The sequence below is a fragment of the Actinocorallia longicatena genome (assembly GCF_039534125.1).
Lineage (GTDB): Bacteria > Actinomycetota > Actinomycetes > Streptosporangiales > Streptosporangiaceae > Actinocorallia > Actinocorallia longicatena.
Genome location: NZ_BAAAUV010000005.1, coordinates 453184 through 508552 on the forward strand (window position 1 = coordinate 453184; position 55369 = coordinate 508552).

The 55369-nt window shown below is 71.6% G+C and carries 54 protein-coding genes (3 of these 54 only partly in view); 27 read left to right on the forward strand and 27 right to left on the reverse strand.

Annotated features, from left to right (window positions below; genetic code table 11):
• Positions 1-6, forward strand: the 3' portion of a protein-coding gene (locus ABD785_RS12950) for an ROK family transcriptional regulator (RefSeq protein WP_344826793.1). 1137 nt of this gene lie to the left of the window's left edge; the window shows 6 of its 1143 coding nt (coding positions 1138-1143); its start codon lies beyond the left edge, outside the window; it ends in the stop codon at positions 4-6.
• Here ABD785_RS12950 and ABD785_RS12955 read toward each other — a convergent pair.
• The 4 genes from ABD785_RS12955 to ABD785_RS12970 form a co-directional block, all read right to left on the reverse strand.
• Positions 1-1213: the 5' portion of a VCBS repeat-containing protein gene (locus ABD785_RS12955; RefSeq protein WP_344826798.1), read on the reverse strand. Its footprint begins 26 nt before the window's first position; 1213 of the gene's 1239 nt are visible here — the first part of the coding sequence; it begins with the start codon at positions 1211-1213; its stop codon lies beyond the left edge, outside the window. The two genes, ABD785_RS12950 and ABD785_RS12955, sit on opposite strands and share 32 nt — an antisense overlap.
• Before the next feature lie 87 nt (positions 1214-1300).
• Positions 1301-2623: an ABC transporter substrate-binding protein gene (locus ABD785_RS12960; RefSeq protein WP_344826802.1), complete on the reverse strand. Its 1323-nt coding sequence runs from the start codon at positions 2621-2623 to the stop codon at positions 1301-1303.
• 8 nt (positions 2624-2631) lie between these two features.
• Positions 2632-3507: a carbohydrate ABC transporter permease gene (locus ABD785_RS12965; RefSeq protein ID WP_344826805.1), complete on the reverse strand. Its 876-nt coding sequence runs from the start codon at positions 3505-3507 to the stop codon at positions 2632-2634.
• The gene (locus ABD785_RS12970) at positions 3504-4424 is read right to left on the reverse strand and encodes a carbohydrate ABC transporter permease (RefSeq protein WP_344826808.1); all 921 of its coding nucleotides are present in this window, start codon (positions 4422-4424) and stop codon (positions 3504-3506) included. Before ABD785_RS12970 ends, ABD785_RS12965 begins: the two co-directional genes overlap by 4 nt.
• A gap of 121 nt (positions 4425-4545) precedes the next feature.
• Here ABD785_RS12970 and ABD785_RS12975 point away from each other — a divergent pair, with 121 nt between their 5' ends.
• Positions 4546-5463, forward strand: a complete 918-nt coding sequence (locus ABD785_RS12975) for a carbohydrate kinase family protein (protein WP_344826814.1) — start codon at positions 4546-4548, stop codon at positions 5461-5463.
• On the forward strand, positions 5460-6749 hold the full coding sequence (melA, locus tag ABD785_RS12980) for an alpha-glucosidase/alpha-galactosidase (protein ID WP_344826817.1): 1290 nt from the start codon (positions 5460-5462) through the stop codon (positions 6747-6749). The genes ABD785_RS12975 and melA overlap by 4 nt, the downstream gene beginning before the upstream one ends.
• Here the strand turns inward: melA and ABD785_RS12985 are convergent, their stop codons facing one another.
• Positions 6750-7529: a DeoR/GlpR family DNA-binding transcription regulator gene (locus ABD785_RS12985; RefSeq protein WP_344826821.1), complete on the reverse strand. Its 780-nt coding sequence runs from the start codon at positions 7527-7529 to the stop codon at positions 6750-6752.
• A gap of 8 nt (positions 7530-7537) precedes the next feature.
• Complete coding sequence (locus ABD785_RS12990) at positions 7538-8845, reverse strand: family 4 glycosyl hydrolase (protein WP_344826825.1); 1308 nt, start codon at positions 8843-8845, stop codon at positions 7538-7540.
• Between the two features lie 150 nt (positions 8846-8995).
• Here ABD785_RS12990 and ABD785_RS12995 point away from each other — a divergent pair, with 150 nt between their 5' ends.
• From ABD785_RS12995 to ABD785_RS13005, 3 genes are read left to right on the forward strand one after another with little or no spacing between them, the layout of a single operon-like run.
• The gene (locus tag ABD785_RS12995; RefSeq protein WP_344826828.1) at positions 8996-10513 is read left to right on the forward strand and encodes a long-chain-fatty-acid--CoA ligase; all 1518 of its coding nucleotides are present in this window, start codon (positions 8996-8998) and stop codon (positions 10511-10513) included.
• A 49-nt stretch (positions 10514-10562) separates the two neighbouring features.
• Positions 10563-11651, forward strand: coding sequence for an NAD(P)-dependent alcohol dehydrogenase (locus tag ABD785_RS13000; protein ID WP_344826831.1), 1089 nt, complete (start codon positions 10563-10565; stop codon positions 11649-11651).
• Positions 11652-11672: 21 nt separating this feature from the next.
• Positions 11673-12701 (forward strand): DUF2293 domain-containing protein, encoded by a 1029-nt coding sequence (locus ABD785_RS13005; protein ID WP_344826835.1) that lies wholly within the window; start codon positions 11673-11675, stop codon positions 12699-12701.
• Here ABD785_RS13005 and ABD785_RS13010 read toward each other — a convergent pair.
• Together ABD785_RS13010 and ABD785_RS13015 are read right to left on the reverse strand one after the other, a co-directional pair.
• Complete coding sequence (locus ABD785_RS13010; RefSeq protein ID WP_344826839.1) at positions 12694-13050, reverse strand: effector-associated constant component EACC1; 357 nt, start codon at positions 13048-13050, stop codon at positions 12694-12696. The genes ABD785_RS13005 and ABD785_RS13010 overlap by 8 nt on opposite strands.
• Before the next feature lie 115 nt (positions 13051-13165).
• Positions 13166-14194, reverse strand: a complete 1029-nt coding sequence (locus ABD785_RS13015; protein ID WP_344826843.1) for an AI-2E family transporter — start codon at positions 14192-14194, stop codon at positions 13166-13168.
• 84 nt (positions 14195-14278) lie between these two features.
• On the opposite strand from ABD785_RS13015, the gene ABD785_RS13020 reads away from it, so the two are divergent.
• Entirely contained in the window at positions 14279-14791 is a 513-nt protein-coding gene (locus ABD785_RS13020; RefSeq protein WP_344826847.1) for a gluconokinase, read from the forward strand.
• Here the strand turns inward: ABD785_RS13020 and ABD785_RS13025 are convergent.
• Together ABD785_RS13025 and ABD785_RS13030 are read right to left on the reverse strand one after the other, a co-directional pair.
• A complete protein-coding gene (locus ABD785_RS13025; RefSeq protein WP_425547764.1) occupies positions 14782-15105 on the reverse strand; it encodes a helix-turn-helix domain-containing protein in 324 nt (107 codons plus the stop codon). The genes ABD785_RS13020 and ABD785_RS13025 overlap by 10 nt on opposite strands.
• Positions 15106-15168: 63 nt before the next feature.
• A complete protein-coding gene (locus ABD785_RS13030; protein ID WP_344826853.1) occupies positions 15169-16149 on the reverse strand; it encodes an MDR family NADP-dependent oxidoreductase in 981 nt (326 codons plus the stop codon).
• A 174-nt stretch (positions 16150-16323) separates the two neighbouring features.
• Between ABD785_RS13030 and ABD785_RS13035 the strand changes: the two genes are divergently transcribed.
• Positions 16324-17673, forward strand: coding sequence for a GntP family permease (locus tag ABD785_RS13035; protein ID WP_344826858.1), 1350 nt, complete (start codon positions 16324-16326; stop codon positions 17671-17673).
• Between the two features lie 16 nt (positions 17674-17689).
• Here ABD785_RS13035 and ABD785_RS13040 read toward each other — a convergent pair whose 3' ends face one another.
• Together ABD785_RS13040 and ABD785_RS13045 are read right to left on the reverse strand one after the other, a co-directional pair.
• Positions 17690-19165, reverse strand: a complete 1476-nt coding sequence (locus ABD785_RS13040) for a cellulase family glycosylhydrolase (protein ID WP_344826862.1) — start codon at positions 19163-19165, stop codon at positions 17690-17692.
• A gap of 144 nt (positions 19166-19309) precedes the next feature.
• Complete coding sequence (locus tag ABD785_RS13045) at positions 19310-19747, reverse strand: Lrp/AsnC family transcriptional regulator (protein ID WP_344826867.1); 438 nt, start codon at positions 19745-19747, stop codon at positions 19310-19312.
• Positions 19748-19859: 112 nt separating this feature from the next.
• Here ABD785_RS13045 and ABD785_RS13050 point away from each other — a divergent pair, with 112 nt between their 5' ends.
• Both ABD785_RS13050 and kynU read left to right on the forward strand, forming a co-directional pair.
• Positions 19860-20528 carry a tryptophan 2,3-dioxygenase gene (locus ABD785_RS13050; RefSeq protein ID WP_344826870.1) on the forward strand — a complete coding sequence of 223 codons (669 nt, stop codon included), beginning with the start codon at positions 19860-19862 and terminating at the stop codon, positions 20526-20528.
• Entirely contained in the window at positions 20525-21727 is a 1203-nt protein-coding gene (gene kynU, locus ABD785_RS13055) for a kynureninase (RefSeq protein ID WP_344826874.1), read from the forward strand. Before ABD785_RS13050 ends, kynU begins: the two co-directional genes overlap by 4 nt.
• A 15-nt stretch (positions 21728-21742) precedes the next feature.
• On the opposite strand, the gene ABD785_RS13060 is transcribed toward kynU, so the two are convergent.
• From ABD785_RS13060 to ABD785_RS13100, 9 genes are all read right to left on the reverse strand, one after another.
• Positions 21743-23911, reverse strand: a complete 2169-nt coding sequence (locus ABD785_RS13060; RefSeq protein ID WP_344826879.1) for an MMPL family transporter — start codon at positions 23909-23911, stop codon at positions 21743-21745.
• Positions 23912-24014: 103 nt separating this feature from the next.
• Positions 24015-24689: a response regulator transcription factor gene (locus ABD785_RS13065; RefSeq protein ID WP_344826882.1), complete on the reverse strand. Its 675-nt coding sequence runs from the start codon at positions 24687-24689 to the stop codon at positions 24015-24017.
• Positions 24686-25873 carry a sensor histidine kinase gene (locus tag ABD785_RS13070; RefSeq protein ID WP_344826885.1) on the reverse strand — a complete coding sequence of 396 codons (1188 nt, stop codon included), beginning with the start codon at positions 25871-25873 and terminating at the stop codon, positions 24686-24688. The genes ABD785_RS13065 and ABD785_RS13070 overlap by 4 nt, the downstream gene beginning before the upstream one ends.
• 91 nt (positions 25874-25964) lie before the next feature.
• On the reverse strand, positions 25965-26411 hold the full coding sequence (locus ABD785_RS13075; RefSeq protein ID WP_344826889.1) for a nuclear transport factor 2 family protein: 447 nt from the start codon (positions 26409-26411) through the stop codon (positions 25965-25967).
• A gap of 29 nt (positions 26412-26440) precedes the next feature.
• Entirely contained in the window at positions 26441-27316 is an 876-nt protein-coding gene (locus ABD785_RS13080; protein WP_344826893.1) for a TIGR03619 family F420-dependent LLM class oxidoreductase, read from the reverse strand.
• A 30-nt stretch (positions 27317-27346) separates the two neighbouring features.
• Entirely contained in the window at positions 27347-27916 is a 570-nt protein-coding gene (locus tag ABD785_RS13085; protein ID WP_344826896.1) for a DUF305 domain-containing protein, read from the reverse strand.
• 2 nt (positions 27917-27918) lie between these two features.
• Complete coding sequence (locus ABD785_RS13090) at positions 27919-28773, reverse strand: lytic polysaccharide monooxygenase auxiliary activity family 9 protein (protein WP_344826900.1); 855 nt, start codon at positions 28771-28773, stop codon at positions 27919-27921.
• Positions 28774-29299: 526 nt separating this feature from the next.
• Positions 29300-30031 (reverse strand): DUF7873 family protein, encoded by a 732-nt coding sequence (locus tag ABD785_RS13095; protein ID WP_344826903.1) that lies wholly within the window; start codon positions 30029-30031, stop codon positions 29300-29302.
• A gap of 86 nt (positions 30032-30117) precedes the next feature.
• On the reverse strand, positions 30118-30822 hold the full coding sequence (locus ABD785_RS13100; protein ID WP_344826907.1) for a GntR family transcriptional regulator: 705 nt from the start codon (positions 30820-30822) through the stop codon (positions 30118-30120).
• Between the two features lie 112 nt (positions 30823-30934).
• Between ABD785_RS13100 and ABD785_RS13105 the strand changes: the two genes are divergently transcribed.
• The 8 genes from ABD785_RS13105 to ABD785_RS13140 all read left to right on the forward strand — a co-directional run bounded on the left by ABD785_RS13105 (position 30935) and on the right by ABD785_RS13140 (position 39432).
• Positions 30935-32521 carry an ABC transporter ATP-binding protein gene (locus tag ABD785_RS13105; protein WP_344826911.1) on the forward strand — a complete coding sequence of 529 codons (1587 nt, stop codon included), beginning with the start codon at positions 30935-30937 and terminating at the stop codon, positions 32519-32521.
• A complete protein-coding gene (locus tag ABD785_RS13110) occupies positions 32518-33576 on the forward strand; it encodes an ABC transporter permease (protein ID WP_344826914.1) in 1059 nt (352 codons plus the stop codon). Before ABD785_RS13105 ends, ABD785_RS13110 begins: the two co-directional genes overlap by 4 nt.
• Entirely contained in the window at positions 33573-34493 is a 921-nt protein-coding gene (locus tag ABD785_RS13115) for an ABC transporter permease (protein ID WP_344826919.1), read from the forward strand. The genes ABD785_RS13110 and ABD785_RS13115 overlap by 4 nt, the downstream gene beginning before the upstream one ends.
• The gene (locus tag ABD785_RS13120; protein WP_344826922.1) at positions 34493-35464 is read left to right on the forward strand and encodes an ornithine cyclodeaminase family protein; all 972 of its coding nucleotides are present in this window, start codon (positions 34493-34495) and stop codon (positions 35462-35464) included. Before ABD785_RS13115 ends, ABD785_RS13120 begins: the two co-directional genes overlap by 1 nt.
• A complete protein-coding gene (locus ABD785_RS13125; RefSeq protein WP_344826926.1) occupies positions 35464-36639 on the forward strand; it encodes an amidohydrolase in 1176 nt (391 codons plus the stop codon). Before ABD785_RS13120 ends, ABD785_RS13125 begins: the two co-directional genes overlap by 1 nt.
• Positions 36640-36698: 59 nt before the next feature.
• On the forward strand, positions 36699-37685 hold the full coding sequence (locus ABD785_RS13130) for a BMP family protein (protein WP_344826928.1): 987 nt from the start codon (positions 36699-36701) through the stop codon (positions 37683-37685).
• Between the two features lie 104 nt (positions 37686-37789).
• The gene (locus ABD785_RS13135; protein WP_344826932.1) at positions 37790-38863 is read left to right on the forward strand and encodes an LLM class flavin-dependent oxidoreductase; all 1074 of its coding nucleotides are present in this window, start codon (positions 37790-37792) and stop codon (positions 38861-38863) included.
• Positions 38860-39432 carry a CE1759 family FMN reductase gene (locus ABD785_RS13140; RefSeq protein ID WP_344826935.1) on the forward strand — a complete coding sequence of 191 codons (573 nt, stop codon included), beginning with the start codon at positions 38860-38862 and terminating at the stop codon, positions 39430-39432. The genes ABD785_RS13135 and ABD785_RS13140 overlap by 4 nt, the downstream gene beginning before the upstream one ends.
• Here the strand turns inward: ABD785_RS13140 and ABD785_RS13145 are convergent.
• Complete coding sequence (locus ABD785_RS13145) at positions 39429-40529, reverse strand: glycerophosphodiester phosphodiesterase (RefSeq protein ID WP_344826938.1); 1101 nt, start codon at positions 40527-40529, stop codon at positions 39429-39431. The two genes, ABD785_RS13140 and ABD785_RS13145, sit on opposite strands and share 4 nt — an antisense overlap.
• A 109-nt stretch (positions 40530-40638) precedes the next feature.
• Here ABD785_RS13145 and ABD785_RS13150 point away from each other — a divergent pair, with 109 nt between their 5' ends.
• On the forward strand, positions 40639-41148 hold the full coding sequence (locus ABD785_RS13150) for a MarR family winged helix-turn-helix transcriptional regulator (protein ID WP_344826941.1): 510 nt from the start codon (positions 40639-40641) through the stop codon (positions 41146-41148).
• Here the strand turns inward: ABD785_RS13150 and ggt are convergent.
• Complete coding sequence (gene ggt / locus ABD785_RS13155) at positions 41138-42889, reverse strand: gamma-glutamyltransferase (protein WP_344826944.1); 1752 nt, start codon at positions 42887-42889, stop codon at positions 41138-41140. The two genes, ABD785_RS13150 and ggt, sit on opposite strands and share 11 nt — an antisense overlap.
• Before the next feature lie 58 nt (positions 42890-42947).
• On the opposite strand from ggt, the gene ypfJ reads away from it, so the two are divergent.
• On the forward strand, positions 42948-43811 hold the full coding sequence (gene ypfJ / locus ABD785_RS13160) for a KPN_02809 family neutral zinc metallopeptidase (RefSeq protein WP_344826947.1): 864 nt from the start codon (positions 42948-42950) through the stop codon (positions 43809-43811).
• Here the strand turns inward: ypfJ and ABD785_RS13165 are convergent.
• Positions 43808-45667: an acyl-CoA dehydrogenase family protein gene (locus ABD785_RS13165; RefSeq protein WP_344826950.1), complete on the reverse strand. Its 1860-nt coding sequence runs from the start codon at positions 45665-45667 to the stop codon at positions 43808-43810. The two genes, ypfJ and ABD785_RS13165, sit on opposite strands and share 4 nt — an antisense overlap.
• A 154-nt stretch (positions 45668-45821) precedes the next feature.
• On the opposite strand from ABD785_RS13165, the gene ABD785_RS13170 reads away from it, so the two are divergent.
• A complete protein-coding gene (locus ABD785_RS13170) occupies positions 45822-46817 on the forward strand; it encodes a cyclic nucleotide-binding domain-containing protein (protein ID WP_344826954.1) in 996 nt (331 codons plus the stop codon).
• Here ABD785_RS13170 and ABD785_RS13175 read toward each other — a convergent pair.
• Positions 46792-47505, reverse strand: a complete 714-nt coding sequence (locus tag ABD785_RS13175; RefSeq protein WP_344826957.1) for a Clp protease N-terminal domain-containing protein — start codon at positions 47503-47505, stop codon at positions 46792-46794. The genes ABD785_RS13170 and ABD785_RS13175 overlap by 26 nt on opposite strands.
• A gap of 185 nt (positions 47506-47690) precedes the next feature.
• Between ABD785_RS13175 and ABD785_RS13180 the strand changes: the two genes are divergently transcribed.
• The 3 genes from ABD785_RS13180 to ABD785_RS13190 all read left to right on the forward strand — a co-directional run bounded on the left by ABD785_RS13180 (position 47691) and on the right by ABD785_RS13190 (position 50521).
• On the forward strand, positions 47691-49061 hold the full coding sequence (locus ABD785_RS13180) for a T3SS effector HopA1 family protein (RefSeq protein WP_344826961.1): 1371 nt from the start codon (positions 47691-47693) through the stop codon (positions 49059-49061).
• Positions 49062-49146: 85 nt separating this feature from the next.
• On the forward strand, positions 49147-49956 hold the full coding sequence (locus tag ABD785_RS13185) for an ArsR/SmtB family transcription factor (protein WP_344826963.1): 810 nt from the start codon (positions 49147-49149) through the stop codon (positions 49954-49956).
• A 28-nt stretch (positions 49957-49984) separates the two neighbouring features.
• On the forward strand, positions 49985-50521 hold the full coding sequence (locus ABD785_RS13190; protein ID WP_344826966.1) for a GNAT family N-acetyltransferase: 537 nt from the start codon (positions 49985-49987) through the stop codon (positions 50519-50521).
• On the opposite strand, the gene ABD785_RS13195 is transcribed toward ABD785_RS13190, so the two are convergent.
• Positions 50505-52088 (reverse strand): AMP-binding protein, encoded by a 1584-nt coding sequence (locus ABD785_RS13195; protein ID WP_344826969.1) that lies wholly within the window; start codon positions 52086-52088, stop codon positions 50505-50507. The two genes, ABD785_RS13190 and ABD785_RS13195, sit on opposite strands and share 17 nt — an antisense overlap.
• A 97-nt stretch (positions 52089-52185) precedes the next feature.
• On the opposite strand from ABD785_RS13195, the gene ABD785_RS13200 reads away from it, so the two are divergent.
• Together ABD785_RS13200 and ABD785_RS13205 are read left to right on the forward strand one after the other, a co-directional pair.
• Positions 52186-52395, forward strand: coding sequence for an EF-hand domain-containing protein (locus ABD785_RS13200; RefSeq protein WP_344826972.1), 210 nt, complete (start codon positions 52186-52188; stop codon positions 52393-52395).
• Positions 52396-52436: 41 nt separating this feature from the next.
• Positions 52437-53831, forward strand: a complete 1395-nt coding sequence (locus ABD785_RS13205) for a serine/threonine-protein kinase (RefSeq protein WP_344826976.1) — start codon at positions 52437-52439, stop codon at positions 53829-53831.
• Between the two features lie 9 nt (positions 53832-53840).
• Here ABD785_RS13205 and ABD785_RS13210 read toward each other — a convergent pair whose 3' ends face one another.
• Positions 53841-54641 carry a hypothetical protein gene (locus ABD785_RS13210; RefSeq protein WP_344826979.1) on the reverse strand — a complete coding sequence of 267 codons (801 nt, stop codon included), beginning with the start codon at positions 54639-54641 and terminating at the stop codon, positions 53841-53843.
• A gap of 193 nt (positions 54642-54834) precedes the next feature.
• Between ABD785_RS13210 and ABD785_RS13215 the strand changes: the two genes are divergently transcribed.
• On the forward strand, positions 54835-55369 hold the 5' end (the start) of the coding sequence (locus ABD785_RS13215; RefSeq protein WP_344826982.1) for a DEAD/DEAH box helicase. Its footprint extends 1595 nt past the window's final position; only the first 535 of its 2130 coding nucleotides appear in the window; the start codon lies at positions 54835-54837; its stop codon lies off the right edge, out of view.

A 55369-nucleotide genomic window follows, 5' to 3' on the forward strand; every position in this document is an offset into this window, starting at 1 on the left:
AGGTGAGGTTCCGGAGGCCCTTCGTGGTGATCCGGCCCTTGCGGTTGGCGAAGACGTAGAGCCTTCTGTTGCTGTTGACGACCAGTTCGGGACGGCGGTCGCCGCTGAGGTCGACCAGCGCGAGCGCCCTGCCGAAGCCGTCGCCGTCGGCGGGGGAGCCGGGCACGCCCCTGGTCGCCTTGGTGAGGACCTGGACGCTCCTGGTCCGCAGCCCCTTCCTGCCGCCGAACACGATGAGGACCATGCCGGAGTGCTTCCCGCGGACGCTCTCCTCGTGGTCGCTGACGACGAGGTCGGCGTAGCCGTCGCCGTTGACGTCACCGGCGGCCAGGGCGGAGCCGAACACGCCGCCCGCCGCGCCGGGAACGCCCGGCGTCCCCTGGTCGAAGCCCGTCGGCGCGGCGAGCCCGCCACGGTGGGAGAGCAGGACCTGGATCCTGGAGCCGCCGTCGGTTCCGCCGGCGAAGTCGTCGCGCCCGTCGCCGTTGAAATCGGCCGACCGGCCGTTCCAGGCGTTCTTCAGCCGGAGCGGCACGGGCGCGGACAGCCCCTTCCGCGTGCCCCTGAGCAGGAAGGACGCCCCGTCGTTGATCGAGCCGCGCAGGGCGATGAGGTCGTCCCTGCCGTCGCCGTCGAAGTCGCCTGCGGTGCCGCTGTAGAGGCCGTCCGCGGAGAGCTTCACGTCCTTCCACGCCCTGCCGCCGTTGGCGAAGACGCGGAAGCCGGTCCGGGAGGGCGCGACGAGGTCGGGCCTGCGGTCGCCGGAGAAGTCCCCGACGAGGAGCTGCGGGTAGCCGTCCGGGGGCAGCGCCCGCTTCACCGCGCGGGGGCCGAGGCCCTTCCTCGACCCGTAGAGGATCGCGAGGCCGGTGGAGCCGTCGCTGATCGCCAGGTCGGCGTAGCCGTCCCGGTCCAGGTCGGCGGCGGCCAGCGCCGTGCCGAACCCCCGTCCGAGCTTCAGCCGCTTCAGCCCCTTGCTGTCGCGCGTGATGCGCTGCGTCCGCTTTCCGTACAGCACGGTCACCAGGCCGGGAGCGGCGGACTCCTCCGACAGGTCCTCGATCGGGGCGCCGACGACCAGGTCGCTGCGGCCGTCGCCGTTGAAGTCGTAGGGCTTCGCCGGACGCGGTGCGGCGGAGGCGGATCCGGGGAGGGCGGGGACGGTGACGGCGGCGGCCAGGGCCGCCGCCGTGAGGACGGTTCTTCTGCGCATGGACGACCTGCGATCTGCGGCGGGGAATGGGTGCAGTCTTAGACGTCCGGTATGTGAGATTTGTTCGGAGGGGCCGCGCCTCCGGGATCAGTTGGCGGCGAACAGGTCGTTGACCTCCTTGTTGGCCGCGGTCAACGCGGTCCGCGGGTCCTTCTGCCCCAGCCACACCGATTCCATGGCGGTCGCCACGATCTGGTTGATCTCGTCGCCGTAGTCGCTCACCGGAAGCAGGAAGGTGCCGTCCTTGGCGTCGGCCTCGTCGACGAACAGCTTCACGTCGCGGCCGGCCTTGGTGTGGGCGGCGAGCGCGCGGTCGGTGGCGGTGGTGATGGCCGGGAAGACGACGGCCTTGTCGGCGACGATGTTCTGGCAGCCGGTCGAGCCGAGGAACTTCACCCACTTCCAGGCGGCGTCCTTGTGCTTCGTCCCGGCGTAGATGACGTCGGCGAGCCCGTTGAAGGCCGACTTGCGGCCCTGCGGCCCGGTCGGGAGCGGGGCGAAGGCGTACTTCTGCTTCTCCGAGCCGAGATAGGTATTGATCATCCAGGAGCCGGTGATGCCGAGGGCGCCCTTGCCCGAGTCGAGGACGGCGTCGATGCCGAGGGTGCTGGTCTTGTCGTAGGGGGCGGCGTAGCCCTTGTCCATCAGGGACTTGAACCAGGCGACGGTCTCCAGCAGCCGCGGATCGTCGTAGTAGTACTTCGTGCCGAACGGGTTCTTGTCGATGTAGGACCAGCCGTTGGAGACCGCCAGGTCGCCCCAGCCGTTCTGGCCCTGCGAGCCGTCGTTGAGCTCCGGCACGATCCCGTAGGTCGCGATCCTGCTCTTGTCGAACCCGGGCTCGTCGCCGCGCTTGCCGTTCTTGTCGACGGTGAGCCTGGCCAGGGCCTTCTCGAACGTCCCTCCGTCGGCCGGGTTCCAGGTGAGGTCCGACAGATCGACCCCGGCCTTCCGGGCGAGCGCGGTGTTGTAGACGACCGCGATGGTGTCCCAGTCCTTGGGGAGGCCGTAGCGCTCGCCGTCCTTGACCCATGACTCGGCCAGCCCCGGACGGTACTGGGCCAGGTCGATCTTGTCGGCGTCAACCATCGGCTGGATGTCCAGCAGCTGGTCGTTCTTCACGAACTGCGGATAGTAGGAGGCCTGCATCGTGATGACGTCCGGTGCGCCGCCGGAGACCATCTGGGTCGTCAGGTTCTGCCAGTAGGTGTCCCAGGCCGCCTGCTGGATCTTGATGGTGACGCCGGGGTTGGCCGCGGTGAAGGCGTCGGCGCAGGCCTGGTAGGCGGGCTGCTGCACGTCGTCCCAGAGCCCGTAGGTGAGGGTGACCGAGCCGCTGTCGTCGGAGGCGTTCCCGCCGCACGCGGCGGCCAGCAGCACCGCGGCCACCGCCAAGATGGTCTTCTTCACTGAACTGCCTATCCCTTCAGGCCGGAGAACTGGATCGAGTCGACGAGGCGGCGGCCGAAGAAGACCACCAGGAGCAGGACGGGGATGACGGCGAGCACCGAGCCGGCCATGAGGCCGGTCCAGTCGGGCGCCGTGTTGGGGGACTGCTTGAGGAAGATGCCGAGCGCCGCGGTCAGCACCCGGGTGTTCTCGCCGGGGGCCACGAGCAGCGGCCACAGGTAGTCGTTCCAGGTCCAGACCGCGGTGGTCAGGGCCAGGGTGGACAGCGGGCCCTTCGACATCGGCAGCACGACCCGCCAGAAGATCGACCATCGGCTCGCGCCGTCGATGAGGGCGGCGTCCTCGACGTCGCGCGGGATGCCGAGGAAGAACTGGCGCAGGAAGAACACCGCGAACGGCGTCATCAGCAGGTTGGGGGCGGCCAGGCCCTGGAAGGAGTTCAGCCAGCCCAGCTCCTTGACCAGCACGAAGTTCGGCAGCAGGGTGAAGATCGGCGGGATCATCAGGGCGCCGACGAACAAGCCGAACAGGGCGTCCCTGCCGCGGAAGCGCAGCCGGGCGAAGGCGTATCCGGCCATCGCGCAGACCAGGGTCTGCACGACGGTGACGAGCCCGGTGTAGACGACGGAGTTGCGCAGGTAGAGCAGGAAGTCGAGCTTGGCGCCCGAACCGCCCGCGGCCCGCGCGTCCTCCTGGCTCACCAGGCCGAGGACCCGCTTGAAGTTGATCGCCGTCGGGTGCTTCGGGAGCAGGCCCGCGCTGTCGGTGGGCAGGTCGGCGGCCGGGGTGATGGCCGTGCGGAACATCCAGTACAGCGGGAACAGGGACAGGACGAGGGCCAGGACCAGGCAGGCCCAGGACAGGGCGCGGCCGGCGGCCCTCATGCGAGGTCCGAGGTGCTGGCGCGCAGCAGGCGCATCTGGAGGAAGGTGAGGGAGCCGAGGATGACGACCAGGCTGAGCGCGAGGGCCGAGGCGTAGCCCATCTTGAAGTGGGTGAAGGCCTCCTCGTAGATGTAGTAGTAGACCACCCGGGTGGCGTTGACGGGCCGTCCCTGGGTGGTGACGGCGACGACGTCGAAGAGCTGGAAGGAGTCGATCAGCGACACGACCATGACGAACGCGAGGATCGGCCGCATCAGAGGCAGGGTGATGCGCAGGAAGGTCCGCAGCTCCCCGGAGCCGTCGATGGCCGCGGCCTCGTAGGTCGTCCTGGGGATCAGGAGCATCCCGGCGTAGAGCAGCAGGGCGGTGTAGCCCGTCCCGCTCCAGGCGCTGATGACCCCGACGGTCGGCAACGCGAGGTCGGGCGAGGTGAGGAAGCCCTGGTTGTCGAGTCCGGCGCCGGTCAGCAGGTGGTTGACGAACCCGAGGTTGGCGTCCAGGAGCCACATCCACAGCAGCCCGGTCGTGACGTTCGGGACCAGCCACGGGACGACCACGAGCGAGCGCAGCACCAGGGAGCGCGTCAGCCGGTGCAGCAGGGTGGCCAGCAGCAGCCCGCCGCCGATCTGGATGCCGATGTTGATGACGACGAACGCGGCGGTCACCTTGAGCGAGTTCCAGAAGAGCGGGTCGTGGACGAGCTCCCGGTAGTTGTCCAGGCCGACGTACTCGGGGTCGGAGAGCAGGTTCCAGTCGGTGAGGGAGAACCAGGCGCCGCGCACCGCCGGGTAGACGTAGAAGATTCCGAAGCCGATGAGGGCGGGGGCCAGGAACGCGAGGGCCGTGCGGCCGTCGCCGCTCCCGCGTGCCCTGGCTCGCCCCACCCGTGCGGCGGGGCGGTTGAGTAGCGCCGTCACCTGACCTCCTTGGGGGTTGTTGGGGGTAAATCTGGAGGGCTTTCGAAAGCTTGTCAAGGCTTATGGGAATGCGGAATCGAAAGTATTGACAAGTTAACGAAGGTCCTGACACCTTCCCGACATGGCTTCGAAAGACTTCGACCTCCTCGTCGTCGGGGACGTCAATCCGGACGTGATCGTCTCGGGGGCGCCCCGTTCCCCCGCCTTCGGGCAGCGAGAGACGCTGGTCGACACGGGAGAGCTGACGCTCGGCGGCTCCGGCGCCATCACCGCCTGCGGGGCCGCCAGGCTCGGGCTCCGTACGGCCTTCGCCGGCCGGGTCGGGGCCGACGCCGCCGGGACCTTCGTGCTCGACGCCTTGGCCCGCGCGGGGGTCGACGTCTCCGCCTGCGTCGTGGACCGGACCGCGCCGACGGCGCTGACCGTCGTGCTCGTCGACGGCGACGACCGGGCGATCCTGACCGCGGCGGGCGTCCTCGACCGGCTGGAGCCCGCCGATGTCCCCTCCGCCCTGCTGGAGCGGGCCGCCCATGTCCATGTGGCGTCCTTCTTCCTCCAGCCGCGCCTGGCCGCGGGGCTGCCCGGCCTGCTCGCGGCGGCGCGGCGGGCGGGCGCGACCACCTCGCTCGACACCAACGACGATCCGTCCGGCCGATGGGAGGGGCTCGACAGGGTCCTGCCCGAGCTGGACGTGCTGCTCCCCAACGAGCGCGAGGCCCTGGCGATCGCCGGATCCGCCGACCTCGAAGCGGCGCTCCACGCGATCGCCGCGCGGGGTCCGCTGCCGGTCGTGAAGTGCGGGGGCGAGGGGGCGCTGACCCTCGCAGGCGGGGCGCCGCTGCGCGTTCCCGCCGCTCCGGTCGTCCCCGTCGACACCGTCGGCGCGGGGGACGGGTTCAACGCCGGATTCCTGGCCGCCCTGCGCCGCGGCCTGCCATTGGAGCAGTGCCTGGAGACCGCGGTCGCCTGCGGTTCGCTGTCCACCCGCGCCGCCGGGGGCACCGCGGCACAGCCGACCTGGGAGGAAGTCGCCCGATGAACGGACCGAAGATCGTCTTTGTGGGAGCGGGAAGCGTCGTCTTCACGCAGGGCCTGCTCAGCGACCTGCTGGGCCATGAGGAGCTGAAACACGCCCGGATCTCGCTGCACGACATCGACCCCGAGCGGCTGGAGGTCGCCTCCGCCGTGGCCCACCGGATCGCCGCCGCCCGCGGCGCCGCCCCCGTGATCACCGCGACGCTCGACCGGCGCGAGGCCCTGGACGGCGCCGACTTCGTGATCAACATGATCCAGGTCGGCGGCCACAAGGCGACCGTCACGGACTTCGAGATCCCCGCCCGTTACGGCCTGCGCCAGACCATCGCCGACACGATCGGCGTCGGCGGGGTCTTCCGCGCCCTGCGCACCTTCCCCGTCCTGGACGCCCTGGCCGCCGACATGAACGCCGTCTGCCCCGACGCCCTGCTGCTCAACTACACCAACCCCATGGCGATGAACGTCTGGTACCTCAGCGGCAAGGTCCGCAACGTCGTCGGCCTGTGCCACTCGGTCTACTGGACGATGCACGACCTCGCCGCCCTGGTCGGCGTCCCCTACGAGGAGGTGTCCTACGTCGCGGGCGGGGTCAACCACCAGGCGTGGGTGCTGCGCTTCGAGCGCGGCGGCGAGAACCTGTACGACCGCCTGGACGCTCTCGTCGACCGCGATCCCGAGCTGCGCCGCAGGGTCAGGATCGAGATGTACCGCAGGCTCGGCCGCTATCCGACCGAGACCAGCGAGCACTCGGCGGAGTACCTGCCCTGGATGCTCCGCCACGACGGAGAGATCGACCGGCTGCGCATCCCGGTGGGGGAGTACGTGCGGGTCAGCGAGGAGAACACCCGCGAGTACGAGCGGACCCGCGCGGCCGTCCGGGGCGGGATCGAGCTGGAGCTCGCGGGGACGGACGAGTACGCCCCGCAGATCATTCACAGCATCGTGACCGGCACCCCGCGCGTGGTCTACGGCAACGTCGTCAACGACGGGCTGATCTCCAACCTCCCGGCGGGCTGCGTGGTCGAGGTGCCGTGCGCGGTCGACGCCACCGGGGTGATGCCCACCCGGATCGGCGCGCTGCCGCCGCAGCTCGCGGCCCTCAACCGGGCGTACGTGAGCGTCAACGAGCTGACGGTCCGGGCGGCGCTCGAGGGGCGTCCCGACTATGTCCGGCACGCCATGATGGTCGACCCGAACACCTCCGCCAGCCTGTCCCTCGACGCGATCTGGCGGCTGTGCGACGACCTCACCGCCGCCCACGGAGATCTGCTGCCCGAGGCGCTGCGCTGATCAGGAGGCGATCCGGATCTCCAGCCCGCGGTCCCGCAGGACGGCGAGGAGGTCCGGATCGGCCGACTCCCCGGTGATCAGCAGGTCGATCTCGCTCAGCGCGCAGATCGGCGCCATCTCGATCGCCCCGAGCTTGGCGGAGTCCGCGACGACCACCCGGCGGGTCGCCGCCCGCAGCATCCGCTGCTTCATCTCGGCGTCCGGCAGGTTGACGTTGGTGATCCCCGCCTCGGGGTGGACGCCGCCGCAGCCGAGGAAGACCGTGCTGGCCCTGATCCCTTCGAGGATCTTCCCGCCGAGGGGATCGACCAGGGAGTGCTGGGCCCGGCGCAGGCTCCCGCCCGTCACGATCACCGAGAAGCGGGGGAGCGCGGGCTCCAGCTCCAGCGCCGTCCGCAGGCCGTTCGTGAACACCGTGATCTCGGTCAGCTCGGTGCGGGCGACCAGCTCGCGCGCCACATGGGCGGTCGTGGTGCCCGCCCCCATGAGCACGCTCTCGCCCGAGGTCACCAGCCGGGCGGCGGTCTTGGCGATGAGCGCCTTCTCCACCGCCGCGGTGCCGAGGGACAGCTCGAACGACGGCTCCGCCGACGGGGTCGGGACGGCCGCCATCGCGCCGCCGCGCACCCGCCTGACCCTGCCCTGCTCCTCCAGCACGTCCAGGTCGCCGCGGACCGTCACGGTCGAGACCCCGAAGACCTCGGCGAGCTCCGCCACCCGGGCGAACTCCTGCTCGGTCAGCAGGGTCAGCATCCGCTCGCGCCGCACTTCGGTCGGCACCGCCTCGCTCATCGGGCGCCCCGGCGGATGCCCTCGGGGATGAGGTCACCGTGGGCGTCGATCAGCTCGTCGCACAGGGACTCGATGGCGGGCAGCGGCAGCGTGGCGGCGGTGTTGGGGTCGACCATCGCCGAGTGGTAGACGTGCCTGCGGTCGCCGGTGAGGACCGCCGCGACCGTCAGCTCGACGACGTTCAGGAAGGCCCGGTTGAGCGCCACGAGCTGGACGGGCAGCTCCCCGACGGCCTGAGGCCTGATCCCCCCGGCGTCGACGAGGGCGGGCACCTCGACACAGGCGTCCTGCGGGAGGTTGCCGATGAGGCCCGCGTTGCGGACGTTCACGTAGACCTCCTTCGGCCGCCCGGTGAGCACCGCCAGCATCGCCGCGGCGGCCGGCTCCTGGTGCTGCCACCGCATCAGCAGCGGCCGCCCGGCCGACAGCGCCCGGCGGGTCTCCTCGTAGACGTGCAGGTTCTTGCCCGCCCGCCGCAGGTACTCCTCGACCGGGACGCCCAGCCGCGAGGTCTCCCCGGTGTGCCGCATGAACCACGGGACGTACTCGGCGGAGTGCTCGCTGGACTGGGTCGGGAAGTAGCCGAACCGCCGGTACATCTCCACCCTGACGTGCCGTCCGAGCTCGGGATCGGCGTCGAGGGCCAGGTCGAGCTCGGGGTAGAGGGACCGCCCGCCGGAGGAGAACTCCAGCACGAACGACTGGTGGTTGAGCCCGGCGCTGACGAAGTCGACCTCGTCGAGCCCGCGGTCGACCAGGTCGGCGAGATGGGCGTGGGTGTCGCAGACCGCGTGGCAGACCCCGGCGAACCGGTCGAACCCGGTCGCCTGCTGGATCGCGTAACCGGCCATGGTCATCGGATCGCTGGTGTTGAGCAGCCAGGCCTCGGGACACAGCTCGGCCATCTCCAGGCCGAGCTCGACGAAGACCGGGAGAGTGCGCAGCCCGCGGAAGATCCCGCCGATCCCGATCGTGTCGCCGATGGTCTGACGCAGGCCGTACCGGTGCGGGATCTCGAAGTCGCGCAGGGTCGCGTCGAAGCCGCCGACGTCCAGATGGCTGACCACGAACTCGGCCCCGGCCAGGGCCCGGCGCCGCTCGGGCACCGCGACGATCTCCGCCCGCGAGCCCGCCTCGGCGTCCAGGGACCGCACCAGGGCCTCGGCCGTGGCGAGCTGGCCGGCGTCGGAGTCGTTCAGGACGATCTCCAGGCCGCCCCGAAGGTCCTCGCTGAGCAGCAGGTCGGAGACGATTCCGCGCAGGAGCTGCACATCGCCCACCCCGACAAAGACGATCTTCCGCATTCCGCACCTCCCGCCCGGCGCCTCGCCCGTCCGCGAAGATTACTTCACGGCGTGGAGGCGCGCATACGAACGGAGGCCGGGCGGAGTGCGGGCGCCCAGACCTGCGGCGGGACCGTTGCCAGCGGTCCCTGGGGCGCCTAGGTTGCGGCAATGAGCTTCAACCTGGCGACGATGCTGCGCGAATCCCGGCTGGCCGAGCCGGACAAGCCCCTCTGCCACGTCAACGAGCTGACCTTCACCTACGCCCAGGTCGACGAGATCTCGGGCAGGGTGGCGACCAGCCTGGCGGGCCTGGGGCTGGAACGCGGCGACCGGGTGGCGATCCAGCTGCCCAACCTGCCCCAGTTCCTGTTCCTGTACTTCGCGATCCTCAAGGCCGGGCTGGTCGCGGTGCCGATCAACCCGCTGCTCAAGGCGCAGGAGATCGGCTACCACCTGCGGGACTCGGGCGCGCGGCTGCTCGTCACCTTCGAGCTGTTCGCCGAGGAGGCCGCCCGGGGCGCGGCGGACGTGCCGGTCTTCGTGGTCAACCTGCCGGGCGGCGACGTCCGGCCGGAGGGCACCCGGCACTTCGACGAGCTGTACTTCGCCGAGGACACCGGCGAGATCGCCGCGACGGCCGCCGACGACGTCGCGGTCCTGCTCTACACCAGCGGGACGACCGGGGCTCCCAAGGGCGCCGAGCTCACCCACTTCCAGCTCTACATGAACTGCACGGTCGGCGGCGAGCTGTTCGGCTTCCGCGAGGACGACATCGGCCTGGCGGTCCTGCCGCTGTTCCACGTCTTCGGCCTGTCGTCGGTGCTGAACGTCGCGGTCCGCTACACCGGGACGATCGTCCTGGTGCCGCGCTTCGAGGTGGGACCCGTCCTGGACGCCATCGAGCGGCACGGCTGCACGATCTTCTCCGGCGTCCCGACGATGTACTTCGCCCTGCTCAGGGCCGATCGGGCCGGCCGTGACCTGGGTTCGCTGCGCGTCGGGGTCTCGGGCGGCGCCTCGATCCCCGAAGAGATCATCAGGGAGTTCGAGGAGGAGTTCCCCGGCGTCGTGATCCTCGAGGGGTACGGCCTGTCGGAGACGGCCAGCACGGCGACGTTCAACATCAGCGCCGAGCAGCGCAAGGTCGGCTCCGTCGGCAAGGCGATCTGGGGCGTCCAGGTCGCGGTCGTCGACGAGAAGGGCGCGTCCCTGCCGCCCGGCCCCGACCATGTCGGCGAGATCGTGATCAAGGGCCACAACGTGCTCAAGGGCTACCACGACCGCCCGGAGGCGAGCGCCGCGGCGCTGCGTGGCGGCTGGTTCCACACCGGTGACCTGGGCTACCTGGACGAGGACGGCTACCTGTTCATCGTCGACCGGATCAAGGACCTCATCATCAGGGGCGGCTACAACGTCTACCCGCGCGAGGTCGAGGAGGTCCTGTTCGCGCACCCGTCGATCGCCGAGGCAGCCGTGATCGGCAAGGCCGACGAGCGCCTGGGTGAGGAGATCGTCGCCTGCGTCGTCCTGCACCCGGGCACCGACTCCGCGACCGCGGCCGAGGAGATCACCACCTACTGCGCCGAGCGTCTCGCCTCCTACAAGCGCCCCCGCGAGATCAGGATCATGGACGCCCTCCCCATCAGCCCCACCGGCAAGATCCTCAAACGCGAACTCCGCTCCTGACCGTGCGGCGCGGTTGACCGAATCTCGTTCGGTTTCATAGGTTGGCGTCGTGCGAATCGAAGCCGCGGTGCTGCGTGCCGCCGACGCCCCCTACTCCGTCGAGGCCGTGGATCTGGCCGAGCCGGGCCCGGGTGAGGTGCTCGTGCGGATCGCGGGGACCGGGATGTGCCATACGGACCTGCTCGGCCGGGCGCCGGGCGACCGGATCGCCAAGCCGGTGATCCTCGGTCATGAGGGGTCGGGCGTGATCGAGGCGGTCGGCCCCGGGGTGGTCTCCCTGCGGGCGGGGCAGCACGTGGTGCTGTCCTTCGACTCGTGCGGGGGCTGCGCCGAGTGCCGGGGTTCGCGTCCCACGGCCTGCTCGCGGATGACGGCGCTGAACATGCGCGGCACCCCCGCCGACGGCGTGGTCCGCGCCCGTGACGAGCGGGGGACGGCGGTGAACAACCGCTGGTTCGGGCAGTCGTCGTTCGCGACCCACGCCCTGGCCACCGTCGCGAACACGGTGCCGGTGGCCGATGACCTGCCCCTGGAGCTGCTCGGGCCGCTCGGCTGCGGGGTGCAGACCGGTGCGGGCGCCATGCTGATCTCGCTGGGCGTCGGCGTGGGGGACAGCGTGGCGATCTTCGGGGCGGGCGCGGTCGGCCTGGCGGCGGTGATGGCGGCGAAGGCCGCAGGGGCGACGACGATCGTGGCCGTCGACCTCAACGAGGCCAGGCGCGACCTGGCCCTGGAGCTCGGGGCGACCCACGCGCTCGACGGGGCCGACCCGGACCTGACCCGGCGGATCCGCCGGCTGGGCGGCGAGGGCGTCCGCTGCTCCTTCGACACCACCGCCGTCCCGGCGATCGTGGCCGCCGCCGTGGGCTGCCTGCGCGCGGGCGGCGTCTGCGGGCTGGCCGGGGTCGGGTCGGCGGAGTACCGGCTGGACCCGATGGTGCTGCTCGGCAGGACCGTCAAGGGGATCATCGTCGGCGACGCCGTTCCGCAGGTGTTCGTCCCCCGGCTGATCGAGCTGTGGCGGCTCGGCAGGTTCCCCTTCGACCGCCTGATCAGGACCTATCCGCTGACGTCGGTCAACGAGGCCGAGGCCGACGCCGTCGAGGGGAAGGTCGTGAAGCCCGTCCTGATCCCGTGACGGCTCCACCACAATGGGGGCATGGGCGGAAGGCTTCGGGGACGGGTGGAGGGCGCGGCGGAGGCCGCGGTGGCGCGGCAGAAGTACGTGGCGCCGCTGGACGTGCTGGTCGCGATCGGCTGGGTGACGGCCAGGGTCGTCGAGGACTGGCGGCAGGGACGGCTGAAGACGCTGGCCGAACGCGTCGGCGCGCCGCCCGAGCGCCGCGCCGAGATGCTGGAGATCCTGCGTGCCTGGGCCGGGGCCCAGGGCCTGGCCGCCGAGACCTCGGAGTACGTCGCGGCCACCCGCGACCGCCGTGAGCTGGTCTTCGCCGTCCCCGACGACCCGGCCTACCGGGTCCACTGGGTGCGCGCCGACCTGACCGAGGCCCAGCGGGCCCGGGTGACGGCCAAGCAGAACAAGGTCCCCGACCTGATGGTCCTGCTCGGCCCCGGAACCTGCGCCGAGTGCGGGGAGAGCGGTGACCACTTCATGGCCGACGACCTCGGAACCCTCTGCCTGACCTGCGTCGACCTCGACCATCTGGTGTTCCTGCCCGCGGGCGACGCCGCGCTGACCCGCCGCGCGAAGAAGGAGAGCACGCTGTCGGCGGTCGTGGCCGTGTGGAACAAGCGCCGCAGGCGGTACGAGCGCCGGGGCCTGCTCGTCGAGGAGGCGGGGCTGGCGGCCGCGGAGGAGCAGTGCTTCGCCGACGAGGATCTGAGGATGCGGCGCAGGGAGCGCGACCGCGAGCGCAGGGCGGGTCAGGACGTCGAGTTCCAGGCGCGGATGGCCGCCGAGATCGGCCGGCTGTTCCCGCGCTGCCCGGCCGGGCGGGCAGCGCGGATCGCCGAGCACACGGCCCTGCGCGGCAGCGGCAGGGTCGGCCGGTCCGCGGCGGGCCGCGCCCTGGACGAGCGCGCCGTGACGGCCGCCGTCGTCGCCTCGGTCCGGCACGAGGACACCGACTACGACGCCCTGCTCATGGCCGGGGTGCCCCGGCCGGTCTGCCGGGAGCGGATCAGGCCCAGGGTCGACCAGGTGCTGGCGGCCTGGCGTCTCAGCTGAGCTCGTCGAAGCCGGATCTGCGCAGCAGCCAGGTCGTGAACTCGTGTTTCCGCACCGGGTCCGCCAGCTCGATCGTGTCGCCGTCGATCGTCACGGTGACCAGGGTGCCGGGACGCCCGGCCAGCCACGCCCGGACGGCCTCGGCGAGGGCCGTCGCCGGCCGCGGCTCGAACAGGGGGACCAGGAGGGCCGCCGTCGCCATCGAGGGGGTGCCGGGCGGCATCAGCGAGACGAAGTCGGCGGGCAGACCCCGTTCCGAGAGAGCCCTGCGCAGCAGCCGGGTCAGTTCGTCCTTGCGAAAGAGATCGGCATCGCCATCGGTCACCTCGATCACAGCAATTCGCGCCATTTCCCCCACATCCACCCGTCATCTTTCTCCGTGTCAAGATCTGGGACGCCGCAGCTCAGCGTTCAGATCACCGGCAGGGTGTCTCGATTGGGAAACGCTCGGTGAGCGGTGGAATTCAGTCCGCGGAAAGGAGTGGGCCGACCCACGCCTTCTCCGGATCGTGGTCGAGAAGGAGCGTCCGGGCCAGCAGGGTGAGCGGCACGGCCAGGATCGCCCCGACCGGTCCGAGGACGAAGGTCCACACCGCGAGGGACACCATGGTGATCGTCACCGAGAGCCCGGCGGCGTCGCCGACGAACTTGGGCTGGATCAGCGACTGGATGACGAAGTTCAGCACGCAGTAGACGGCGATGACCCAGGCCATCGTCTCGGGGCCCGAGTCGAGCAGCGCCAGCAGGGCGGGCGGCACCAGGCCGATGACGAAGCCGACATTGGGGATGTAGTTGGTGATGAAGGCCAGCAGCCCCCACAGGACAGGGAGCGGAACGTCCAGGACGGCCAGGGCGATGGTGTCGAGGACGGCCACGATCAGCCCGAAGACGGTGCTGACCAGCAGGTAGCGATAGGTGTCCGTCGAGTAGCGGCGCAGCGCCGTGACGAGGCGGGGCCGCGGCCCCTCCAGCCGGTTCAGGGCGCGGTGCAGCCCCACGGCGTCGATGCTCATCGCGTACAGCAGGACCACGATCAGCAGCCCCGCCGACAGCGCTCCCAGCAGCCCGGTGAGGAAGTCCTGCAGCAGGGAGGCGAGCCGCGACGGGTCGAGGCCCGACAAGGCCGCCGTCGCCTGGGCCTGGCCGACCCCCCGGGCGGTCAGGAACTCCGACGCCCGCCGGGTCAGCTCGGCGAAGTCGTCCTGGTACTCCGGAAGCACGGTGGCCAGCCGCGCCACCGAGAAGGCCAGTGCCCCCGCGGTCGCGCCGAGCCCGGCCAGCACGGCCAGCAGGGGCAGCAGGGCGCTCGCCCAGCCCGGGGCGCCGCGCCGGATGAGGGCGACGCGCAGCGGGGTCGCCGCCACGGTCAGCACGAGCGCCAGGAAGAAGGGCCCCGAGATCGAGGACACCGACCGCAGCCCGCCCAGGCAGACCACCGCCGCCGCCCCGCCGACCAGCAACAGCAGCCCGTCCGAGATCCGGCCCCTCACCATGCGCTCCCCCTCCGGGGATGATCTACCCCCGGCCCCGCCGATCACACTGAGTGATCGTTTCGATGCCGGGAAGGAGGGAAGCTGATGGGCGTGCCGGAATCTGATGTGTTGCCCCGGATCGTCGTCATGGGCGTGACCGGGTGCGGGAAGACCACTGTGGGAAAGGCCCTGGCCGAGCGGCTGGGGATCCCGTTCGCCGACGGGGACGCCTTCCACAGCGAGGCGAACGTGAAGAAGATGGCGGAGGGGGTGCCGCTCGACGACGCCGACCGCGAACCCTGGCTGCGATCGGTCGGGAAATGGCTGGAGGAGCATCCGGCCGGGGGAGTGATGGGCTGCTCTGCGCTGAAGCGCCGCTACCGCGATCTGCTGCGGGAGGGCGCCCCCGAGGCCTGGTTCGTCCATCTGCACGGCTCGCCCGAGGAGATCCACCGGAGGGTCTCCAGGCGCAAGGGCCACTTCATGCCCGAGTCGCTGGTCGAGTCCCAGTTCGCCACGCTCGAACCCCTCGAACCGGACGAGCGCGGCGTGGTCGTGGATCTCGAGCTCTCGGTCGAGGAGCAGGTGAAAGCGGCCGTCCGGGCGATTCAGTCCTGACCGGCGGGCCGGACGGTCCCGGCCAGGTTCTCGCGCAGGGCCGTCAGCCGGGCGATCTCGGCGTCGAGCACCGAGAGCCGCCGGGCCACGACCCCGCTCACCGAGCACTCGGAGCTGTTGTGCGGCGGCAGCGTCTCGCCCTGGACCAGCTCCAGCCGGTCGGCGCACGAGCGGACGTCCTCGATCGTCAACCCGCGCTCCAGGAGCTGGCGGATCAGCCGGACCCGGGTGACGTCGCGCGGCCCGTACACCCGCTGGCCGGTCGCGCTGCGGGCCGGCGGAGGCATCAGGCCGCGCTCCTCGTAGAACCGCAGGGCCCTCGGGTGGTCCCCGCCGCCGCAGCCGCGTCACCGATCCGCACACGTCCTCCTGGATGCTCAGAGTTCGACGACCACCGTCCCGAGGTGGTGGCCCGCCAGCAGTTCGTGCAACGCGCGGGGGGCTTGTTCGATGCCCGTGAACCGCACATCGGGCAGGACCAGTTCGCCGGAGCGGAGCCATGCCCCGAGCCTGGCCTCGGCCTCCGGCCCGGGCGGACCGGCCACGCCGCGCAGCGTCGCCCGGGTGAGGATGATCCGGTAGGCGTCGAGGGTGACCGGGGACGTCCTGCCGTTTCCCCCGGGGTCGAGCTGGCCGTCCAGCGCGCCGACCAGGACGAACCTGGCGCCGGGGTTGGCGAGGTCGAGGGCGGCGCGCAGCTGGTCGCCGCCGACGTTGTCGATCAGCACGTCGATGCCGCCGAGGGCGGCCTCGGCCAGATCGGCGTCGAAACCCGCCGAGGTCCGCAGGACCACCGCGTCGTAACCGAGCTCGGCGGTCATCCGCGCGGCCTTCTCCGCCGAGCCCGTGCTGCCGACGACCCGGCCCGCGCCGAGCAGCCGGGCGATCTGACCGGCCGCCGAGCCGACCCCGCCCGCGCCGCCGGTCACGAAGACGGTGTCGCCGGGACGGACCCCGGCGTCCCTGGTCAGCGCCGCGTAGGCGAGCGGCGCGTAGCCCAGGTGGTGGACCGGGTCGGGCAGGGTACCGTCCAGGACCCGCAGCTCGGCGACGGGCACGGCCGCGTACTCGCGCCACCCCTTCATGTGCAGGACCGGTGTCCCCGGTGCGAGCCCGGGCCCGGAGGCGACCTCGCCGACGGCCGCGCCGAACAGCGTGCCGTCCGGCTCGATGCCGGGGAACGGCGCGCCGGGGACCGTCCCGCCGAGCAGGGTCCGCAGCGCCGCGAACACGTGGAACGCGGTGGTGCGCACCAGGACCTCGCCGGGACCCGGCTCGGGGACGGGCGCCTCGGCGATCTCGAAGTCCGTGGGTTTCGGCAGCCCGTCGGGGACGGTGACCAGCCGGATCTCACGCATGTCTCCTCCTTGCCTCTTCCCGCGGGGAACGGGGAGCGACGACGGTAACTCCTGACGTGCGCGTCAAAGGCAAGCCCGTTTCGAGGAGAATGTCGTGGGCACTGCCGGTTCGTGACTGTGCAAGGGCTGTTCGTTCAGATCGCGGCTGCGCCGCAGGCTTCGGGTGGACGGCTCGTGCCGGCCGCCCTCATCGGAATCGCGCTGATCGTCGTTCTGATCAGCTGGGTGAAACTGCATCCGGTCCTCTCGCTGACGGCGGGCGCCGCCACGGTCGGGCTGGCCGCGGGGATGCCCGTGGCGAAAATGATCGACTCCTACACCAAGGGGTTCGGATCGACCGCGGCCGGCGTCGGCCTGCTGATCGCCCTGGGCGCGATGTTCGGCCGGCTGCTCGCCGACTCGGGCGGGGCGGACGAGATCGTCGACACGATCGTCGGGAAAGCCTCACCGCGGGCCCTGCCCTGGGCGATGGCCCTGGTCGGGGCGCTGATCGGGCTGCCGATGTTCTTCGAGATCGGGCTCGTGCTGGTCATGCCGGTCGTCTTCCTGGTGGCCCGCAGGTCGGGCCTGTCGCTGATCCAGGTCGGCATCCCCGCGCTCGCCGGGCTCTCGGTCATGCACGGCCTGGTGCCGCCGCACCCCGGCCCGCTGGTCGCCGTCGACGCGCTGAAGGCCGACCTCGGCATCACCCTCGGGCTCGGCGTCCTCATCGCCGTCCCGACACTCGTCCTGTCCGGGCCGCTGTTCGCCAAGGTCGCCGCCCGCTGGGTCGACATCCCCGCCCCCGACCTGTTCGAGGCCCGCGACGCCGACGCCGACGGTCAGCCCGACGCCGACGAGCCGGGCACCGGCCGGCGCCGCCCGACCTTCGCCGTCACCCTCGCGACCGTGCTCCTGCCGGTGGTGCTGATGATGGGCAAGGCGCTCGCCGACATCTTCGCCGACGAGGGCACGGGCGTCCGGACGGTCCTGGACTTCTTCGGCACTCCGCTGGTCGCCCTGTTCCTGGCCGTGATCGTCGCGATGCTGACCTTCGGCGCCGGCACCGGCATGGACCGCTCGGAGATCGCCCAGACGATCGAGCGGTCGCTTCCGCCGGTCGCCGGGATCATCCTGATCGTCGCCTCGGGCGGCGGGTTCAAGCAGATCCTCGTCGACTCGGGCATGGGCGACGTCGTGGCCGACTGGGTCAAGGACAGCGGCTTCTCGGTGCTGCTCCTCGGCTGGCTCGTGGCCGTCCTCATCCGGGTCGCCACCGGCTCGGCGACGGTCGCGACCGTCACCGCCGCCGGCATCCTCGCCCCGCTCACCGCGACGCTCTCCACCGGCGAGACCAGCCTCCTCGTCCTCGCGATCGGCGCGGGCTCGCTGTTCTTCTCCCACGTCAACGACGCGGGCTTCTGGCTGGTCAAGGAGTTCTTCGGCATGAGCGTCGGCCAGACCATCAAGTCGTGGTCGGTGATGGAGACCCTGCTGTCGGTCTGCGGCCTGGTGTTCGTCCTCCTGCTCGGCCTCGTGGTCTAGGGACGGAGCGTGCCGGTCAGCGGGGGGTGAGGGTCAGGGTGACGGCCTTCGCCCCCCGGTTCGCGCGCAGGACGAGGCGGGCGGCGTCCGGGGCGGAGGTGATCTTCGCCCCGGTGACCTGGGCGGTGTAGCCGCCGGGGTACTGGAGCGGCGAGGCGTGGACGAGCGTCTCGGCGGTGCCCTCGGGCGTGAAGGTGAAGCGGAAGGTCCTGGTGGCGGGGTCGAACCCGTAGGACTCCGGCACGCCCGCGACGGTCTGAGGGTAGGGCTCGTCCATGATCTTCAGCCGCGCGGCGTTCACGTTGGCCCCCGAGCGGGGTTTGGTCAGGTCGAGGACGAGGCCGTCGACGGTGCCGCCGTCCGTGGGGTCCTTGCAGCGGCAGTAGGTCCACTCGATCCAGGGCATCCTGCGGGAGTCGGCGAGCCGGATCACGTACTCGATCTCGCGGCCGTTGGGGGTCGCGCCGAACTCGGTGAGCATGACCGCGTCGCCGGTCCGCTCCTGCTGCTTCAGCGCCTGGTCGAAGACGATCTTCTGGACCTCGTCGCAGACCGCGTAGAACCGGTCGGAGAGCGTCCGGCCGCTGAGGTCGGGGCAGTAGGCGTGGAAGGAGTATCCGGACTTCGCGTCGCCGGGCCTGCCGAGGTGGGTCGGGGCCCCGAACGGGGCGAGCAGGGTCGGCTCGTACCAGGTCAGGTGCTCGCGGTCGACGGTCCTGATCCCCTTGATCATCTTGGTGAAGAACGGGGCCAGCTTCTTCGACTCGAAGTCCTTGCAGCCGAACGGCGGCACACAGCCCGGCCACGCGGTCCCCGGCCACGGCTCGTTCCACAGGTCGTAGCCGAGGACGGCCGGATTGCCCTTCAGCGCCTTCGCGATGTGGATCCAGGCCTCGGTGTACCACTCCTGGAGGCCCCTGCCGTGGACCACGCCGTTGTTCCAGAAGTTGTCGTTGGCCCGCTGGAGGGCCGGATTGAACATGAGGTTCTTGAAGCTGTCGGTGTTGAGGAGATCGGTGGGGATCCCATCGGTCTTGATCATCCAGTCGGGGAGGCCGAACCCCTTGAACTTCGGGCTGAGCAGGTCCTGGTGGATGTCGACGAGCGTGTGGATGCCGTACCGGCCGAGCACGTCGATGGTCCGCTCGATGTTCGCGAGATACCGGTCGTCGAACTCGCCGGGCTCGGGTTCGAGGGCGGCGAGGACGATGCCGAGGCGCACCACGTTGAAGCCGTGGGCGGCGAGGAAGCGCGCGTCCTTCTCGCCGAACCCCAGCTGGGACGGGTCGTGGGGTGCGGCCTTGGCGACCATGTTGAACCCGTGCATGATGACGACCCGTCCCTGGTCGTCGGTGATCCAGCGGCCGTCGTGGCCGAGGATCGCGCGCGCGGGCGTGACCGTCGGCGGGGCCTGGACCTGCGCCGCCTGGACGGGCAGGGCCCCCGCCACGGCCGCGAGCAACAGCACCAGTCCGGCCAGCAGTCTGCGCATCGTCGGTCTCCTCCACCGGTCCACCATGGTCAGGACTGTGAAAGATAGTGATCGTGGTGAGCATCCGATAGGCGGGTTCGTGCGTGAACCCCTGGATTTCTTGTTGCGGGTTTGTACAGATCCGGGAGACCGTCAAATCCCAGGTCAGAGGGCCGGGACGACGGGCTTCCAGGGCAGCGGCGAGGAGAGGATCATCGTGCTGGAGGGGGTGCCGTAGGCGGCGATCCGGTCGATGAACTCCTCGAAGGCCTCCATCGAGGCGACGGCGGCGAGCAGGACGCAGCAGGCGTTGCCCGTCACCCGGTGGAGCTGGCGGATCTCGGGCCACGCCCTCGCCTCGGGGTCGCGGAGCAGGCAGCGCGCGCCGTAGCACTGGACCTGGATCAGCGCGGTGACCGGCAGGCCCGCCCTGGTCAGGTCCACCTGGGCGTGGTAGCCGAGGATGATCTGGTCGCGTTCCAGCCGCCGCACGCGCTCGGCCACGGCGGGGGCGGAGAGGTTGACGCGGCGGGAGAGCTCGTTGAGCGACAGGCGGGCGTCACCCTGGAGTTCGGCCAAGATCTTGTGATCCAGGTCATCCACTTTTCATTCCTTAAGGAGATCGGTGAAACGCCTTGTGATCGGCAGGTCAATCCAGAGTATCGCCGTGGAACACCCATTCCATCGCGGTGCTGATGTGACCAGAATGAGGGGAATGAAGACCACTCCCTACTCCGAGTACGCCCGCCTGGACGTCCTGCACGATCTGCAGAGGCCCAGGACCGGGGAGAGCGCCGAGCTCTCCTTCATCGTCACGACCCAGGTGATGGAGCTGCTGTTCGGGCTGCTGGCCCACGAGTGGGAGCAGGCCAGGACCGTGCTGGCCGAAGACGATCTCGACGGAGCCCTCGACGTGCTCCGGCGCGGGCTGCACGTCCAGGACGTGCTGGTGTCCTCCTGGGACCTGCTCGCGACGATGACCCCGGTGGAGTACGCCCGGTTCCGCGACGAGCTCGGCGCGGCCTCCGGCATGCAGTCCTCGGTCTTCCACCGGCTCGAACGCCTGCTGGGGACCGCCAAGGGCACCGAGCCGAGCCTCTACGACGAGGCGCTGGCCCTGCTGGCGAGGCGCGGGGTCGAGGGCGAGCCGCTGAAGGCCTGGCGGGTCGTCTACGAGTCGCGGCCCGACCTCGTCCGGCTGGCCGAGCTGCTGCTGGACGTCGCGGACCGGTCGAACCGGTGGCGGCAGCGGCACTACACGGCCGTCCGGCGGGCCATGGGCGCCAAGCCCGGCACCGGCGGCTCCGCCGGGCTCGCCTGGCTGAAGGCCGCCCTGGACCGCGACGCCTTCCCCGAGCTGTGGGCCGTGCGGGGCGAGCTGTGAACCGCGAGGACTGCCTGAGACTCGACGCCGCCGACCCGCTGGCCCCGCTGCGCGCCGAGTTCACCGTCCCCGACGGTCTCTACCTGGACGGCAACTCCCTCGGCGTCCTCCCGCGCAGGACCCCCGCCAAGATCGCCGACCTGGTCGAGCGCCAGTGGGGCGAGGGCCTGATCGCGAGCTGGAACACCGAGGGCTGGTTCGAACGGTCCCAGAGCCTCGGCGACCGGGTGGCCCCGCTGATCGGGGCCGGTCCCGGCGAGGTCGTGGTCTGCGACTCGACCTCGGTCAACCTGTTCAAGACCCTCGCCGCCGCGCTCCGGCTCCGCCCCGGTCGCCGGGTGATCGTGGTCGAGCGGGACACCTTCCCCACCGATCTCTACATCGCCGAGGGCGTCGCGGGGCTGTTCCCCGGCGTGCGGATGCGGGAGCTGGCCGACGGGATCGACGAGGACGTCGCGGTGGTGCTGCTGTCGCACACCGACTACCGGACGGGCGCCGTCCACGACATGAAGGCCGTCACGCAGGAGGCGCACCGGCACGGGGCCCTCGCGCTCTGGGACCTGTGCCACTCGGCGGGCGCCCTCCCCGTCGACCTGACCGGCGCCGAGGCCGACTTCGCCGTCGGATGCACCTACAAGTACCTGAACGCGGGTCCGGGCGCCCCGGCCTTCCTCTACGCCGCCGCCCGTCACCACGAGGCCGCGGACCAGCCGCTGACCGGCTGGTTCGGGCACTCCAGGCCGTTCGACTTCGTACCCGGCTATGCCCCCGCCCAAGGGATCACCCGGTTCCTGGCCGGCACCCCGGCCCTGGTGGCGATGGCCGCCGTGGACGCCGGTCTGGAGATCTTCGAGTCGGTCGACCTCGCCGAGGTCCGCGCCAAGAGCCTGGCGATGACCGACCTGTTCATCGAACTGACCGCAGGGCTCCCCGGGGTCGAGCTGGTCACGCCCGTCCCGCACGAGCGGCGGGGCAGCCAGGTCTCCCTGCGCCACCCCGACGCCCACGCGATCGTCCAGGCCCTGATCGCCCGGGGCGTCGTGGGCGACTTCCGCGCCCCGGACGTCATGCGCTTCGGCTTCACGCCGCTCTACCTCCGCCACGTCGACGTCTTCGACGCGGCGGAGGCGCTGAGCGAGGTGATCCGGGACGGCGCCCACCGCGATCCCCGGTTCTCCGCCCGCGGCAAGGTCACCTGACCTGACGGAACATTGCTAGCCCGCGAGGACGAGCTCGCGTTCCTCCTCCTTCGGGGGCTCGGCCGGGCCCTCCACCGACAGGTGGGGCAGGCGCCGGTCGAGCCACGAGGGGAGCCACCAGTTGGCCTTGCCGAACATGTGCATGACGGCCGGGACCAGGATCGTGCGGATGATGAAGGCATCGAGGGCGACGGCGGCGGCGAGGCCGATGCCGAACTCGGCGATCACCCGCTCGCCGCCCATCGCGAAGGCCGCGAACACGGCGATCATGATGGTGGCGGCGGCGGTGATGACCCGGCCCGTCTCTGCCTGGCCCACCATGATCGCGCGCTTGTTGTCGCGGGTATGGACCCACTCCTCGTGCATCCGGCTGACCAGGAACACCTGGTAGTCCATCGAGAGGCCGAAGAGGATCGCCAGCATGATCACCGGCAGGAACGCCTCGACGGGACCGGCGGAGCCCAGGCCCAGCGGCTCCGACCCCCAGCCGAACTGGAAGAACGCGACCACGATGCCGAACGAGGCCGCCGCGGCGAGGACGTTCATGACGGCGGCCGTCAGGGGCACCACGACGCTGCGGAAGGCGATCAGCAGCAGCAGGAAGCCCAGGGCGACGATCACGGTCAGGAACAGCGGCAGCTTGCCGGTGAGGACCCCGGCGAAGTCGTCGAAGATCGCGGTGTACCCGCCGACGTAGACCTTGAGGGTGCTGCCCTCGACGGCCGGCGGGATCACGTCCTCGCGCAGGTGGGTGATCAGGTCGGCGGTCTCCTTGGACTGCGGGGAGGTCTCCGGGACGACCTGGACGATGCCGATCTTCGCGTCCGGCTTGAGCGGCATCGCCGCGACCGCCGCCACGTTCTCGGTCTGCTTCACCTTCTCGACCAGGGCGGCGAGCGCCTTCTGGTCCCCCGCTCCCGGAAGCTCCGCGACGAGCTGGAGCGGCCCGTTGAAGCCGGGCCCGAAGCCGTCGGCGAGCAGGTCGTAGGCCTGGCGGGTGGTCGTCTCCGGCTTGTTGTTGCCGGCGTCGGAGGAGCCGAGCCGCAGCGACAGCGTCGGCAGCGCCATGATCACGATCAGCAGCAGCGCGACCGCCGACATCAGGCGCGGCCGGCGCTCCACGACCGCGGCCCAGCGCGTGTAGATCCCGGTCTTCTCCGGTGTCCCCGCCGGGCGCCTGCGCTCCCTGCGCGACAGCGCCTTGCGGCCGATGAACGCGAGCATGGCGGGCAGCAGGGTGATCGCCGCGATGACCGTGAAGACGACCGTGACGGACGAGGCGATGGCCATGCCGTTGAGGAAGCTCATGCCGAGCACGAACAGGCCCAGCAGGGCGATGACGACGGTGCCGCCGGCGAACAGGACCGCCCGGCCCGAGGTGTCGATCGCTTTGACGATCGCGTCCTCGACGCTGAGGCCGTCCTTGAGTCCCTTGCGGAACCGGGTGACGATGAACAGCGCGTAGTCGATGCCGACGCCCAGGCCGATCAGAGCGCCCAGGATCGGGCCGATCTCACCGATCCCGATCACATGGCCGAGGAGCGTGATCGACATCAGGCCCGCTCCGACGCCCGCGACGGCCGTCAGGATCGGGGTGAGCATGGCGAACAGCGAGCCGAACGCGAGGAACAGCACGACCGCCGCCGCGCCGATGCCGATCAGCTCGGCGCTGCCGGGCGGAGCCTGCTCGACCTGGCTGATCGGGTTGCCGCCGAGCTCGACCTGGAGGCCGTCGGCCCGGGCGGCCTCGGCCGTCGCGACGACCTTCTCGATGTCGGCGACGGGCAGATCGTCGTCCTGCGCGGTGAAGTCGACCGTCGCGTAGGCGATCCTGCCGTCGGCGCTGATCTGGCCCGCGCCCTGCTTGGCGTACGGGCTGGTCACTCCTGCCACGGACGGCAGATGCGCGATCGTGTCGAGGGTCTCGGCCATCTTCGCCCGGACGGCCGGGGCCTGGGCGTCGTCGGCCTTCCAGACGACCGTCGCGCTCGCGCCCGACCGGGCCGGGAGCGACGTCTGGAGCAGTTCCATGGCCTTCGTGGACTCGGTGCCCGGAAGGGAGAAGCTGTTGTCGGTCTTGCTGCCTGCTGCGCTGGACGCCACGCCGAGACCGACGAGCGCCGCGACCCAGAGCAAGACCACGAGCAGCCGGTGCCTGGCACACCAGCGGGCGAGGGCGGACAAGGGAGACCTCCACAGAAGTTCGGGAGTCTCCAGCCTCGCCGCCGCACGGGGGTGGACCCGTCGGCCGGTGGGAGGGTCTTGCGCTACTGCCGCCGCAGTAGTCCTACTGCGGAAGGTGGAGGCCGTTGCCCCCCGGACGGACCAGCCCCGTCTCGTAGGCGATCATCACGAGCTGGGCCCTGTCGTGCGCGCCGAGCTTGGCCATCGCCCGGTTGACGTGCGTCTTCGCCGTGTAGGGACTGATCGACATGCGCTCGGCGATCTCCTCGTTGGAGAGTCCTCCGGCAACGAGGATCATGCTCTGGCGCTCGCGGTCGGTCAGGTCGCCGAGCCGGGCCGCGCTGGCGCCCGCGTCCTCGACGGGGCCGGTGAGGAACCGGCCGATGAGGGCCCTGGTGGCGTTCGGCGACAGCAGGGCGTCGCCGCGGGCGACGAGGCGGATCGCCTCCTGGAGCTCCACCGGCTCGACGCCCTTGCCCAGGAAGCCGCTGGCGCCCGCGCGCAGCGCCGCGAACACGTACTCGTCGATCTCGAAGGTGGTCAGGACGAGGATCTTGACATGGGGGAGCGACCGGGTGATCTGGCCGGTCGCGGTGAGGCCGTCCGAGCCGGGCATCCGGATGTCCATGAGGACCACGTCGGCGCGCTCGGCGAGGGCGACGGCCTCGCGGCCGTCCCTGGCCTCGCCGACGATCTCCAGATCGGGAGCGGAATCGACCAGTACCCGGAAACCGGCCCTGACCAGGGCCTGGTCGTCCGCCAGCAGCACCTTGATCACTGGCCGCCCCCGCAGCGGACGGTCCTGGGCGCCTCGGGGTAGGGCAGCCGGGCGGTGACGGTGAAGTCCCCTCCCGACCATCCCGCGGCGAAGGTCCCGTGGACGGCCAGGGCGCGCTCCCGCATCCCGAGCAGGCCGTGGCCCTCGCCCTCCGAGGGGTCGGCGGCGTTGACGACCTCGATCGCCAGGCCGTCGAGGCGGTAGCCGAGCCGCAGCAGGGCGTACGGCTTGGATCCGTGTTTGCGCACGTTGGTGAGGGCTTCCTGGATGATCCGGTAGGCGGTCAGATCGACGGTCGGCGGCAGATCGCGCACCGTTCCCTCGGTCTCCCGGTCAACGATCAGACCGGCCGCCGCGTGCCCGGCGATCAGGTCGGACAGCCGGTCGAGCCCGGGCGACGGCTCGACCTCCAGCTCCACGGGCGAGTTCGGCTGCCGCAGCAGCCCGATCGTGGTCCTGACCTCCTCGAGCGCCGACCGGGCGGCGTCCCTGATGTGGGCCAGCGACTGCCTCGCCTGCGCCGGATCGGCCTCCAGGACGTGCGAGGCCACCCCGGCCTGCACGTTGATCAGCGCGATGTGGTGGGCGAGCACGTCGTGGAGTTCCCGGGCGATCCGCAGCCGCTCGTCGATGACGCGGCGGCTGGCCTCCTCCTCGCGGGTCCGCTCGGCGCGGTCGGCCCTGGCCTCGACCTCGCGGATGTAGGCGCGGTGGTTGCGGACGGCGTCCCCGGCGCAGACCGCCAGCGCGGCCTGGGCGACCAGCGCGATGCTCTCGGGCCCGTACCAGGTCCTGGCGCCGAACAGCATCGCGGTGCCGAGCAGCACCCCCGAGATCACGCAGGCGGTCGTCCAGCCCTCCCGCCGGGACCTCCGCACGGCGAACGTGTAGATCGCGATCATCGTGGCCAGCATCAGCGGGCTCTTCAGGCCGCCGGAGGCCAGGTAGAACGCCGTCCCGGTCGTGACCACGACCAGCACCTCGAGCGGCCACCGCCGCCGGTAGGCCAGCGCGGCGCACACCGCCGCCCCGAACACCACCACCTGCGCGGCGGGCGGCCCCGCGGCCTCCTCGTCATGGAAGACCGCGCCCGCGAGCGTCGTGAGGTACACGGCGATCGCGAGCACGAGATCAGCCGCAAAGGGATGCTCACGGATCACCGACCGAGGATCCAGCCGACTCATGCCCCGCACCCTACCCGCCCCCTGAGAGCACTCCGGGGCCTCGGCACGTCTCCCGGAACGGCCGGTTCCGGTGCCCTTCGGGCCGACGGGTTCAGGATGAGGGCTTGAGGGTGGCTATGGCGCGGTCGGGCTCCCAGTGGGCGCGGATGGAGGTGAGGAGGCCGGCCTCGTCGACGGTGTAGATGAGGATGCAGTCGACCGTCATCTGGGAGCCGTCGGCGAGGGTGGTGGTGAGGCGGGTGACGTTCGCGCAGGACGGGCCGTTGGCGAAGGAGTCCGTGGTGTGGGCGTGGAAGCCGGACATGAGGCCGATGTAGCCGTCCCAGAAGGCGCTGATCGCCTCGGTGCCCTGGTGGCCCTTGCCGGACGGGTCGAGGAAGGAGGGGCCGACCGGGTCCTCGATGTGGGCGTCCTCGGTGAACAGGGCCAGCCAGGCGGCCTTGTCCTTGGTGGAGACGTGGGTCTGGGAGGCCAGGGCGGCGCGGCGGGCCGGGTGGTCGGCGTCGGGGGCGTCCCAGGTGATGCCGGAAAGGGTCATGAAATGGAACCTGTTCTATCCGCGCGTGCTCAGCCGCACTTGGCGATGACGGTCTCGGCGAAGGACTCGAGGTTGCGGATCTTGGTGTCCAGCGGCTCGAGGTCGGGGCCCTTGATGTAGGGGATGCGGAAGCCGACGATCACGTCGGTGATGCCCTTGTCCTCCAGGCGCTTCACGCCGTCGACGGTGTAGGCGTCGAAGGAGATGACATGGATCTCGAACGGGTCGTCCGCCTTGCCCTCGGCCTTGCGGATGCGGTCGAGCTTCACCAGGAGGGCGTCCAGCTCCTCGCCGTCGCCGCCCGCGTGCATCCAGCCGTCGCCGCGCACGACCGCGCGGCGCAGGGCGGCGTCGCTGTGGCCGCCGACCAGCAGGGGGATCGGCTCGGTCGGGGCCGGGCTCATCTTCATCGACTGGATGTCGTAGAACTCGCCCTGGTAGGAGAAGTACTCGCCGCTGGTGAGGCCGCGCACGATGTCCATGCACTCGTCCATGCGCTTGCCGCGCCGCTCCCAGGGGACGCCCAGGGCCTGGAAGTCCTCCGGCCACGGGCTCAGGCCGACGCCCAGCGACAGCCGGTTGCCGGTCATCGCGGCGATCGAGCTCGCCTGCTTGGCGACCAGGACCGGCGGGCGGATCGGGAGCTTCAGGACGAACGGTGTGAAGCGCAGGGTCGAGGTCACCGCGCCCATCGCCGCCGTGAGGATGAAGGTCTCGATGAAGTCCTTGTCCTCGAGGAACTCGCGGTTCCCGTCCTCGGTGTAGGGATAGGTCGAGTCCGACTCCTCCGGGTAGAGGACGGAGTCGGGGACCGTGATGCTGCTGTACCCGGCCCGCTCGGCTGCCTGCGCGAGCGGCAGGTAGTACGAGTGGTCGGTCATCGCCTCGGCGTAGGTGAACCGCATGCCCCGACCCTACTAGAACCTGTTCTATTTTCAAGGGGGGAGAAGGCCGAGGAGCTGCTCGATCTGGGCGGACCGGGAGCGGCTGATGCTCGTCGCCAGTGCGCGGGCGGCCGGATCGGAGCCCTGGGCCAGTTCCCGGCGGGCGATCTGGACCGCGTCGTCCTGGTGGGCGATGAGCAGGTTGACGAACCTCGTCCCGAACTCCGTGTCGGGCGCGGCCGCGGCGGCGTCGATCGCCTCCTTCGCCGTCTCCGGCTGCCCGCCGTGGGCGGCGTGCGAGCCCGGTGGCGCGACGGGCGGGCGCCGCCAGCTTCGGAGCCGGGCCGCCATGGTGCCGACCTCGGCGAGCTGGGTGGTCTCGATGGCCTCGGCCAGGGTGCGCAGGGCGGGCGCGACCGGGCGTCCCGCGGCCAGCCGGACGATCGTGACGCCCTGGGCCTCATGACGGACCGCCATCTGCAGGAACATCACGTCGGCCTCGTTGAAGCCGCGGGGCGGCTCGCCGGCCATGGCCGCTGACAGGCAGTAGGCACCGGCCATGAGGCCCGGGACGAGCAGGGCGAGGATCCGCGTTCTCTTCTTGTTCCTCCCGGGCCGCATCGTCAGGTCCTCTGCCAGAGGGCGGGCGTCGTCGCGGGCTCCCAGCCGGGCAGCGCGGTGTGCGCCTGGAGGCACCGGTAGCCGAGGCCGCCGTAGGTGACGGCGTCGCCGGCCTTGTACGCCGTGCCCGCGGTCCAGGCAGTGCCCGAGGGGGTGGTCGCCGTCGGTGTGGGTGTGGGTGTGGGGGTCGGGGTGGGAGTCGGGGTGGGAGTCGGGGTCGGGGTGGAGGCGCCGCCGAAGTCGATGTCGGAGCAGGAGTAGAAGGCCTCCTGGCTGTAGGCCGTCCGCTGCCAGATCATGTAGAGGACGTGCCGTCCCGTCCGCTGCGGCAGGGTGATCGTCCAGTTGGTGAAGTTGGTCGGGTCGACGTTGGTGAACGTCGTGATGGGCACGAGATCGGCCCACTTCAGCGGCTGGGACGGGTCGTATCCGGCGCGCGTCACGTAGAACTCGAACGTGCTGCCGGCGTGCGGCGCGGTGGCGTGGAGGGTGACCGTGAACGGCCCGGCCGCGACGCTCCTGGCGGGCCAGTCGGTCCGCGGCAGGTCGAGTCCGCGGTACTTGTCGCGGCCCGCGCCGCAGAGTCTTCCGTCGGGGACGACCTCCCGGTGCCGGCCGCCCGCGTCGAGCAGCGACACCTCGTTCCAATCGTAGAGGGCCTGGGTGCCGCCCGCGGCGACGGCGGCCTTGCAGGCGTCGGAGTCGGGCGTCTCGGGGCCCTCGAGCTGGCACACGTAGGCGCGGCTGGGCGGATTCGACAGGGTTCCGTGGGCGGCGGCCCGGCCCGGAACGGTCAGGACGACGAGTCCTGCCGCGACCGGGAGCGCGGCCGCGAGAACGGCGGAACGGCTTGGCATGACGCACCTCTGGGTGGCTTGGCGGATCTAAAAGGAATGTTTCCTGTCAGATCCTCGAAGTCGAGACGCGTCCGGAGCTGTTAAGGCGGGCTTGAGCCCTGCTTAAGAAGCTGGTGGACCCCGGGGCTTTACCCGGCCCCGGGGCCCTGAGGTGCCGCTCGTTCGCACGCCGGCGGCTTTTAAGAGGAGGGTCAGTCTCACAGCGCATCGCTCTGCCATTGAGCTACAGCCCCATGTGGAGGGGCTGACGGGAGTTGAACCCGCAGCCTTGCGCTTTCCGCCCTTCCTCCCTCGATCCGGCGATGAGCGGCGATGCTGAGCTTGGAGCGAGAATCTGAGATTGAACGGCTGCCTCTACCGCCTGGGCTACCCCGCCGCGAGTGGCGGGGAGGGGTGTCGAACCCCTGCTGTCACCGTGCATCAGCTTCACCTTGAGCTTCAGCTTTCCGCCCCTGCGGGCGGGCTTTTCCGCCCTTTCGGGCGGGCCCCCGCGCTCCAGCGGGGGAGTCTCCACGGTAACCGGGAACTAACCCAGGAGGTAGCCGAAGACCGCGTCGCCGACCCGCTGGTCGGTGACCTCGACGCCGTTGGCCTCCTCGCGGGCGAACTTCACCGCGGCCTGGAGCCTCTCGACCTTGTCGAGGAGCTCGTTGACGCGCTGCGCCTGCATCGCCCCGGAGAAGCGCACCGTGCTCCAGAACCCGACGATCACGTCCTCCTGGTAGGACTCGACCTGGGCCGGGTGCTTCTCGGTCGCCTCGTACAGGACGTGGCTGCGCATGACCTTCTTGGTGCGGTGCGTCTGGGTCTCGTCGGTGCGCCACACGTCGCTGGCCGGGTCGTGCCGCCAGGCCTCGGCGGCGTCCAGGACCGGCAGCTTCGCGACGAACGTGTGCAGGTCGACGAGCTGTTTCTCGAGGAAGAGCAGGTAGGGCACCGGGACGTCGGACAGGATCGTCGTCCCCTCGACGACCACGTCGGCCCTGGCGTCGCCGTTGGCCCAGTCCTTGGTCGCGGTGACGTCGAACAGCTTGGTCAGCGCCGCCGCCACGTCGCGGAGCTCGTCCCCGGCCTTCACCTGGACGCGCGTCGACTCCGCGGGAAGCGTCTCGCCCTCCTCGTCCTTCGGACGGTAGGTGCGCGAGATGCCGGACAGCAGAGCCGCCTTCTGCAGCTTGTGGTAGGCGTCCGTCACGGCCCGCTGGGTCCGTCCCTTGACGCCCTTCTCCACGGCGATGATCTGATTCAGTTTCGCCATGATTCCTCCCCGTGTGATCACTGAGACCGTACCGCCGCGAAACGCCCGTCCGCACGCGGTTTTAGAGCCTCGGGGGAGCCGGCGCCTCAGTCGGCGGGGGTGCGCCTGCGCCGGGTCCTGGTGATCTCGTCGGGGTCGATCTCGGCGTCCGACCAGGTGCCGGCCAGCGCGAGGCTGGGTGCGCGGCCCGCGGCGATGTGGGCGAACGCGCAGGCCGCGGCCGCCGCCTCGTTGCCGGCCGCGATGAGGTTGTAGAGCTCCTCGTGCTCGGCGCACTGCTCGGCGGGGTCGCGTGAGGCGGTGAGCCGGAACAGCCACTCCGTGCGGGCGGCGAGCGGGCCCATGATGCCGGTGAGCAGGGGATTGTCGGCCAGGGCGATGATCTCGGCATGGAAGGCGGCGTTCGCCGAGGCGATCCGCTGGGCGTCACCGGCGTCGGTCGCCGACCGCGCCTCGGCCATCCGGGCGGCGAGCGGTGCCATCGACGCCTCGGACGCGCGGGTCGCGGCCAGCCGGGCGGCCAGCGACTCCAGCACCTCGCGCAGGTCGAACAGATGACGCACGTCGGCGGGGGTGAACGGGGCGACCAGCGCGCCCTTGCCGGGGACGATCAGCACCAGTCCCTCGGCCGCCAGCATCCGCAGCGCCTCGCGCAGCGGGATCCGCGAGACGTTCAGCTCGGCCGCCAGATCCCGTTCCACCAGCCGGGCGCCGGGGGCGAGCTCGACCTCGACGATGCGGCGCTTGAGCGTCTCGTACGCATGGTCGCGGAGTGAACCTGTCTCTTTCACAGGACCTCACAGTAACCGCACGCGGCCGGAGTTTTCACGGCGGAAACACGGCGGGAACGCGGACGCCACATCCGGGCGCGAACTTAGTGGTATACCACTAAGGGAGGGCATCATGAATCCTGCCCTGGAGCTTACCGGCATGGGCAAGACCTTCGGCACCGTGCGCGCTCTGGACGGCGTCGACCTCACCGTGGCCGCGGGCGAGGTGCACTGCGTGCTCGGCGAGAACGGCGCGGGCAAGTCGACGCTCTGCAACCTCATCTACGGGACGGCGGCGCCCGACGAGGGCGAGATGCGCCTGTTCGGCGAGCCCTACCGGCCGCGCCGCCCCGCCGACGCCCTGAAGAGCGGCGTCGCGATGGTCCACCAGCACTTCAGCCTCGTCCCCACGCTGACCGTCGCGGAGAACCTCCTGCTCCGCGACGGCCTGCGCCTGCGGCTGCCGCACCGCGACCTCGGGGCGCGCGTCGCGGAGATCGAGGCGTCCTACGGGCTGCGGATCGACCTCACCGCGCGCGCCGCCGACCTGCCCGTCGGCGACCGGCAGTCCGTCGAGATCGTCAAGGCGCTGCTGCGCTCCCCGCGGCTGGTCCTGCTCGACGAGCCGACCGCGGTCCTCGGTCCCGCCGAGGTCGGGGCGCTGATGGACACCTGCCGCCGGATCGCGGCCGCGGGCCGGGCCGTCCTGCTCATCACCCACAAGCTCGGCGAGATCGAGACCGCGGGCGACACCGCGACCGTCCTGCGCGGCGGCCGGGTCGCGGGCGCGGGACCCCTGGCCGAGCTGGGGCGCGACCGGCTGGTCTCCCTGATGATCGGCCGTCCTCCGGAAGGGCTGAGCGCGCTGGTCACCGCCGGGCTCGACGTCCCCGCCCAGCGCACGGAGCCCGTCGAGGAGCGGCCTGTCGAGGAGCGGCCTGTCGAGGAGCGGCCCGCCGGGGTCGCGGAGGACGGGACCGGCGTGCGGATCGAGGGCCTGCGGGTCAGGCGCGCCGACGGGAGCGCCGCCCTCGACGGCGTGGACCTGCGGATCGCCCCCGGCGAGATCGTCGGCGTCGCCGGGGTCGAGGGCAACGGCCAGAGCGAGCTGGTGGCGGCACTGAGCGGCGCCCTCGCCGGTGAGGGCCGCTTCGAGGTGGCGGGCACCGACCTCACCGGGACGGGCCCCGCCGAGCGCACCGCGGCCGGGGTCGGGATCGTCCCCGAGGACCGGCACCACGAGGGGTGCGTGCCCGCGATGAGCGTCGCGGAGAACCTCTACCTCGGCAGGCTCGGGGAGTTCCGGCGGCGCGGCCTCCTCGACCGCGCCGCCCTGCGCGCGGCGGCCGCCGCCGTCATCGGCGAGCACGGGATCCGCGCCGCGGGACCCGACGCCCCCATGGGAACGCTGTCCGGCGGCAACCAGCAGAAGGTGGTCGTGGCCAGGGAACTCGCGCTCGACCCGCTGCGCTTCCTGGTCGCGGCCCAGCCCACCCGGGGGCTCGACATCGCGGCCGTCGACGCCGTCCTCGCCCGCATCCGCGCGGCCGCGGCCCGCGGCGCGGCCGTCCTGGTCGTCTCCAGCGAGCTGCCCGAGCTGCTGGCCCTGTGCGACCGGGTGCTGGTCGCCTACCGGGGCCGCCTGCTCGGCCCCGTCCCCTGCTCGGCGCCCTCCGCGCGCGCCGAGATCGGCGATCTCATGGTCGGAGTGAGCGCATGACCGCGGCGCTGAGACGGTTCGCCACCGCCCGCGACGCCCTCGTCTACGGCGGGGCCGTCGTGGCGGCGGCCCTGGTCGGGGTGCTGCTCGTGCTGGGCGGCGGCGCCTCGGTCGGCACCGCCGCGGGCGCCCTGTGGAACGGCATGGCCGGGACGCCCTACGCCTTCGGCAGCGGCCTGAACGCCGCCGCCGTGCTCGGCCTCATCGCGGCGGGCTTCACCGTCGCCTACCGGGCCGGGCTGGTGAACGTCGGTGGTGAAGGACAGCTCGCGGTCGGCGGGATCGCCGCGACGGCCGCAGGGGTGCACCTGCCGGAAGGCCTTCCCGGGATGATCGGGGTGCCGCTGGTGCTGGCGGCGGGGTTCGCCGCCGGAGCCTGCTGGGCCGGGATCGCCGGATGGCTGAAGACGTCCCGCGGCACCAGCGAGGTCATCACGACCCTGCTGCTCAACTTCGTCGGGCTCGGCCTCCTGTCGCTGGTCGTCCACGAGGAGGGACTGCTGCGCCAGCCGGTGACCTCCGCCGACACGCTGCCGCAGTCGGCGCCGCTGGCCGAGGCGGCACGGCTGCCGCTCCTCGGCTCCGCGGAGTCGCCCGCGACCGTCGCGGTGGCCGTGGCCGCGGCGGCGATCGTGATCGTCGGGGTGGTGCTGCGGCGGACCGCCACCGGCACCCGGCTCAGGGCGGTCGGGCTGTCCGTCCCGGCGGCGAACCGGCTGGGACTGCGCGTCGGACGTCTCCAGGTCGGCGCGCTGGCCACGGCGGGCGGCCTGGCCGGGACGGCCGGGGCGGCGCTCGTGGCGACCGTGCCGTTCGTGCTCGCCGAGGGCTTCACCGCCGGATACGGCTTCGCCGGGCTCGTCGTCGGCCTGCTGGCCAGGGGGTCGGTGACGGCCGTCGCCGGGATCGCCTTCGCGTTCGGGCTCCTGGCGTCCGGCGGGATCAACCTGCAGCTCGAGGCGGGCGTCCCGGCCTCCTCGGTGCAGGTCGTGCAGAGCGTTCTGATCATCTTCATCGCGGGTGCGGTGGTCCTGCGGAAGGAGAGAGGCCGATGAGCGCCGTGGGAGAACTGCTGGACGGCGGGGTGCGGCTGGCCGTGCCGCTGCTGCTCGCCTCGTCGGGCGAGCTGGTCAGCGAGCGGGCCGGAGCGCTCAACCTCAGCGTCGAGGGCATGATGCTGACCGGCGCGTTCGCGGGCGCGGTCGGCGCGCACCAGAGCGGGAGCGCCCTGGTCGGTCTCGGCTGCGCGATCGTCGCGGGACTGCTCGTGGCGCTGCTCCAGGCCGTGCTCAGCGTGACGCTCCGCGCCGACCAGATCGTCACCGGGATCGCGGCCAACGCCCTGGCCCTGGGCGCGACCACCTACGGGGCCCGGCTGGTCTTCATTCAGGGACGGTCGGTGCCCGGCTTCGACCCGGTCGCGATCCCGCTGCTGCACGACATCCCCTATCTCGGCTCCGCGCTGTTCGAGCAGTCCGTCCTGGGTTATGCGGCGCTGCTGCTCGCCGGGGTGCTGGCGGTGCTGTTCGGCCGCGGGACCGGGCTCGGCCTGGCGGTCAGCGCCGTCGGAGAGGACGCCGCGGCCGCCGACCGGTCGGGCCTTCCGGTGGCCGCCCTCAGGTACGGCGCGATCCTGCTGGCCGGGCTGACCTCGGCGCTGGCCGGCGCCCAGCTCGCGCTCGCCGACGTCCACGCCTTCACCGACAACCTCACCTCGGGCGCCGGCTACCTCGCGGTCGTCGCCGTCATCGCGGGCCGCTGGCGGGCCTGGCCGACCCTGCTGGCCTGCCTGTTCTTCGGACTGGCCCAGGCGCTGCAGTTCGCCGCGCCCGCGTTCGGGATCCACCTGCCGAGCGCACTGCTGATCATGTCTCCCTACCTGCTCGCCCTGCTGGCGGTCAGCGGCCTGGTCGGCGCGAGCCGGTCGCCCGCCGCGCTGACCGTCCCCTTCGTCCGAGAGGCCCGCGCCTGATGACGCTGATCCTGACCCGCTCCGACGTCCTGCGGATGATCACCTATCCGGAGGTGATCGGCGCGGTCCGGCGGGCGCACGCCGACCTCGCGGCGGGGGAGGCCGTCCTGCCCGCCCCGCCCGCGCTGCGCCTGCCGGGCTCGGACGCGGCGTTCCTGGCGATGGCCGCCGCCTCGCGCACCGACGGCCTCGCCACGGTGAAGCTGCTCGCCGACCTCCCCGCCAACGCGGAGCGCGGCCTGCCGGTCCAGCGCTCGGCGATCCTGGCGGTCTCGGCCGAGGACGGCGGCTGCGAGGCGCTGCTCGACGGGGGAGCGGTCACCCGCTTCCGCACGGCGGCGGCCTCCGCAGTCGCGACCGCCGCGCTGGCCCGCCCCGACGCCCGGGTGCTCGGCCTCGTCGGCGCGGGGGCGCTGGCCTTCGCCCACGCCGAGGCGCTGGCGCACGTCATGGAGATCGAGAAGATCGTGGTCTGGAGCCGGACGCCGGGGACGTCCCGGGCGTTCGCCGAGGCCACCGGCGCGCGGGTGGCCGCGACCGCGGAGGAGGCGGTCCGCGAGGCCGACGTCCTGTGCACCCTCACCCCCGCCCGGGACCCCGTGGTCCGCGGCGCCTGGTTCCCCGAGGGGCTGCACGTCAACGCCGTCGGCGCCCCGCCCCGCGCCGACCACCGGGAGATCGACACCGAGGGGATCGTGCGCTCGCGGGTGGTCGTCGACAGCCGGGCGACCGCGCTGCACGAGTCCGGTGACGTCCTCGTGCCGCTCGCCGAGGGCGCGATCACCGAGGAGCACTTCGCCGACGAGCTCGGCGAGGTCCTCATCGGCGCGGTCCCCGGCCGCACCGGCCGTGCCCAGATCACCCTCTACAACTCCCTCGGGGTCGGCCTCCAGGACCTGGCCGCCGCCCGGCTGCTCATCGACGAGGCCCGCAGGCGCGGCCTCGGCACCGAGATCGATCTGGCGGGCTGATGCTGAGACTCCGCGACGCCCGCGTGAACGGCGCGCTCCGCGACCTGTGGATCCGGGACGGCCGCCTCACCGCCCCCGGCCCCGCCGACGAGGAGATCGACCTGGCCGGACGCCTGGTCGTCCCCGGCTTCGTCGACGCCCACTGCCATCTCGACAAGACCCTCTGGTCGGGCCCCTGGGCGCCCAACACGGCCGGTCCGCGCCTCCGCGACAAGATCGACTACACGCGTTCGCGGCGGGCCGACTTCGGCGTCCCGTCCGCACCGCGCATCGCCGAGCTGCTCGGCACGATGGCCGCCGCGGGAACGACCAGTGTCCGCACCCACACCGATGTCTCTCCCGAGTTCGGCCTCGACGGCTTCCACGCCGTCGCGGAGGCCGCGGCCGCGCTGGAGAAGGTGATCACGGTCGAGCAGGTGGCCTTCCCGCAGTACGGCCTGCTCACCAATCCGGGCACCCTCGAGCTGATGGACCGCGCCCTGGCCACCGGTCTGGCCCAGGTGGTGGGCGGCATCGACCCCGCGGGCGTCGACCGGGACCCGGTCGCCCACCTCGACGCGGTCTTCGGCCTGGCGACCGCGCACGACGTCCCGGTGGACCTCCACCTGCACGACCCGGGGACGCTCGGCGCCTGGCAGTTCGAGCTGATCATCGACCGCACGCTCCGCGCCGGGATGGAGGGCCGTGTGACGATCGGCCACGGCTACGCCCTCGCCGAGCTCAGTGGCATACCACAGGACGAGCTCATCGCGGCGCTCGCCGCCGCGGGCATCGGCCTCGCCACCTGCGCCGCCCATGACGATCCGGTCGTCCCCGTCCTGAAGATGCGGGACGCGGGGGCCGGGCTGGGCCTCGGCAGCGACGGCATCCGCGACCTGTGGTCCCCGTGGGGGAACGGCGACCTGCTCGACCGGGCCCATCAGCTCGCCTCCCGCTCGGGGTTCTTCGCCGACGAGGACCTGGCCCAGGCCCTGGTCACGGCCACGACCGGCGGGGCGGAGCTGCTCGGCCTGACCGGCCACGGCCTGGACGAGGGCGCCACGGCCGACCTCGTGGTCCTCGACGCGGAGAGCGCGGCGGAGGCCGTCGTGACCCGCGCACGCCGTCTCCTGGTCCTCAAGGAGGGCAGGACGATCGCCCGCGACGGAGTGCTTACCTCCGCGAAACGTCCCTGAAACGACCCCTCTCCAGACTTAGCGGTATACCACTAACTCCCTCCCCAGGAGATCCCCACATGCGCAAGCTCCTCGCCCTCTCCGTCCTGACCGCCCTCGGCCTCTCCGCCACCGCCTGCGGCGGGGACGCCGAACCCGCCGCGGACGGCACGGCCAAGCTCAAGGTCGGGGTCATGTTCCCCGGCAACCTCTCCGACGACGGCTTCATGCAGTCCGGCTACGAGGGATACCAGCGGATCGAGAAGGCCCAGTCCGGCAGGGTCTCCCTCGCCAAGGTCGAGCAGGTGGCCGCCCCCGACTACCAGCAGGTCCTCACCCGCCTCGCCACGGGCTCCGACCTGGTCGTCTCCTTCGGCGGCCAGACCGACGCGGTCGTCCGCCAGGTCGCCCCGGCCTTCCCCAAGGTCAAGTTCGTCGAGATCGGCGGACCCTCGGACGCCGCCCCGCTGGCCAACCTCGCCTACTACGACCCGGTCCAGGCCGACGGCGGCTTCCTGGCGGGCGCCCTCGCCGCCCTCACGAGCAAGACCGGCAAGGTCTCCTTCCTGGGCGGGGTCGAGCTGCCCGCGATCGTCAAGACGGCCAAGGCCTTCGAGGCGGGGGCGAAGCTGGCCAGGCCGGACGTCACCGTGCTGGCGCCGCAGTACGTCGGCGACTTCAACGACGTCGCCAAGGCCAAGCAGGCGGGCCAGGCCAACCTCGGCGCCGGGGCCGACGCCTTCGGCCAGCAGCTCAACCTGGGCCACCAGGGGCTGGCGCAGGCCGTCCAGGAGAAGGGCGCGTTCATGGTCGGCGGCCCGCTGGCCAAGCCGTGCGGCTCGGAGCCGGGCGTGGTCGGTTACATGAAGGAGGACACGGGCGCCGAGCTGGAGTACGCGGTCAAGGCCGTCCTCGACGGCACCTTCAAGGCCGCCCAGGTCCCGTTCGGGGTCGCCTCCGGCCTCGGCACGACCGACCTCATCCTGTGCGGTGCGACCCCCGAGGTGACCGCGAAGATCGACAAGATCGAGAAGGACCTCGCGGCGGGCACGATCAAGATCGGGTGACCCCCGTCTCCCGGCGGGCCGTCCGCGGTCCGCCGGGAATACCGGCCGACGTAGGATGGTTCCTGTCGCTTGAGAGTTCAAACGATTGGGATCGGGTGAGGGAAATGCAGTTCGGACTGTTCTCCGTCGGCGACGTGACCATGGATCCGACCACGGGCCGGACTCCCACGGAGCACGAGCGGATCAAGGCGATGGTGGCCATCGCGCTGAAGGCCGAGGAAGCCGGCCTCGACGTCTTCGCCACCGGTGAGCACCACAATCCGCCGTTCGTCCCGTCCTCGCCGACCACGATGCTCGGCTACATCGCGGCGAAGACCGAGAACCTCATCCTCTCCACCGCCACCACGTTGATCACCACCAGCGACCCGGTGAAGATCGCCGAGGACTTCGCGATGCTCCAGCACCTCGCGGACGGCCGGGTCGACCTGGTGCTGGGCCGCGGCAACACCGGCCCGGTCTACCCGTGGTTCGGCCAGGACATCCGCCAGGGCATCCCGCTGGCCATCGAGAACTACGCGCTGCTCCACCAGCTCTGGCGCGAGGACGTCGTGAACTGGAAGGGCAAGTTCCGCACCCCGCTCCAGTCGTTCACCGCGACCCCGCGCCCGCTCGACGGCATCCCGCCGTTCGTGTGGCACGGATCGATCCGCTCGCCCGAGATCGCCGAGCAGGCCGCGTTCTACGGAGACGGCTTCTTCGCCAACAACATCTTCTGGCCGAAGGAGCACTTCCAGAAGCTGATCCGGCACTACCGGGAGCGGTTCGAGCACTACGGCCACGGCACGCAGGAGCAGGCCATCGTCGGGCTCGGCGGCCAGGTGTTCATGGACAAGAACTCCCAGGACGCGGTCCGGAGGTTCCGGCCCTACTTCGACAACGCCCCCGTCTACGGGCACGGGCCGTCGCTGGAGGACTTCGCCGAGCAGACGCCGCTGACCGTCGGCTCCCCGCAGGAGGTCATCGACAGGACCCTGACCTTCCGCGACTCGTTCGGCGACTACCAGCGCCAGCTCTTCCTCATGGACCACGCGGGCCTGCCGCTGGACGTCGTCCTCGAGCAGATCGAGATCCTCGGCACCGAGGTCGTCCCGGTCCTGCGCAAGGAGTTCGCCAACGGGCGTCCGGCGGGCGTCGCGGAGGCCCCGGCCCACGCGCTCCTGAAGGAGGCGAAGAAGTGATCGCCGTCGTCTCGGCGGGCCTCAGCCTGCCGTCCTCCAGCAAGCTCCTGGCCGACCGCCTCGCCGAGGCGGCCGGCGCCGCGACCGGCCTCGAGGCCGTGCACATCGAGCTGCGCGACCTGGCCGTCGCCGTCGCCGGCAACCTGGTCACGGGCTTCCCGGCACCGGACCTGGCGACGGCCCTGGAGACCGTGACCGCCGCCGACGCGCTCATCGCCGTCACGCCGATCTTCAATGGCTCCTACAACGGCCTGTTCAAGTCCTTCTTCGACGTCCTCGACCGCGACGCACTCGACGGCAAGCCGGTCCTGCTCGGCGCGACCGGTGGCACCGCCCGCCACTCCATGGCCCTGGACTTCGCGATCCGCCCGATGTTCGCCCACCTGCGCGCCAGGACCGTCCCGACCGCGGTGTTCGCCGCCCCCGAGGACTGGGGCGACGGCGAGTCCCTCGCCCCTCGCGTCACCCGCGCGGCCGAGGAACTCGCCGCCCTGCTCCAGGGCGCGCCCCCGGCCCCGAAACCGGTCTTCTCCACCTTCGAGGCCGAACTCGCCAAGCTGAAGGGCTAGAGGGTCGAGCGGACGGCCACCGCGAGGGCGGGATCGTCGGAGAAGATCCCGTCGATGCCCGTCGCCAGCAGGGCGCGCAGCCAGCCGGCAGCGTCGCCCTGGGCGCGGGCGTAGACGGGGGAGGCCGGGTCGCCCAGGCGGTAGTTCACGGGCAGGAAGGTGTTCTCCGGCCGGAAGGTCCACGGGTGGACGGTCAGGTTCGCACGGTGCGCGTCCTTGACCAGCGTGGTCGCGGGCAGGGTCTTCCCGCTCGCGTCGACCGGGATGATCCAGCTCGTGGACGGTCCGATGCCGTCGGCGAAGGTCGCCACCCACTCCAGGCCCTTCTTGGCGACGAGGTCGGCGTAGGTGCGCGGGTCGCCGGAGGCGGTGAAGTCGTACGGCCGTCCCGAGCCGTTGACGAGCAGGACCAGATGGGCCTTGGTCCGCTTGCGCAGCCGTTCGAGGATGCCGGGCTCGAAGGACTGGACGAACACCTTGGACCCGCGACGGTCGAGGCCCTTCGCGGCCAGGGTCTTCAGCAGCGGCTCGTCGAAGGGCAGCCCGATCGAGGCGAAGTAGGTCGGATGCTTGGTCTCGGGATAGACGCCCACCCCGTGCTCCTGGGCCAGGTCGATGACCTCCTCCAGGGAGGGGATCACGTCCTGGCCGTCGAAGGCCTGGTTGTCCGGGCGGATGCCGGGGATCCGCTCGATCGCCCGGAGGGTCCGCAGCTCGGCGAAGGTGAAGTCCTCGCTGAACCAGTCGGTGACCGGGACGCCGTCGATGCTCTTGGTGGTCTTGCGGGCCGCGAACTCCGGGTGGGAGGCGACGTCGGTCGTCTGGCTGAGGGCGTTCTCGTGCCGGTCGACCAGCACACCGTCCTTGGTCTGCACCAGGTCGGGCTCGATGTAGTCGGCGCCCGTCTCGATCGCCAGCCGGTAACCGCTCAGGGTGTGCTCGGGGCGGTGGGCGCTCGCTCCCCGGTGCGCGATGACCAGGGGCCGTGCGCCGTCGCGGCCGTCCGCCTCGGCCACGCCGAACCGGCCCGCCACGGCCACCGTCGCGACCGCGCTGATCGCGACGCCCGCCGCGATCGAACGTCTGATGCGTCCCATTCCGACTACCTCCCGTTTCGACTGTGACGGACGGTAGGGGCGGGACGTGGCCTGGAAGGTAACGCAGGGCGGCGATCAACCGAAGGTTGACGTTCGTATGATGGGGGACATGGTGCGGTGGCTCGACGACGACGAACAGCGGACATGGCGTGCCTTTCTCTGGGCGACGCAGCTGCTGCAAGAGGAGATGGACCGTCAGCTCCAGCGGGACGCGGGGGTGCCGCTGAGCTACTACGTGGCCATGGCGATGCTCTCGGAGTCCCCGACGCGCTCGCTGACGATGAGTGAGCTGGCCCAGTCGGCGCACTCCTCGCCCAGCCGGCTGTCGCATGCCGTCCGCAAGCTCGAGGAGCTGGGCTACATCGAGCGCAGCCGCCACCCCGAGGACGGCCGCACCACGATCGCGACCCTCACAGAGGCGGGCCTGGCCTTCGTCGAGTCGGCGGCCCCCGGGCACGTCGAGACCGTCAGGAGGGCGGTCTTCGATCCGCTCGGGCACGACCAGGCCAAGCACCTCAGGGAGATCTCGGAGGCGATCCTCCAGCAGCTCGGCCGCCCCTGCGAGCCCGGCCCCGCGCCCGCGCCCGAGGCGGGGACCGGTACGGGCCCTACGGCCTGACGACCAGCGCCGTCCCTCCGTGCCTGCGGACCGGTTCCGCGACGGCCTGCACCCGGCGCCCGGTCAGGAACTCCAGCGCGGTGGCCGCACCGATGGAGGGCGGCGGCCCGGCGAACAGGTCCAGCTTCTGGCCCTTGGCCGTCAGCGCGGGCCCGTACAGGTCGAGGAAGCCCTGCTCGGCCAGGGTCACGGCGGTGTTGCGCTGGGTGGCGCGCGGCGCGGCGACGGCCTGCGGGAGCGACATCCCGAGATGCAGCCGGTTCAGCAGGATCTGCAGCACCGTCGTGATGATCGTCGATCCGCCGGGGCTGCCGAGGGCGAGGAACGGCCGCCCGTCCCTGAGGACGATCGTCGGGGCCATGCTGCTGCGCGGCCGCTTGCCGGGGGCGGCGGAGTTGGGATCGGTGGCCGAGGGGACGAAGCTGAAATCCGTGAGCTCGTTGTTGAGCAGGAACCCCCGCCCCGGGACGGTCAGCCCGCTGCCGCCGAACTGCTCGATGGTCAGCGTGTAGGCCACCACATTGCCCCATTTGTCCGAGACGACCAGATGGGTGGTCTGGGGGCCCTCGTAGGGGAGCGCCGCGGTCGATCCGGCCGGCGAGGGGCAGCCGTAGGTGCCGTCCGGCGTCCCGGGGGCCACCGGCGCCGTCAGCGCGGTGTCCGGCTTGATCGGGCAGGCCCGCTCCGCGGCGTAGCCGTCGGACAGCAGTTCCTTCAGCGGGACCCCCGGGACGTCGCCGACGTAGGCGGCGCGGTCGGCGTAGGCGACCTTCGAGGCCTCCAGGTAGTAGTGCAGCGCCTGGACCGGATCGCTCTTCGACAGCGGGAACCGCTCCAGGACGTTCAGCGCCTCCCCGACGGTCGAGCCGCCCGAGGACGGCGGGGCCATCCCGAACACCTCGAGCCCGTGGTACCCGACGCGGGTCGGCGCCCGGAACGGAGCGGTGTAGGCCTTCAGGTCCGCCGGGTCCATGACTCCGGGGCGCAGGCCCGAGGGCGGCTCCTGCACGGTCTTGACGATCTCGTCCCCGAGCCCGCCGCCGTAGAACCAGCCGGTCCCGCGCCGGGCCAGCGTCCGGTAGGTCCCGGCCAGGTCGGGGTTGCGGAAGGTCGACCCGACCGCGGGCGGAGCCCCGCCGGGCAGAAACAGCTTCGCCGTCGCCGGGATCTTGGCGAAGCGGGTGGCGTTCAGGCTGGTCTGGTCGAAGAACTCCTGGTCAACGGGGAATCCGCCGTCGGCGACCTTGATCGCGGGCTGGAGCAGGGAGCCGAGGCTCCGGGTGCCGAACCGGCTCAGCCCGGCCCGCCACTGGGCGAGGGTGCCGGGGACGCCGACGGACAGGCCGCTGGTCACGGCCTGGTCGAACGGGATCGCCTTGCCCGTCGCCGGGTCCACGAAGGCGTCCGGCCTCATGGCCTTCGGGGCGGTCTCGCGGCCGTCGATCGTGTGGACCTTCCCGCTCTTCGCGTCGTAGTAGACGAGGAACCCGCCGCCGCCGAGAGCGGCCACGTACGGCTCGGTCACGCCGAGCATCGCGGCGGCGGCGACCGCGGCGTCCATGGCATTGCCGCCCTTGCGGAGCACGTCGATCGCGGCTCGGCTCGCGGTGGCGTCCACGGTGGAGACCGCGCCGCCGGTGCCGGTCGCGGTCGGTCCCGGCGGCGCCGCGGCGGCGGGCGCGACGGGCAGGGCGAGGGCCAGGGCGAGGCCCGCGGTGATCAGTCCGGACTGTCGCAGCATGGTCACTCCTTTTCCGGGCACGGGGCTCCCACCCTCGAACGGGAGAAAGTGACCGGACATGGACTTTGACGATGATGCCAAGCTCGACACGTCACAGGTCGGGGAGGGCGGCGGCGGCCGAATCCCCGGCGGCGGGCTCACGATAGGCGGCGGCGCGGTCGGGATCGTAGGACTGATCATCGCGCTGATCTTCGGGATCGACCCGGGGAACCTCACCGGCGGTGGCGGAGGCGGGCAGCCCGCGCCCGCCTCCGACCTCAGTGAGAACTGCAAGACCGGAGCCGACGCCGACCAGAAGGAGAAGTGCCGGGTCGTCGGCGTCGTCAACAGCATCCAGAAGTACTGGGGCGACAACCTCAAGGGCTACCAGGTGGCCAAGACGATCCTGTTCACCCAGGCGGTTCAGACCGGATGCGGCAACGCCACCAGCGACGTCGGCCCGTTCTACTGCCCCGCCGACCAGCGCGTCTATCTCGACCTCGGCTTCTTCGACGACCTCCAGTCGAAGTTCGGGGCCGAGGGGGGCCCGTTCGCCCAGGCCTACGTGATCGGCCACGAGTACGGCCACCACGTTCAGCACCTGCTCGGCACCGACCAGAAGGTCGGCGGCGACAGGGAGGGCGCCGACTCCGGCTCGGTCCGGCTCGAACTCCAGGCCGACTGCTACGCCGGCGTCTGGGCAAAGCACGGCGTCGACACCAAGTTCTTCAAGGAGCCCTTCACCAAGACCGACATCCAGCAGGCGCTGAGCGCGGCCGCCGCCGTCGGCGACGACCGCATCCAGCAGAGCGGCGGCGGCGGGGTCGACCCGGAGAAGTGGACCCACGGCAGCTCCGCCCAGCGCGTCCAGTGGTTCACCACCGGCTACGACAGCGGCGAACCCGATCAGTGCGACACCTTCTCCGCCCCGCTCAACGGTTAGTTTCCGAGCATCGGGACGTCGAGGAGGGACTCGGGGATCGCGAAGGCGTCGACCAGGGCCCGGGCGTGCGGGCGGAGGAATCCGCACAGCTCGTCCACGGTCCTGACGACGCCCTTCGCGGTCTCGGCGTTCATCCGGCCGTGCTCCAGGAACCAGGCGCGGTCGGCCTCGATGACCGACAGGGCGTAGAGGTCGCACACCCGGCCGAGCAGGACGTCGCCCGGCGGCACGGCGGCGGCGAACGCCTCCAGGACGATGCGGTCGACGTGCACCCTGGCGGCCTTCAGGAGCTGTTCCTGGGCCTCGTTGAAGACCGCGAACGCGTCGTCGGCGTGCTCGGCCCTGCGCAGCCGTCGCGCCAGCCCCTCGACCACGTGCTTCTCCCGGTCGGCGAAGGCGTCGAGCTGCCACTCCCGGTCGAGCGGGTCGGGCCGGTGGACGACCGAGCGCGCCGGGGTCCGCTCGATGACGGCCTCCGCGAACTGCTCGGCCAGGAACCGGGCGAGGCCGAGGGTGCCGAGCTCGTCCACGTCGTGCCGGTAGCGGGTCAGCAGGCCCTTCGCGACGAGCTGGAGCAGCACGGTGTTGTCGCCCTCGAAGGTGGTGAACACGTCGGTGTCGGCCTTGAGCCGGGTCAGCCGGTTCTCCGCCAGGTAGCCGGCGCCGCCGCAGGCCTCCCGGCACGTCTGGATCGTGTCGGAGGCGTGCCAGGTGGCGGCGGCCTTGATGCCCGCGGCCCGCGACTCCAGCTCCCGCTGGTCGCTCTCGCCGATGTCGCGGCCGAAGGACTCGTCCAGGCTGCGGATCAGGGCCTCCTGGGCGAAGTGCAGCGCGTAGGTCGTGGCCAGCGGCGGCAGCAGCTTGCGCTGGTGCGCCCGGTAGTCGAGGATCGCGACCTCGCCGCCCGAGGCGGGGTGCTCGAACTGGCGGCGCCGCTCGCCGTAGCGGATCGCCAGGGTGAGGGCCGTCTTGGCGGCCGAGCCCGCGCCGCCCGCCACGCTGATCCGGCCCCGGATCAGCGCTCCCAGCATGGTGAAGAACCGCCGTGAGGGGCTCTCGATCGGGCTGGAGTAGGTGCCGTCGGCCGCGACGTCCGCGAACCGGTTGAGCAGCGCCTCGCGCGGGACCCTGACATGGTCGAAGGAGAGCCGCCCGTTGTCGACGCCGTTCAGCCCGCCCTTCTCACCGCAGTCCTCGATCAGGACGCCCGGCAGCGCTTCGCCGTTCTCGTCGCGGATCGGGACCAGGAAGGCGTGCACCCCGTGCGGGGGGAGCTGGGCGAAGACCACGGCCATCCGGCCGTCGCGGGCGGCGTTGCCGATGTAGTCCTTCCGGGCCGCCGGGGTCGGGGTGTCGATGACGAACTCGCCGGTCTCCGGCTCGAAGACGGCGGTCGTCAGGAGGCTCGCGACGTCCGAGCCGTGGCCGGTCTCCGTCATCGCGAAGCAGCCGACCAGCTCCAGATCCATGATCGCCCGCAGATGGGCGTCGTGGTGGCGCGCGGTGCCGAGCGCCTGGATCGCGCCGCCGAACAGGCCCCACTGGACGCCCGTCTTCACCAGCAGGGACAGATCGCCGAAACCGAGCATCTCGAAGGAGACGACCGCGCCGCCCACGTCGTCCTGGCCGCCGTACTCCTTGGGGAAGCCGATCCGGGGATGGCCGTCGGCGGCCAGGGCGCGCAGATCCTCGAAGACCTGAGCCCTGCGGGTCTCCAGATCCCCGCCCGCCATGCTGGCCGGGGGAGCGGCCCCCATCTTCTCCCGCGCGGCCCGGCGCACCGCGCCCCACCGGCCGTCCAGGATCTCGCGCAGGGCCTCGGTATCGGGACGTCCGTCCCATTCAGGAAGACTCATGCCTGATCAGATACCCCTCAGGCCGCACCTATGCGGGTCCCCTGAGTGATCAGGAACGCAATGAGCACGCTCGGCGTCTGAGCGTGTGCAGACCCCCAGGCGGCCACCTCCCTAGGATGAGAGGGCCGTTCCCACCCTTTCCGGAGGCCGCGAGATGAGCGTCGCCGAGTTCAGCCTCTTCAAGGACGACAGCGGTCGTTTCTGGCCGTCGCTCGACGAGTACCAGCGGGCCAGGCTGCTGCGGGACGGCTGGATCGAGCGCTTCCCCGACGGCGTGGACCTCTGCCGCCAGGGCGAGCGCGGCGACCGGGTGTTCATCCTGCGGTCGGGACAGGTCGAGATAAGGCACCAGGAGGGCAAGTTCGAGCAGGTCCTGGCGATCAGGGGCGAGGGCGATCTGGTGGGGGAGCGGGCGGCGTTCGAGGCCAGGGAGCGGTCGGCCTCGGTCGTCGCGCAGGGCTGGGTCGAGGCGCTGGTGGTGCTCACCGACAAGTTCGGCCGGTTCATCATGGACAATCCGGACGTCAGGGCGCTGGTCGAGGACAACGTCTACGGGCGGCTGACCGAGACCAGGCCGCCGGAGCCGTTCACCTACGCCGGGCAGAACTGCACCGTGCTGATGATCGACATCACGGCGTTCAACGGCAAGCACCGCAGCGACGGCAACCGGCAGGTCGTCCGGGACGTCATGTACGAGGTGCTGAAGCGGGCCTGCAAGCAGTCCAAGGTGCCGTGGTCGGACTGTCACCGCGAGGACCGGGGCGACGGCGCGCTGGTGATCGTCCCGCCGACGGTGCCGACCGTGCACGTGCTGCATCCGATGGTCCAGGACCTCGCGGAGGCGGTCCGCGACCACAACGCGCGTGCGGCGCGCGGCGAGGAGCTCCAGATCAGGCTGGCCCTGCACGTCGGGCCGGTCACCGGCGACACCCACGGCATGGTGGGGGAGGCCATCAACACCACGGCCAGGCTCCTGGACGCCCGGCCGCTCAAGCGCCGCATCGCCGACGGCGGGGCGGCCGTCGGCGTGATCGTGTCGGACTATGTGCACGGCGGGATCGTGAAGCACCTCAGGGGCGTGGGGACCTGGGAGCAGATCCGCTTCCAGGTCAAGGAGTCGCGCCTCACGGGGTGGGTGCGTCTCCTGTGAGCGCCTCGACGACGTAGGCCTCGGCCCGGTCCCGGTCGGTGCCGAGGCCGCGCAGGATCTCCCCGCCGGAACCGGCCTCCTCGTTGAGCAGGCCGAGCAGGATGTGCTCGGTGCCCACATGGGCGTGGCCGAGCCGCAGCGCCTCCCGGACGGTCAGCTCGATGACCTTCTTGGCCTTCGGCCCGTAGGGGATCAGATGCGGTACCTGTTCCACGGGCGGAGCCTGGACACCTTTGGCCGCAGCCCGGATGTCGTCGAGCGAGATCCCCTGCTCGACCAGTGCCCTGACGCCGAGCCCGTCGGGCTCGTGCAGCAGCCCGAGCAGGACGTGCTCGGTCCCGATCCGCTCCTGTGCGCCGATCCTCGCCTCCTCCTGGGACTTGACGATCGCGTTCCTGGCCCTGGTGCCGAACCGGGAGAACGGACTGGCCTCGGGCGCGGGCCCGTCCTTGGGCACGAACCGCTTCTGCGCCGCCTGCTTGGTGACGCCCATGCTCTGCCCGATGTCGGTCCAGGACGCCCCGGACCTCCTGGCCTGGTCGACGAAGTGCCCGATCAGATGATCGGCCAGCTCGCCGAGATGGTGTGACAGCAGAACCGCCCCGGACAACTGCTCCAGCGCGTCCCCTTCGTGTTCCCTCTTGACGACATCGATCAGATCGTCCAGCCGGGGAGTCTTCTCATCCATACGTCAACCATAGGTTGACGATCCCCAATCGTCAACCACAAGTTGACGTTCAGGTCTCTCGCGGGGGTGGGGGGTGAAATCTAGAGTGGGCGCAGGGGCTGGGGTCCGGCCCTGTTCCACCGTGGGGAGGGTGTCTGATGGCTCGTTCGAAGGATCGGCGTGTCGGTGGGACCGGTGGGCAGGGGGTGGGGAAGAAGACGGGGGCGGAGAAGCCCCGGGTCGTGCGGGTGCCGCGTAAGGCGATCTCCGGGATCGACGTCGGAGGGACGGGGGAGCCGATGCTCTTCCGGCAGTTTCTGGGGAGGAAGCCGGGCCCGGCCAAGGTGTCGCTGCGCACGGCCGCTCTGCGGAAGCTTCCGGCTGCCGCTGCGGAGGAGGGCGTGGCCGGGGGTGTCGTGCCGGGGGAGCTCGTCAAGGTGACCAGGCGGGAGGTCGAGGAGCGGGCGCTGGTCGTCCGGGAGGCTCCGGTGCCGGTCGCCGTTTCGTACGCGGAGCGGACCGCCGCGGCGAACCGGGGGTTCGTCGCCAAGGTCTATGCCGACTTCTTCCCCGGCGGGCGGCTGCTCGGGGCGGAGGAGCGGGAGAGGGCGTTCGCCGCGATGTACGAGGGGGCCGGGTCGGCCCGGAGCGGGTATCTGAAGGAGGCGCTCACGCCCGGGGGGTGGTGGGCCTTCACCCATGCGCCGTGGTCCTACATCGACGGCCAGGCGCTGAACGCCGTGCGGGGGCGGGTCTTCCCGTCCGACGCCGACGTCTTCGCGGCCGAGCTCGCGAACTTCTTCCAGAACCCCTACGAGCAGCGGTACGTGGATCCCGCGACGGGCCTGCCGGACCCGCTCGGCAGATACCCGAGCCTGACGACCGCCCGCCCGCGGACCATGGAGGGCGAGGCCAGGAAGGGCGACTACTTCTTCCTGCGCAACGGCAGTCCCAAGTTCGACACCGTCACCAGCACGGCCGGGCGCACCCGCCGGATCGTCCTCGACGTCCGGAACCAGGGGGCGGCGGTCTCCGCGGCCCTGGCGGTCGCCCGCCTCTTCGACGACGACGCCGTCTCGCCGCACCTCAGCGAGCTGAAGGTGTTCCTGAAGACCACCCCGGTCCCGGCGGAGCCGGTGCTGATCAAGCGGGACAAGCTCATCGTCTACTACAACAAGCGGCCCGGCGAGGCCCCGGACACCGACGCCGTGGGCGCCGCCCTCGACGCCGCGATCAAAAGCTCTTTCCCGCCCGGGGACGCCGTGGACGAGGCCGGGCCCTTCTACGCCCTGCTCGGCGGCGGCACCGCCTGGGCCGAGGACCCCTCCGGCTTCACCGGTGACGGCTCTCAGAGCTTCACCCAGACCCGCCTCTCCGCCGTCAGGGCCGCGATCGAGGCCCCCGGCGCCGACGCGATCGACTCGCCCGACGCCCTCGGCGCCAGGATCCGCACCGCCTTCGCCGCCGCCGGAATCGATCCGGACCGTCCCCACCTCCAGCTCCGCGACCGTCCGTTCCGGGCCGTCCAGGAGAACCGCGTCCCGCTCCGCGACGCCAACCCCCGCTTCCTGAGCTGACGGCGGCCCTCCGATCCTCGAAGAGTCGATCAGGCTTTCGAAAGCGCATTGACAGGCAAGTATTTTCTTGCCTATTGTCGATGACGTGCACGAAGGCGATGAGATGGGCCAGGTCTTCAAGGCGCTGGCCGATACGACGAGGCGGCGGCTGCTCGACCGGCTGCACGCCGGCAACGGGCAGACGCTCGGGGCGCTCTGCCGCGATCTGGAGATCACCCGGCAGGGCATCACCCAGCATCTGGCGGTCCTGGAGGCCGCCGGGCTGGTCGTCGCCGTGCGGCGGGGCCGGGAGAAGCTCCACTACCTCAACCCGGTGCCGCTCCACGAGATCCACGTCCGGTGGATCGCGAAGTTCGAACGCGCCGACCTGGACGCGCTCAGCACCCTCAAGCACGACCTCGAACAGTACGACCTCGAACAGTACGACCCCGACCAGAAGGAGAAGCCCGTGGAGAAGCTCGCGGAGAAGCCGAAGCTCGTCTACGTGACCTACATCGCCAGCACCCCCGAGAGGGTCTGGAGCGCCCTCACCGACCCTGAGCAGACCGCCAGGTACTGGGGCCACCGCAACGTCTCGACCTGGGAGAAGGGGGCGGGCTGGGAGCACGTCGGGAACGAGCGCGGCGACGTGCAGATCGTCGGCACCATCCTGGAGATCGACCCGCCGCGCCGGCTCGTCCACACCTGGGCCGGCCTCGCCGACGCCGACGACCCGGCCCGGCGGTCCCGCGTGACGTTCGAGATCGAGCCCGCGGGCGACACCGTGCGCCTGTCGGTGACCCACGAGGACCTGCCGCAGGAGCAGCTGGCCGGTACCCGCAACGGCTGGGAGCGGGTCCTGGCGAGCCTGAAGTCGATGCTGGAGACCGGCCAGGGCCTGCCCTCGATCCTGTGAGGGCGTCCCGGCCTGGCAGGCTGGGGAGATGAGCGTTGAGATCAGCAAGGCGGGGGCCGAAGCCGTCGAACGGCTGCGGGGGCTGTGGCTCGAACTGCACCACCATCACCAATCGGTGCAGCCCGGCTGGGAGTACAAGGGAGACGAGGCCTCGTGGGAGGCCCGCCGGGAGGCCTACCTGCGCCGGCTGGCGGGCGACGGATCGTTCGTGCTGCTGGCCGAGGACGCGGGGGAACTCGTCGGCTACCTGCTCGTCGAGGTCAAGACCGAACCGGACGACACCTGGACGGGCGACGACAGGTTCGCGCACGTCCACTCCCTGAGCATCGTCCCCGCCGGACGCGGCCAGGGCCTCGGCACCCGGCTGCTGGACCGGATGGAGGAGGAACTGGCCGCGGACGGCGTCGAGGACATCTGGATCGACGCCCTCACCGGCAACGAGCAGGCGATCAAGCTGTACGAGCGGCGGGGGTTCAGGCCCGCGGTCGTCTACCTGGCGAAGCTCGGGAAGGCGGAGCCCGGGAAGGCGAAGCCCGGTAAGGCGGAGCTCAGGACGAAGGCGTGACGGTCTTCCTGGCCCAGCCGTAGTCGGCCTTGCCCGAGGGGGTCCGGCGGACCTCGTCCACCACCAGCACGTCCCGGGGGACCTTGTAGCCGGCGATCCGCTCCCGGCAGTGGGCGCGCAGGGTCTCGGCGGAGACGTCCTCGGTGAGCGAGACGACCGCCGCGACCCTGCTGCCCAGCCGCTCGTCCGGGGCGCCCACGACCAGGGCGTCATAGACGGCCGGATGGGACTTGAGCGCCGCCTCGACCTCCTCGACGAAGACCTTCTCGCCGCCGGTGTTGACGACGGTCGAGCCGCGTCCGAGCAGGACCAGATGGCCCTCGGCGTCGACCTTGGCCATGTCGCCCTGGAGTGCCCAGCGGGTGCCGTCGGGTGCGGTGACGAAGGTGGCGTCGGTCTTGGCCTGGTCCTTCCAGTAGCCCAGCGGCAGTCGGCCGCTGCGCGCGAAGACCCCGATCTCGTCCGAGCCGGGCTTGACCGGCTGGAGGTCGGCGTCGAGGACGGCCGAGTCGGGCTTGAGCAGGAAGCGCGGCGTCCCGTCGGGTCCGGGCGGCACCGCCTGGCCCGCGACGCCCGTCTCCGAGCCGCCGACGGCGTCCAGCAGGACCGCCAGCCCCGGCAGCGACGCGTGGAGCCGCGCCTTGACGTCGGGCGAGGTGACCGAGCCGCCCGTGGTGATCGCGAACAGGTTGGGCAGGGAGAAGTCCCCGGCCTCCAGGGCGTCGGCGATCGGCCGGGCCATCGCGTCCCCGACGAGCACCAGGGCCTGCACCTCCTCACGGGCCGCCACCTCCAGCACGCCCTCGGCCGAGAACGAGGTCCGTGACCACAGGACGAGCTTCGAGCCGCCGGTCAGGGTCGCCCAGGCCACCCACATGCCCGCGCCGTGCATGAGCGGGGCGTTGACCATCACCGACAGGCCGCCGGCCACCGCGTTCGCCGCGAGCTCCTCCAGTGAGGTGACCGGCTCGCCGAGCATGTTCCCGCCGCCCATCGCGGCGAAGAAGATGTCCTCGCTGCGCCACATCACGCCCTTGGGCAGGCCGGTGGTGCCGCCGGTGTAGAGCAGGTAGAGATCGTCGCCGGAGCGCTCCCGGGCCACCCGCCCGGACGGGGCCGCCGCGACGGCGTCGGCGTAGGACAGGGCGTCGGGCACCTCCTCGTCCGTGCCGTCCTCGAGCACGAACACCGACCGCAGGTCGGTGAGGCCCGCGCGGGCCGGGCCGAGACGGGCCACCAGCGACCGCTCCCCGACGAGCGCGGCGCATCCGGCGTCGGCGATCACATGGGCGAGCTCGCCCGCGGTGTACCGGTAGTTGACGTTCACCGGAACGGCGCGCAGCTTGTAGGCGGCGATCTGGGTCTCGAGCCACTCGGCCCGGTTCACCGAGAGGATCGCCACCCGGTCGCCGGTCCCGACCCCCGCGGCGGCCAGCGCCGCTGCGGCCCGGTCGGCCCGGTCGTCCAGTTCGGCGTAGGTCAGCCGATCCTCGCCGCTGACCAGCGCGACGCGGTCGGGGACCGCGTCCGCGACCGTCTCGAACAGATCCGCCAGATTGAACGCCACCCTGTGCTCCTCTCCTCGGCTCCGTTCCGCCGAACATACCCCGCTCGGATCATTGTGGTAAGTCTGTACTTACGATGGTTTCCGCTAGCCTTCGGCCATGGCTCTCACCGAACAGGAGGCCACCGAGGCCTTCCACGTGGTCGACACGAACAACGACGGCATGATCACTCCGCAGGAGCTGGCGCACCTGTGGGAGCGGAACGGCGACGTCCTCGGTGACGATGAGCTCCTGCGCATCTTCGCCAAGGCCGACACCGACCACGACGGGCTGATCTCGCTGCCGGAGTTCATCGCCCTTCTCGGCTGATTCGGCGGCGGTCCCCGCCCCCGTTCGGGAAGGATGGGGGGATGTCTCGACGCATCGGGCCTTACGCCGTCCTCGGCGAGCTGGGTTCCGGAGCCATGGGCCGGGTCTTCCTCGGCCGGTCGGCGGCCGGGCGCCTTGTGGCGATCAAGACGATCAGGGCCGATCTCGGTGACGATCCCGACTTCCGCGCCCGGTTCCGGCACGAGGTCGCCGCCGCCCGCAAGGTGGCAGGGGCCTTCACCGCACCGGTCGTGGCGGCCGACGCGGACGCCGAGACGCCGTGGCTCGCCACCGTCTACCTGCCGATCCCGACCCTGCGACGGCTGGTGCGGGCCGTCGGCCCCCTGCCCGTCGCGGCCGTCCAGTGGCTGGCCGCCGGATGCGCCGAGGCCCTGGAGTCCATCCACGCCGTCGGGCTCATCCACCGGGACCTCAAGCCGTCCAACGTCCTGGTCTCCCTCGACGGGCCGCGCGTCATCGACTTCGGGGTGGCCAAGGCCGCCGAGCGCGGCGCCCTCACCCTGGGCAGCCAGCCGATCGGCACCCCCTCCTACATGTCGCCCGAGCAGGCCCTCGGAACCCGGGCCATCACCCCGGCGGCCGACGTGTTCGCCCTCGGCTCCACCCTCGTCTACGCCGCCACCGGCCACGCCCCGCAGCGGGGCGAGGACGTCCTGGCCCGCCAGCCCGCGAGCCCGCCCGACCTGGACGGCCTGCCCGCGGAACTGGTCGAGATGATCACCGCCTGCCTCAGCCGCGACCCGGCCAAGAGGCCCACCCCGGCGCAGCTGCTGGCCGAGTTCGCCCCGTTCACCGAGGGCGAGTCGGGAGACCGCCTCGGCCGTCTGCTGCTGCCCGAGGCGGCCGTCGCGGTCATCGAGTCCGCCCAGGACCCCGACGAGGAGACCTTCACCTCCCTGCCCTCCGACCCCGGCAGGTCCGGCGAGATCAGGACCGTGCCGGGGCGGGTCAGGCTCGGCTGGGGCACCGGGGCGATGCTCGGCGCCGGAGCGGCGGGCCTGCTGGCGGTCGGCGGCATGACCGGCGCTCTCCTCGCCGACGAGGAACCGGCCAAGCAGCAGCCCCCGCAGCAGGCGACCGCCCCGAACCCGGTGGGACTCCCGCCCCCGCCGCCGTCCGGGGAGGAGGCCAAGCCCGACGGCCGTCCGAAGGTCGTGGTCAACCAGCCGATGGGCGACAAGAACACGGTGTTCGTGCTGCACGGGACGGGCTGGCGGCCGGGCGAGCGGATCTCGGTCAGGATCGGCGGACGCACCGCGCGCACCCGCCCGGCCGTCGACAGGAAGGGCACCTTCAACTACGCCGTCAACCAGAACCACGAGTTCTGGCGGGGCGCGCTCCCCGAGGGGAACCACATCGTGACGGTGACGGGCAAGGCCGGCCACCGGAGCACGACCTTCGTCGTCCACCCCTGACCGGCCCGCTCAGTGGTCTTCCCGGTCCCACCAGAGGTTCTCCTGGCGCGACAGCCAGGCGGGATCGCTCAGCAGCAGAAGGTCGCTGGGGACGATCGCGGCGTTGTCGAGCAGGACCCCGACCACGACCTCGTCCGACAGCCGCATCCCGCGCCGCACCAGCAGCCGGTCCACGAGCTTGCGCCGCAGCGCCCGCAGATGCTCGCCGACCCGGTCGGCCAGCCGCTCGCGGAAGACGGGATCGGTCGAGAACCGGTCCAGTTCGTAGCTCGCGCCGGTGATCTCCAGGGCGGCCCTGGCGATCTCCGGGGTGCGGGGGAGCGCGGTGGTCCGCGACGGGTCCAGCATCCACGGACGGCACCACAGCAGCGCGACCAGGAAGAGCTTGGTGTTCCGGTCGAGGGTCAGCGGCAGCAGGGTCGACTCGCCGTCGGGCGGCGGCTCGGGCACCGGTTCGCCGCCCGCCGACACCTCCAGCCGCAGCGCGAGGCCGTCCTCGAGCATCGATCTGGACCCGACCCGCGCCTCGCCGTCGCGCAGGAACCACCCGCCGCGCGGCTCACCGGGTGTTTCGAGCCGCGGCAGCCGGATCTGCTCGCCCGCGGTCTCGGCGTACAGGGCGTGGGTGAGGCTGATGTTGGCTATCCAGACACCGCCGGGCAGTGCGGCGATCAGCCCGGCGCGGCGGGAGAGCCCCCGCCCGACTCGGACGATCACATCGACGTCGGGACCACGGCCGAAGACCAGCCGCCCCCCTGCGTCGAGATCGAGGGTGCCGCCGGACGGTGTGGCCAGTCGCATTCCCGCCATGTTCTGACTCTAGAACGTTCAATCGTTCTGTACCCGGAGTTCCGGGATGGCGCTTCGCCTTTGATCGCGATTTCCTTGAGATTCCCAGAGGCGCGGCCCTGAGCAGACCGGGACGGGCAGATTCACAAACCTCGGGCATGCGGCGTGTGGGACGGGGCGCCGCGCCTCTGGGAACTTCCGGGATAATCGGCGCATGGCTCCCGCATGGCCCCCGCGGGCCGAGATCAGAACGCTGCTCGACGCCGCCGACCGCACCTCCGCGATCGCGCGCGGGCTGCTGGACGAGCACGGCCAGGCGCGCGAGGACGTCCAGCGGGCGCTGCGCCCGCTGCGGGAGACCGCGGCCAGGGGTGAGCTGGAGCGGATCCCGGTCGCCCGGCTGAAGGACGTCACCGAGGGGCGGCTGCGGCTCACGGCCGTCGAGGAGGCCGGGTACGGCAGCGTCCTGGCGATCCTCGACGCGACCCCCTACGCCCTCCAGCTGCTGCCGGGGATCGGGGCGCAGACCGCCGGGCAGATGCACGCCGCCGCCCGGCAGATCGCGAACGCCGTGGCCGAGACGGTGACGGTCCGGCTCGACGTCGACGACCGCACCCCCGAGACGACCACGCTGGTCAGGGCGCTGTACCGGCTGGTCAACGCCGGTCCCGACCTGCCGCGGGCGGTGGAGGCCGCCACCGCCGCGCAGGAGACCCTCCTTCCGCTGCTCGACGCGGCGGCGCCCGCCC

Excerpts from the sequence above, each read along its gene's own strand:
- ABD785_RS12965 (WP_344826805.1), bottom strand. The coding sequence starts at position 3,507 with ATGAGGGCCGCCGGCCGCGCCCTGTCCTGGGCCTGCCTGGTCCTGGCC.
- ABD785_RS12975 (WP_344826814.1), top strand. The coding sequence starts at position 4,546 with ATGGCTTCGAAAGACTTCGACCTCCTCGTCGTCGGGGACGTCAATCCG.
- melA (WP_344826817.1), top strand. The coding sequence starts at position 5,460 with ATGAACGGACCGAAGATCGTCTTTGTGGGAGCGGGAAGCGTCGTCTTC.
- ABD785_RS12990 (WP_344826825.1), bottom strand. The coding sequence starts at position 8,845 with ATGCGGAAGATCGTCTTTGTCGGGGTGGGCGATGTGCAGCTCCTGCGC.
- ABD785_RS12995 (WP_344826828.1), top strand. The coding sequence starts at position 8,996 with ATGAGCTTCAACCTGGCGACGATGCTGCGCGAATCCCGGCTGGCCGAG.
- ABD785_RS13005 (WP_344826835.1), top strand. The coding sequence starts at position 11,673 with ATGGGCGGAAGGCTTCGGGGACGGGTGGAGGGCGCGGCGGAGGCCGCG.
- ABD785_RS13010 (WP_344826839.1), bottom strand. The coding sequence starts at position 13,050 with ATGGCGCGAATTGCTGTGATCGAGGTGACCGATGGCGATGCCGATCTC.
- ABD785_RS13015 (WP_344826843.1), bottom strand. The coding sequence starts at position 14,194 with ATGGTGAGGGGCCGGATCTCGGACGGGCTGCTGTTGCTGGTCGGCGGG.
- ABD785_RS13020 (WP_344826847.1), top strand. The coding sequence starts at position 14,279 with ATGGGCGTGCCGGAATCTGATGTGTTGCCCCGGATCGTCGTCATGGGC.
- ABD785_RS13030 (WP_344826853.1), bottom strand. The coding sequence starts at position 16,149 with ATGCGTGAGATCCGGCTGGTCACCGTCCCCGACGGGCTGCCGAAACCC.
- ABD785_RS13040 (WP_344826862.1), bottom strand. The coding sequence starts at position 19,165 with ATGCGCAGACTGCTGGCCGGACTGGTGCTGTTGCTCGCGGCCGTGGCG.
- ABD785_RS13050 (WP_344826870.1), top strand. The coding sequence starts at position 19,860 with ATGAAGACCACTCCCTACTCCGAGTACGCCCGCCTGGACGTCCTGCAC.
- ABD785_RS13070 (WP_344826885.1), bottom strand. The coding sequence starts at position 25,873 with ATGAGTCGGCTGGATCCTCGGTCGGTGATCCGTGAGCATCCCTTTGCG.
- ABD785_RS13075 (WP_344826889.1), bottom strand. The coding sequence starts at position 26,411 with ATGACCCTTTCCGGCATCACCTGGGACGCCCCCGACGCCGACCACCCG.
- ABD785_RS13080 (WP_344826893.1), bottom strand. The coding sequence starts at position 27,316 with ATGCGGTTCACCTACGCCGAGGCGATGACCGACCACTCGTACTACCTG.
- ABD785_RS13085 (WP_344826896.1), bottom strand. The coding sequence starts at position 27,916 with ATGCGGCCCGGGAGGAACAAGAAGAGAACGCGGATCCTCGCCCTGCTC.
- ABD785_RS13090 (WP_344826900.1), bottom strand. The coding sequence starts at position 28,773 with ATGCCAAGCCGTTCCGCCGTTCTCGCGGCCGCGCTCCCGGTCGCGGCA.
- ABD785_RS13095 (WP_344826903.1), bottom strand. The coding sequence starts at position 30,031 with ATGGCGAAACTGAATCAGATCATCGCCGTGGAGAAGGGCGTCAAGGGA.
- ABD785_RS13105 (WP_344826911.1), top strand. The coding sequence starts at position 30,935 with ATGAATCCTGCCCTGGAGCTTACCGGCATGGGCAAGACCTTCGGCACC.
- ABD785_RS13110 (WP_344826914.1), top strand. The coding sequence starts at position 32,518 with ATGACCGCGGCGCTGAGACGGTTCGCCACCGCCCGCGACGCCCTCGTC.
- ABD785_RS13115 (WP_344826919.1), top strand. The coding sequence starts at position 33,573 with ATGAGCGCCGTGGGAGAACTGCTGGACGGCGGGGTGCGGCTGGCCGTG.
- ABD785_RS13120 (WP_344826922.1), top strand. The coding sequence starts at position 34,493 with ATGACGCTGATCCTGACCCGCTCCGACGTCCTGCGGATGATCACCTAT.
- ABD785_RS13125 (WP_344826926.1), top strand. The coding sequence starts at position 35,464 with ATGCTGAGACTCCGCGACGCCCGCGTGAACGGCGCGCTCCGCGACCTG.
- ABD785_RS13130 (WP_344826928.1), top strand. The coding sequence starts at position 36,699 with ATGCGCAAGCTCCTCGCCCTCTCCGTCCTGACCGCCCTCGGCCTCTCC.
- ABD785_RS13135 (WP_344826932.1), top strand. The coding sequence starts at position 37,790 with ATGCAGTTCGGACTGTTCTCCGTCGGCGACGTGACCATGGATCCGACC.
- ABD785_RS13145 (WP_344826938.1), bottom strand. The coding sequence starts at position 40,529 with ATGGGACGCATCAGACGTTCGATCGCGGCGGGCGTCGCGATCAGCGCG.
- ABD785_RS13150 (WP_344826941.1), top strand. The coding sequence starts at position 40,639 with ATGGTGCGGTGGCTCGACGACGACGAACAGCGGACATGGCGTGCCTTT.
- ggt (WP_344826944.1), bottom strand. The coding sequence starts at position 42,889 with ATGCTGCGACAGTCCGGACTGATCACCGCGGGCCTCGCCCTGGCCCTC.
- ypfJ (WP_344826947.1), top strand. The coding sequence starts at position 42,948 with ATGGACTTTGACGATGATGCCAAGCTCGACACGTCACAGGTCGGGGAG.
- ABD785_RS13165 (WP_344826950.1), bottom strand. The coding sequence starts at position 45,667 with ATGAGTCTTCCTGAATGGGACGGACGTCCCGATACCGAGGCCCTGCGC.
- ABD785_RS13170 (WP_344826954.1), top strand. The coding sequence starts at position 45,822 with ATGAGCGTCGCCGAGTTCAGCCTCTTCAAGGACGACAGCGGTCGTTTC.
- ABD785_RS13175 (WP_344826957.1), bottom strand. The coding sequence starts at position 47,505 with ATGGATGAGAAGACTCCCCGGCTGGACGATCTGATCGATGTCGTCAAG.
- ABD785_RS13190 (WP_344826966.1), top strand. The coding sequence starts at position 49,985 with ATGAGCGTTGAGATCAGCAAGGCGGGGGCCGAAGCCGTCGAACGGCTG.
- ABD785_RS13200 (WP_344826972.1), top strand. The coding sequence starts at position 52,186 with ATGGCTCTCACCGAACAGGAGGCCACCGAGGCCTTCCACGTGGTCGAC.
- ABD785_RS13205 (WP_344826976.1), top strand. The coding sequence starts at position 52,437 with ATGTCTCGACGCATCGGGCCTTACGCCGTCCTCGGCGAGCTGGGTTCC.
- ABD785_RS13210 (WP_344826979.1), bottom strand. The coding sequence starts at position 54,641 with ATGGCGGGAATGCGACTGGCCACACCGTCCGGCGGCACCCTCGATCTC.